At 69.1% G+C, this 57671-nt stretch carries 41 protein-coding genes and 1 riboswitch (2 of these 42 running past the window's edge); of the genes, 23 read left to right on the top strand and 18 right to left on the bottom strand.

From position 1 onward, the window contains the following. A protein-coding gene (locus IHE47_RS16955) for a DEAD/DEAH box helicase (RefSeq protein ID WP_192108039.1) crosses the window boundary here: on the top strand, nt 1–3206 show its 3' portion. The gene continues 1504 nt to the left of window position 1, outside the view; 3206 of the gene's 4710 nt are visible here — the last part of the coding sequence; its start codon lies beyond the left edge, outside the window; its stop codon occupies nt 3204–3206. On the opposite strand, the gene IHE47_RS16950 is transcribed toward IHE47_RS16955, so the two are convergent. From IHE47_RS16950 to glk, 4 genes are all read right to left on the bottom strand, one after another. Further along, the gene (locus tag IHE47_RS16950) at nt 3191–4255 is read right to left on the bottom strand and encodes a heparan-alpha-glucosaminide N-acetyltransferase domain-containing protein (protein WP_192108037.1); all 1065 of its coding nucleotides are present in this window, start codon (nt 4253–4255) and stop codon (nt 3191–3193) included. The two genes, IHE47_RS16955 and IHE47_RS16950, sit on opposite strands and share 16 nt — an antisense overlap. Nucleotides 4256–4614: 359 nt before the next feature. Further along, nucleotides 4615–6939 (bottom strand): family 20 glycosylhydrolase, encoded by a 2325-nt coding sequence (locus IHE47_RS16945; protein WP_192108035.1) that lies wholly within the window; start codon nt 6937–6939, stop codon nt 4615–4617. A gap of 202 nt (nt 6940–7141) precedes the next feature. Then, complete coding sequence (locus IHE47_RS16940) at nt 7142–10084, bottom strand: TonB-dependent receptor (RefSeq protein WP_192108033.1); 2943 nt, start codon at nt 10082–10084, stop codon at nt 7142–7144. 81 nt (nt 10085–10165) lie between these two features. After that, complete coding sequence (gene glk / locus IHE47_RS16935) at nt 10166–11266, bottom strand: glucokinase (protein ID WP_343227502.1); 1101 nt, start codon at nt 11264–11266, stop codon at nt 10166–10168. Between the two features lie 510 nt (nt 11267–11776). Here glk and IHE47_RS16930 point away from each other — a divergent pair. The 3 genes from IHE47_RS16930 to IHE47_RS16920 all read left to right on the top strand — a co-directional run bounded on the left by IHE47_RS16930 (nt 11777) and on the right by IHE47_RS16920 (nt 15831). Further along, complete coding sequence (locus IHE47_RS16930; protein ID WP_192108031.1) at nt 11777–13060, top strand: sugar MFS transporter; 1284 nt, start codon at nt 11777–11779, stop codon at nt 13058–13060. A 101-nt stretch (nt 13061–13161) separates the two neighbouring features. Next, nucleotides 13162–14211, top strand: a complete 1050-nt coding sequence (locus IHE47_RS16925; RefSeq protein ID WP_192108029.1) for a LacI family DNA-binding transcriptional regulator — start codon at nt 13162–13164, stop codon at nt 14209–14211. Nucleotides 14212–14325: 114 nt separating this feature from the next. Further along, nucleotides 14326–15831: a GGDEF domain-containing protein gene (locus tag IHE47_RS16920; RefSeq protein WP_192108027.1), complete on the top strand. Its 1506-nt coding sequence runs from the start codon at nt 14326–14328 to the stop codon at nt 15829–15831. A 135-nt stretch (nt 15832–15966) separates the two neighbouring features. On the opposite strand, the gene btuB is transcribed toward IHE47_RS16920, so the two are convergent. From btuB to IHE47_RS16900, 4 genes are all read right to left on the bottom strand, one after another. Next, nucleotides 15967–17877 (bottom strand): TonB-dependent vitamin B12 receptor, encoded by a 1911-nt coding sequence (gene btuB, locus IHE47_RS16915; RefSeq protein ID WP_192108025.1) that lies wholly within the window; start codon nt 17875–17877, stop codon nt 15967–15969. 124 nt (nt 17878–18001) lie between these two features. Further along, a riboswitch (cobalamin riboswitch) is annotated at nt 18002–18227 on the bottom strand. Between the two features lie 111 nt (nt 18228–18338). Next, nucleotides 18339–19478, bottom strand: coding sequence for an N-acetylglucosamine-6-phosphate deacetylase (nagA, locus tag IHE47_RS16910; RefSeq protein ID WP_192108023.1), 1140 nt, complete (start codon nt 19476–19478; stop codon nt 18339–18341). Between the two features lie 114 nt (nt 19479–19592). Continuing rightward, nucleotides 19593–20624: an SIS domain-containing protein gene (locus IHE47_RS16905; protein ID WP_192108021.1), complete on the bottom strand. Its 1032-nt coding sequence runs from the start codon at nt 20622–20624 to the stop codon at nt 19593–19595. Between the two features lie 24 nt (nt 20625–20648). Continuing rightward, entirely contained in the window at nt 20649–21401 is a 753-nt protein-coding gene (locus tag IHE47_RS16900) for a GntR family transcriptional regulator (protein ID WP_192108019.1), read from the bottom strand. 216 nt (nt 21402–21617) lie between these two features. Here IHE47_RS16900 and zwf point away from each other — a divergent pair, with 216 nt between their 5' ends. The 4 genes from zwf to eda all read left to right on the top strand — a co-directional run bounded on the left by zwf (nt 21618) and on the right by eda (nt 26548). Further along, nucleotides 21618–23084, top strand: coding sequence for a glucose-6-phosphate dehydrogenase (gene zwf / locus IHE47_RS16895; protein ID WP_192108017.1), 1467 nt, complete (start codon nt 21618–21620; stop codon nt 23082–23084). A gap of 137 nt (nt 23085–23221) precedes the next feature. Continuing rightward, the gene (gene pgl / locus IHE47_RS16890) at nt 23222–23926 is read left to right on the top strand and encodes a 6-phosphogluconolactonase (protein ID WP_192108015.1); all 705 of its coding nucleotides are present in this window, start codon (nt 23222–23224) and stop codon (nt 23924–23926) included. Nucleotides 23927–24025: 99 nt separating this feature from the next. Continuing rightward, nucleotides 24026–25873, top strand: coding sequence for a phosphogluconate dehydratase (gene edd, locus IHE47_RS16885; protein ID WP_192108014.1), 1848 nt, complete (start codon nt 24026–24028; stop codon nt 25871–25873). Nucleotides 25874–25897: 24 nt separating this feature from the next. Further along, a complete protein-coding gene (gene eda / locus IHE47_RS16880) occupies nt 25898–26548 on the top strand; it encodes a bifunctional 4-hydroxy-2-oxoglutarate aldolase/2-dehydro-3-deoxy-phosphogluconate aldolase (protein WP_192108012.1) in 651 nt (216 codons plus the stop codon). Here eda and IHE47_RS16875 read toward each other — a convergent pair whose 3' ends face one another. The 3 genes from IHE47_RS16875 to IHE47_RS16865 form a co-directional block, all read right to left on the bottom strand. Next, a complete protein-coding gene (locus IHE47_RS16875) occupies nt 26549–27835 on the bottom strand; it encodes an MFS transporter (RefSeq protein WP_192108010.1) in 1287 nt (428 codons plus the stop codon). It abuts the gene before it with no gap. 48 nt (nt 27836–27883) lie between these two features. Further along, nucleotides 27884–28474, bottom strand: coding sequence for a DUF2239 family protein (locus IHE47_RS16870; RefSeq protein ID WP_192108007.1), 591 nt, complete (start codon nt 28472–28474; stop codon nt 27884–27886). A 95-nt stretch (nt 28475–28569) separates the two neighbouring features. After that, entirely contained in the window at nt 28570–29265 is a 696-nt protein-coding gene (locus tag IHE47_RS16865; protein WP_192108006.1) for a hypothetical protein, read from the bottom strand. A gap of 184 nt (nt 29266–29449) precedes the next feature. Between IHE47_RS16865 and IHE47_RS16860 the strand changes: the two genes are divergently transcribed. The 4 genes from IHE47_RS16860 (at nt 29450) to IHE47_RS16845 (ending at nt 35735) form a co-directional block, all read left to right on the top strand. After that, a complete protein-coding gene (locus IHE47_RS16860; protein ID WP_192108004.1) occupies nt 29450–30310 on the top strand; it encodes an EamA/RhaT family transporter in 861 nt (286 codons plus the stop codon). Nucleotides 30311–30378: 68 nt separating this feature from the next. Continuing rightward, nucleotides 30379–31983, top strand: coding sequence for a peptidase S10 (locus IHE47_RS16855; RefSeq protein WP_192108002.1), 1605 nt, complete (start codon nt 30379–30381; stop codon nt 31981–31983). Between the two features lie 61 nt (nt 31984–32044). Further along, entirely contained in the window at nt 32045–32416 is a 372-nt protein-coding gene (locus IHE47_RS16850; RefSeq protein ID WP_192108000.1) for a nuclear transport factor 2 family protein, read from the top strand. Between the two features lie 145 nt (nt 32417–32561). Continuing rightward, nucleotides 32562–35735: an efflux RND transporter permease subunit gene (locus IHE47_RS16845; RefSeq protein ID WP_192107998.1), complete on the top strand. Its 3174-nt coding sequence runs from the start codon at nt 32562–32564 to the stop codon at nt 35733–35735. A 227-nt stretch (nt 35736–35962) separates the two neighbouring features. Here the strand turns inward: IHE47_RS16845 and IHE47_RS16840 are convergent, their stop codons facing one another. After that, nucleotides 35963–37375: a serine hydrolase domain-containing protein gene (locus IHE47_RS16840; protein ID WP_192107996.1), complete on the bottom strand. Its 1413-nt coding sequence runs from the start codon at nt 37373–37375 to the stop codon at nt 35963–35965. 190 nt (nt 37376–37565) lie between these two features. Here IHE47_RS16840 and galA point away from each other — a divergent pair, with 190 nt between their 5' ends. Beyond that, the gene (gene galA, locus IHE47_RS16835; RefSeq protein WP_192107994.1) at nt 37566–40106 is read left to right on the top strand and encodes a beta-galactosidase GalA; all 2541 of its coding nucleotides are present in this window, start codon (nt 37566–37568) and stop codon (nt 40104–40106) included. A gap of 111 nt (nt 40107–40217) precedes the next feature. Here galA and IHE47_RS16830 read toward each other — a convergent pair whose 3' ends face one another. The 4 genes from IHE47_RS16830 to IHE47_RS16815 form a co-directional block, all read right to left on the bottom strand. Continuing rightward, complete coding sequence (locus IHE47_RS16830) at nt 40218–41747, bottom strand: DHA2 family efflux MFS transporter permease subunit (protein WP_192107992.1); 1530 nt, start codon at nt 41745–41747, stop codon at nt 40218–40220. A gap of 150 nt (nt 41748–41897) precedes the next feature. Beyond that, nucleotides 41898–43076 (bottom strand): HlyD family efflux transporter periplasmic adaptor subunit, encoded by a 1179-nt coding sequence (locus tag IHE47_RS16825; protein ID WP_192107990.1) that lies wholly within the window; start codon nt 43074–43076, stop codon nt 41898–41900. Between the two features lie 9 nt (nt 43077–43085). Beyond that, complete coding sequence (locus IHE47_RS16820; RefSeq protein ID WP_192107989.1) at nt 43086–44558, bottom strand: efflux transporter outer membrane subunit; 1473 nt, start codon at nt 44556–44558, stop codon at nt 43086–43088. Nucleotides 44559–44581: 23 nt separating this feature from the next. Beyond that, the gene (locus IHE47_RS16815) at nt 44582–45040 is read right to left on the bottom strand and encodes a MarR family transcriptional regulator (RefSeq protein ID WP_192107987.1); all 459 of its coding nucleotides are present in this window, start codon (nt 45038–45040) and stop codon (nt 44582–44584) included. A 187-nt stretch (nt 45041–45227) separates the two neighbouring features. Between IHE47_RS16815 and IHE47_RS16810 the strand changes: the two genes are divergently transcribed. From IHE47_RS16810 to IHE47_RS16785, 6 genes are all read left to right on the top strand, one after another. Next, entirely contained in the window at nt 45228–45767 is a 540-nt protein-coding gene (locus IHE47_RS16810; protein ID WP_192107984.1) for a DsrE family protein, read from the top strand. Nucleotides 45768–45936: 169 nt separating this feature from the next. After that, nucleotides 45937–46875 (top strand): substrate-binding domain-containing protein, encoded by a 939-nt coding sequence (locus IHE47_RS16805; protein WP_192107982.1) that lies wholly within the window; start codon nt 45937–45939, stop codon nt 46873–46875. A gap of 243 nt (nt 46876–47118) precedes the next feature. Further along, a complete protein-coding gene (locus IHE47_RS16800) occupies nt 47119–47754 on the top strand; it encodes a c-type cytochrome (RefSeq protein ID WP_225562035.1) in 636 nt (211 codons plus the stop codon). Next, entirely contained in the window at nt 47751–48680 is a 930-nt protein-coding gene (locus tag IHE47_RS16795; protein ID WP_192107978.1) for a c-type cytochrome, read from the top strand. The genes IHE47_RS16800 and IHE47_RS16795 overlap by 4 nt, the downstream gene beginning before the upstream one ends. Beyond that, the gene (locus IHE47_RS16790; RefSeq protein ID WP_343227501.1) at nt 48677–49108 is read left to right on the top strand and encodes a TIGR01244 family sulfur transferase; all 432 of its coding nucleotides are present in this window, start codon (nt 48677–48679) and stop codon (nt 49106–49108) included. The genes IHE47_RS16795 and IHE47_RS16790 overlap by 4 nt, the downstream gene beginning before the upstream one ends. After that, complete coding sequence (locus IHE47_RS16785; protein ID WP_192107976.1) at nt 49108–49872, top strand: sulfite exporter TauE/SafE family protein; 765 nt, start codon at nt 49108–49110, stop codon at nt 49870–49872. The genes IHE47_RS16790 and IHE47_RS16785 overlap by 1 nt, the downstream gene beginning before the upstream one ends. Before the next feature lie 37 nt (nt 49873–49909). On the opposite strand, the gene IHE47_RS16780 is transcribed toward IHE47_RS16785, so the two are convergent. Further along, complete coding sequence (locus IHE47_RS16780) at nt 49910–50491, bottom strand: DUF2059 domain-containing protein (protein WP_192107974.1); 582 nt, start codon at nt 50489–50491, stop codon at nt 49910–49912. A 58-nt stretch (nt 50492–50549) separates the two neighbouring features. Further along, nucleotides 50550–52994, bottom strand: a complete 2445-nt coding sequence (locus IHE47_RS16775; protein ID WP_192107972.1) for a prolyl oligopeptidase family serine peptidase — start codon at nt 52992–52994, stop codon at nt 50550–50552. A gap of 138 nt (nt 52995–53132) precedes the next feature. Between IHE47_RS16775 and IHE47_RS16770 the strand changes: the two genes are divergently transcribed. From IHE47_RS16770 to IHE47_RS16755, 4 genes are all read left to right on the top strand, one after another. Beyond that, on the top strand, nt 53133–55289 hold the full coding sequence (locus tag IHE47_RS16770; protein WP_192107970.1) for a prolyl oligopeptidase family serine peptidase: 2157 nt from the start codon (nt 53133–53135) through the stop codon (nt 55287–55289). A gap of 74 nt (nt 55290–55363) precedes the next feature. Beyond that, nucleotides 55364–56032 carry an alpha/beta fold hydrolase gene (locus tag IHE47_RS16765; RefSeq protein ID WP_192107968.1) on the top strand — a complete coding sequence of 223 codons (669 nt, stop codon included), beginning with the start codon at nt 55364–55366 and terminating at the stop codon, nt 56030–56032. Between the two features lie 114 nt (nt 56033–56146). Next, nucleotides 56147–57208: a histidine kinase gene (locus tag IHE47_RS16760; protein WP_192107966.1), complete on the top strand. Its 1062-nt coding sequence runs from the start codon at nt 56147–56149 to the stop codon at nt 57206–57208. Continuing rightward, nucleotides 57186–57671: the 5' portion of a LytTR family DNA-binding domain-containing protein gene (locus IHE47_RS16755; RefSeq protein WP_192107964.1), read on the top strand. 219 nt of this gene lie beyond the right edge of the window; the window shows 486 of its 705 coding nt (coding positions 1–486); the start codon lies at nt 57186–57188; the stop codon falls past the right edge of the window. The genes IHE47_RS16760 and IHE47_RS16755 overlap by 23 nt, the downstream gene beginning before the upstream one ends.

Raw genomic sequence — 57671 nt, 5'->3', positions numbered from 1 at the left:
GTGGTGCGCATCCCTACCGCGCGCTGCCGCGCGCGGATTTCGACGCGGTGCTGCGCATGCTGGCCGACGGCTTCACCACCCGGCGCGGCGCCCGCGCCGCCTACCTGCATCGCGATGCCGTGCACCGCCAGGTGCGTGCGCGACGTGGCGCGCGCCTGGTCGCGCTCACTTCCGGCGGCGCGATTCCCGACACCGCCGACTACCTCGTGGTGCTGGAACCGCAAGGCACCGTGATCGGCTCGGTGCACGAGGATTTCGCGGTGGAAAGCCTCGCCGGCGACATCTTTCAGCTCGGCAACACCAGCTATCGCATCCTGCGCGTGGAACGCGACCGCCTGCGCGTGGAGGATGCGCATGGCGTCCCTCCCAGCATCCCGTTCTGGCTGGGCGAGGCGCCAGGGCGCACGGATGAGTTGTCGTTTGCGGTGTCGCGGCTGCGCGAGGAGATCGATGCCCGGCTTGAACCTCTCTCCCGCTTGCGGGCACGCGGGGAGGCGCCATGGATGGCGCCGGCTTTGAGGAGCGAGGAGAGGGGCAGGGGAGAGGGCGAGGTTCTTGCCGAAGATTCCGTCGTAGCCGAACCCTCTCCCCCGACTCCTCTCCCGCAAGCGGGAGAGGGGAGTAACGCGCTGGCGTGGCTTCGCGGCGAGTTGGGCTTGGGCGAAGCCGCCGCGCAGCAACTCGTCGATTACCTCACCGGCGCCAAGGCCGCGCTGGGCGTGTTGCCCACGCAATCGACCCTGGTGTTCGAGCGCTTCTTCGACGAATCCGGCGGCACCCAGCTCGTCATCCACGCGCCGTTCGGCAGCCGCGTCAACCGCGCCTGGGGCCTGGCGCTGCGCAAGCGCTTCTGCCGCCAGTTCAACTTCGAGCTGCAGGCCGCGGCGACCGAGGACGCCATCGTGCTGTCGCTGTCCACCAGCCACAGCTTTCCGCTGGAGGAAGTGGCGCGCTACCTGCACCCGGACAGCGCCGAGCATGTGCTGGTGCAGGCCCTGCTCGACGCACCGCTGTTCCCCGCGCGCTGGCGCTGGAACGCGGTGACCGCGCTGGCGCTGCCGCGCTTCGCCGGTGGCAGGAAGGTGCCGCCGCAACTGCAGCGCATGAAGAGCGAGGACCTGCTCGCCGCGGTATTCCCCGACCAGGTGGCCTGCCTGGAGAACATCGTCGGCGAACGGCAGATTCCCGACCACCCGCTGGTGGCGCAGACCCTGCACGACTGCCTGCGCGAGGCGATGGACGTGGACGGCCTGCTGCGCCTGTTGCGGCAACTGGCGGACGGCACGATCCGCCTCGTCGCGCGCGACCTCGCCGCGCCCAGTCCGCTCGCCGGCGCGGTACTCAACGCCGCGCCCTACGCCTTCCTCGACGACGCGCCGCTGGAAGAGCGCCGTACCCGTGCCGTGCGGCAGGATGCGGGCGTCGGCGCCGGCGACCTAGGCCGGCTCGATCCCGCGGCCATCGCCGCCGTGCGCGCCGAGGCGTGGCCGGAAGTGCGCAGCGTCGACGAGATGCACGAGGCGCTGGACGCTCTGGGCGGTATCACCACGAACGAGGCCGCGGCGAACGATGGCTGGGGTGACAAACTGCATGCGCTGGCGAAAGGCCATCGTGCCACACAGCTTGGCCTTCCATTCCAGAGCGTGTGGGTCAGTGCCGAAAAGCTGCCTCAGTGGCAAGCCGTGCATCCGGCGGCCTCGATGCACCCGGCCATCGCCGCGCCCACCGAATACGCCACGCAAAACTGGGAACGCGAAGATGCCCTGCGCGAACTGGTGCGTGGTCGCCTGCTTGGCGTCGGGCCGGCAACCGTCGAGGCACTGGCCGCGCCATTGGGCGTGACGGTGGCCGATGCGGAAGCCGCGCTGCTGCGCCTGCAGACCGAGGGTTACGTGATTCAGGGCCGCTTCGACCCTGCCGTCGACGCCACGCAATGGTGCGAACGCCACCTGCTGGCGCGCATCCACCGCTACACGCTGGGCCGGCTGCGGCGCGAGATCGAGCCGGTGAGCCGGCGCCAGTTGATGCGCTTCCTGCTCGACTGGCAGCACGCCAGCCCCGCCACACGGCTGCGCGGCCCTGATGCCTTGCCGGCGGTGCTGGCGCAACTGGAAGGTTACGAGGCGGCGGCGGGCGCATGGGAGGCGGAGATCCTGCCTGCGCGCATTGCCGACTACTCGGCGAACTGGCTGGATGAACAGTGCCGCGCCGGCCGCATCGGCTGGAGCCGCCTGCGTGCCGGTGGCGGCGGTGGCCCGGTGCGCGCTACCCCCATCGTGCTGCTGCCGCGCCGGCAGATGGCTGCATGGACATCCATTGCGCAGGAGTCGTCACCGCAGGAAGGCCTGCTGTCCTCGCGGGCGCAGGCCGTGGCCGATGCGCTGCGCGAGCATGGCGCGCTGTTCTTCGACGAGCTGCAATCCATCGTCCACCTGCTGCGCACCGAACTGGAGGACGCGCTGGGCGAACTGGTGGCCGCCGGCCGCGTCAGCGCGGACAGCTTCGCCGGCCTGCGCGTCCTGTTGCTCCCCGCGGCGAAACGCGAGGCGCCGCGGCACCGGCGCGTGCGGCGGCATGCGCTCGGCGGGATCGAGGATGCGGGACGGTGGTCGCTGGTGCGTTCCGCCCCGCTCCCTGCCAGGGAGCGTGCGGAAGAATCCGATGAAGCGTCGGCGCGGGATCGCTCCCTCTCCCCGACCCTCTCCCCGCAGGGGAGAGGGGGCGACGGCGGCGCTTCGCGCGGCGTTGATTCGATAAAAGCGGAGCACGTCGCCCGCGCCTTGCTGGCCCGCTACGGCGTGGTGTTCTGGCAGATGCTGGAGCGCGAGGCGCCGTGGTTGCCGCCGTGGCGCGAACTGCTGCGCGTGTATCGCCGACTGGAGGCGCGTGGCGAGATCCGCGGCGGGCGCTTCGTGGAAGGGCTGGTGGGCGAGCAGTTCGCGTTGCCCGAGGCGATCGCGCCGTTGCGTGCGATCCGCCAGCGCGCGGACGATGGCGAACTGGTCGCGGTGGGCGGTTGCGACCCGCTGAACCTGGTGGGTGGCGTGCTGGTCGGCGACAAGGTGCCGGCGGTGCCGGGTTCGCGCGTGCTCTACCGCGATGGCGCGCCCGTGGCCGCGCAGGTCGCGGGCAGGTTCGTCGCGCTGGCCGAACTGTCGGCGGCCGAGGCTCAGGCCGCGCGGCAGGCGCTTCACAGCTTGAGGTAGATGCGCCGCCTGTCCATCCACCACACGATGATCCACCAGAACGCGACGAAGGCGATCGCGTAGCCCAGCGAGGCGAGCTCTTCGCCGCCCCAGGGCGCGATCCAGCTGGCGAAGCCGCGGGTGTAGATGGCGTCCTGCCAGCCCGTCGGCGGCAGCACCACCTGCATGAGTTCCGAGCCGGCGTAGGCGGCGATCGCGTTCATGCCGAAGCGGCGCCCCAGCGGCGGCCATCCCCGCACGTCGACCAGCCAGTAGCAGGCCAGCAAGGCCAGCGTCGCCCAGCCGGACGTCCACAGCACGAAGGAGGGCGTCCACAGGTTCTTGTTGAACGGTATCCACGACGACCACAGCCAGCCCAGCAGCACCGCGGCCACGCCGGCAATGAACAAGGGCTTGAACCTGCGCTGGCGCAGCCACACGCCCGCGCACAGGCCGAACAGGCTGTTGACGATGGCCGGCAGGGTGCTGAGCAGGCCCTCGGGATCGTGCCGCTGGCCGGTGGCCGCATTGGTCTCCCACACGTGGCGGCCGAACACGGCGCTGTCCACGTGGTCGACGATGCTGTCCCACTTCGCCAGCGTGCCGCCGGCCAGCAGCAGCGCGGTGTAGCCGGCGAGCAGCGCCACGATGGCGACGAGCCAGGTGCGCCTGGACGTCTGGATGGCCAGGATCGAGGCCACCGCGAAGCAGACGCCGATGCGCTGCAATACGCCGGGGTAGCGCAGATCATGGCCCGGCGGCCACCATGCCGAAGCGGCATTGAGCAGCAGCCCCAGCGCGACGATGCGCAGTGCGCGCCACAGCGCCGCATTGCGCAGCCCGGCGGGTGCGGCGCCTTGTTCCAGCCGGGGCAGGATCGCCAGCGCGATCGACACGCCCACGATGAACAGGAAGAACGGGAACACCAGGTCGGTGAGCGTGCAGCCGTTCCATGCGGAATGGCTCAGCTGCGGGTACACGTGGTACCAGGTGCCGGGATCATTGACCAGCAGCATGCAGGCCATGGTGATGCCGCGCAGGGCATCGAGGGAGGCGAGGCGTTTGTTCATGCGGTCTGCCGCCGGGGGGCGCACCCCGTGTGCGCCGGCTCCGTAGTGTTTCAGAGCCTGCTTGCGGTTTTCAATCGGCCGGGTCCCTGCCTGTTCGGAGGCTTTGCGTCATCGCCCAGTGAACCCCTCTCCCTTCGGGTGCCGAAGGCGGGTGAGGGTTCGGGCGGAGCGCGGCGATGCGGCGATACCGGACCCTCACCCCAAGCCCGCTCCCGGAGGGAGAGGGGAGAAGAGCGCCAATGAAATATCCGTGATGGCAGCGGGCGTGCACGAGGTGTCAGGCGGGATTTCGGGACCTTGCGTTGCCTTGGCCCTGCCCTGCCTGGGCCATGGCTCCAGCGCATCGGATGCGCCCCGGTTCATGGCCTGGGCCCGGCCTCCAATGACACGCGACCCACCGCGTACAGCGGGCCGTCGGTGGGCGTGGCATAGGCCAGGCACAGGCCGTGCACGCCGCCTTGCGCGGGCAGCTTCGCATCCAGCCTGAACTGGCGCGGGCTGTGCGCGGGGTCGGGCAGCGGCAGGCTGGCGAGCACCGTGCCGGCGCAACCGTCGGCATGCACCACCAGTTCGCCGAACGGCGTGGCGTGCGGGCGCGACACCACCAGCTTGGCGTCGCCGGCCAGCGCGTAGTTGCGCACCAGGCGCACGGCATCGACGTGGATCGCGGTGACGCCGTCCATCAGCGTGGCGGGGAACTGCTGGCAGTTGTCGAAGATGTTCACCGCGTACACCGGCTGCGTGCTGGTGGCGTCGGGCGTGGGCTGCAGGCGCAGGCGGAAATCGCTGCCGGCGCAGTTGTCCAGCTCGGTGCCGGGCAGGCTGAGCAGGGCGGCGCGATCCAGCCGGCGTTCGCGCGCCGTGGCGAGTTCGCTGCCGTCGGCGGCGAAGCTGGCGGCGCGCACGGTGGCCGGCAGCGTCACGTTGAACGGCGCGGTGTAGCGCGGCGAAGCCGTCGAGGGTTCGCTGCCATCCAGCGTGTAGTGGATGGCGCCGAAACCGGCCTGGTTGGAGAGCGTCACCGTGGCCTTGCCGGTGGCCAGCGCCACGTTGCGATCGGTGGCGACGTCCACGGCGAAGGCGCTGTCGGCGACGGCGACGTGCTGCGCGCGCTGGCGCGCGAGTTCCGCCGGAATGCGGTCGAGGAAGCGCTGCCAGTCGTTGCTGGCTGCCGGCGACCACGCCACTTCGGCCAAGGCGTCCAGCCGCGGGAAGGTGGTGTGTTCGACCAGTTCCATGGTCGGCAGGTGCTCGGTCCACACGTTGGCCTGCACGCCCAGCACGTGTTTCGCCTGGGCCGGGCCCAGCACGTCGGGCACGGCCTGGAAGGCGTAGACGTCCTTCAGCGATTCCACGCCCATGCGGCCGGCGAATTCGTCGGCGAGGTCGCCCTGCACATGATCGAAATACAGGTCCGGCGAGGGCGACATCACCACGTCGTGGCCGAGCAGCGAGGCCTTGATCGCGCCGTCGATGCCGCGCCACGACATCACCGCGGCGTCGGTGGGCACGTTGTCGCCTTCGAGGATCTCGTCCCAGCCGATCAGCTTGCGACCATGTTTGCCGAGGTACTGGCCGATGCGGCCGATGAACCAGCCCTGCAGCGCGTCCTCGTTGGTGATGCCCAGTTGGCGCATCTTTGCCTGCACCGCCGGCGAGGCCTTCCACTGGTTCTTGACCGCCTCGTCGCCACCCACATGGATGTACTGCGAGGGGAACAGCGCCATCACCTCGTCGAGCACGTTGTCGATGAAGGTGAAGGTGTCGTCGTCGACGTTGTACAGCCACGGGTTCACGCCCCAGTCGACCGAGACCTGCGGGCGCTGGCCGGTCACGCCGATCCGCGGATACGACGCCACCGCGGCCTGCGCGTGGCCGGGCATGTCGATCTCGGGGACGATGGTGACGTGGCGCGCGGCGGCGTAGGCCACCACGGCGCGGATCTGGTCCTGCGTGTAGAAACCGCCGTAGCGTTGCGGCTCGCCGTCCTGGCCGGCATCGGGCGGCGTGCGCCACGCGCCGATGCGGGTGAGCTCGGGATAGCGCTTGATCTCGATGCGCCAGCCCTGGTCGTCGGTGAGGTGCCAATGCAGCACGTCGAGCTTGAGCTGGGCCATCTGGTCGATCAGCTTCTCGACCTCGGCCACGCTCTGGAAGTGGCGGCCGGAGTCCAGCATCAGGCCGCGCCAGGCGAAGCGCGGCCAGTCGCGGATGGCCAGCGCGGGCACCTCCACCGCGCCCTGCTTCGCGTCGGGCGCCAGCAGCTGGGCGAGCGTGACCGCGCCATGGAACAGGCCGGCATCGTCGCGTGCGGTGACGCGGATGCCTTGCGGCGTGACCTCGAGCGCATAGCCTTCGGCCTGCGCCACCGGCGCCTGCGGGTCGCGCTGCAGCAGGATCGCGTGCGCGGCCTTGTCGTCGCCGGCGATGTGCAGGCGCAGGCCGCGCGTGCGCGCCACGAGGTCGATCAGGTAGTCCGCGGTCTGCCTGGTCGCGGCGTCGTGGCTGGCGGGCACGACCGGCGTGCCGGCATCCACGGTGAAGCCGCCGTGCTGCAACGAGAGTTGCGCCGGCAGCGGAATCAGGGCGGGCGTTGCCGCATCGTCGGCAAGCGCCGCATGCAGGGGCAGCGTGGCGAGCGCGGACAGCAGGCAGGCGCGCGGCAGCAAGGTTCGACGATTCATCGGCAGCTCCTGTGGGGTGGCTCAGCATGCCATCGCGCGATCGGGCCGGACAAAATCGCCGGGGGCGATTTTCGACATGGCGCCCGCGATGGCCGCCACGGATGGTGGCCGCAAAAAGACGGGCCCGCAAAATGAAGCCGGGCCCGTTCGGGGAGAGTGCGGGCCGTCCGTGGCCCGCGGGTTGTCGCGGTAAAGCGGTGGATCAGAACTTGAAGTTCGCCGTCAGGTAGTACTGGCGACCGTTCTGGTAGAACGCCTCGGGCACCTTGCCGAAGCCCAGGCCGGCCTGGTAGCCGTAGTCGTAGTAGCGCAGCTTCGGGTTGTTGAGGTTCATCGCGTCGAACGAGAAGCTCACGTTGTCGTTGAGCGTGTAGCCCAGCGAGAACGACAGGTAGCCCGTGCCGGCCTGGTAGTACGGCAGCAGCGGCATGGTGTTCGACTGGCCCGTGACCGAGTTGGCCAGGGTGCCCGCCTGCACCGGCATCATGCCGTCGTAGAACGAGGAGCGGTACGTGTAGTTGATGCGCGCATTCCACTGCTTGTCTTCGTAGAAGGCCGACAGGTTGACGGTGTTCTTCGAGGTGCCGTACAGCGGACGGTTGCCGGCTGCCACGTTGTTCGCGAAGGTGCCGTCGGCGTTGTACAGGTAGGTGCCGCCCGACGAGTGGCCGTTCGCATAGGTGTAGCTGACCTGTGTGCCGAAGTGCTCGCCGATCGGCTGCACCCAGTTCAGTTCCACGCCCTTCAGAGTGCCGTTGACGTTCACCGGCTGGCTGATCAGGTACTGGCTGTAGATCGGTGCGCCGGTAGGGTTGTTCGTCTTGTTGAAGGTCAGGTAGCTGTTGAGGTAAGTGCGGGTGACCGTGCCGTAGTCGTAGTAGTTGTTGAGGTCCATCGCGTACACGCTGGCCGACAACAGGCCGCGCGGCGCGAAGTACCACTCCAGCGAGGCGTCGAAGTTGGTGGACACCAGCGGCTTCAGTGTCGGGTTCGGACCCAGGCCTGCACCTAAGGAACCTTCCTTCTCCGGATCGCTCAGGGTCAGGAAGCCGGCCAACTGGCCGTAATCCTGGCGGGTCAGCGTCTGCGAAGCGGCGAAGCGTGCGAGCAGGCTGCCGTCGCTGTTGAGGTTGACCTTCAGGTTGAAGCTGGGCAGGGCCTTGGTGTAGTGGGCCTTGTAGAAGTTCCAGTACCAGCCGCCGCCGCCGGTGGTGGCATCGCACGGATACCAAGGCGAGTTGCAGTATGGGCCGCTGTAATCGGTCTGCTGGATCGAACCGGCGGTATAGCCGATGTTCTCGTTCGTGCCCACCAGGCGCACGCCCGCGTTGCCGCTCCAGTTGCTGCCGGCGAAGTTGACCTGCAGGTACGCCGCCTTGTTCGTCTCCGTCATCTGGTAGATGTCGTTCGGATAGAAGCGCGAAGCCGGGCCGCTGCTGGCGCGATTGGCGTAGGTGGCATCCAGCTGGGCCAGCTGGGAGGGCGTCCAGTACCAGACGCTGCCGAGGCCGCTGGCCAAGGGATTGGTGTAGCTCTCGGTGCTGGCCGGCCACAGGGTGGAGTTCGGGCTGAAGTTGATCGCCGAAGCCCAGTTGGGGCCCTGGCTGATCGCGAACAGGCTGTCATGAGTGTGGCGTGAATCGCGGATGCCGAACTGCAGCGAGGACAGCGAGCCGGCATCGTCGAAGTCGTATTCGCCGTCGGCCGTGAACCAGTTTTCCTTGTCCACCACGTGGATGCCCTGGTCGCCGAAGATCCAGTCCAGGCCTACGGTGGCGGGGTTGTAGACGCCGTTGTTGCCGCCCAGCGACACGCCCATCGGCGAGCTCAGGCCATTCATCGAATAGCTGGAGGAGGCGCCATAGCCGGTGTCCATCTCCATGATGTCCTGCACCGGGGTGTTGCCCGTGCCCTTGGTGGTGCCGAGCTGGAACTTGAAGTTCAGGTTCTGCGTGGCCTGCCAGTTGGCGTCGAGGGTGACGTACTGGCTGGACTCGCTCTCGCCCGGACGCGAGATCATGTCGTAGATGCCCTGCGACAGGCCAGACGCACCCGCCAGCGTGGCGCTGCTGAGGACGTTGCCGTCGAGGGTGTAGTTGGACAGCGTGCTGGTCGGCACGCGGTCGCGCAGGCGCAGCATGTAGTTGCGGTTGTAGTCGGTGGCATTCAGGTGGGAATAGAAGCCATCGAGGTTGAGGGTCAGGTTGTCCAGCGGCTTCCACTCGAGGTCGATCGAGGCGCCCTTGCGCTTGCGCTCCTGGGTGAACAGCGCGGAACCCGGCAGGTTGGGATAGAACACGCCCGTGCTGCCGTCGGCATGGTTGGGCAGGCCAAGCTGCGTGGCGGCCGCCGTACCGGTGGGGATGTATGAGTAGCCCAGCATTTCCTGGCCGTCGCGCTGCAGCTCGCGGTCCTCGTAGAAGACCTGGGCCAGCACGCCGAAGCTGCTGTCGTCGTTCTTCCAGTTGACCAGGCCGTTGAACTGCGGCTTGGTGCTGCCGGGCAGGCTGGAATACACGCCGCCCACGCTGGCTTCGGCGGAGAACGGCTTGGCGAACTCCAGCGGCTTGCGCGTGATGATGTCGATGGTGCCGGCCGCGCCGCCCTCGAGCAGGCTGGCCTCGGAGGTCTTGTGCACCACCACCTGGCTGACGATTTCCGACGGCAGCATGGCGTAGCTGACGCTGCGCGTGCCGCCACCGCCGGTGATGAACCAGTCGCCCGAGCCGATGTTGTGGCCGTCCACCGTGGTCAGGGTGAGCGAAGGCGCGCTGCCGCGCAGGCTGGCGCGGTCGGCTTCGTCGAAGCCGCCTTCGGCGCCCGCCGCGTCGGAGATGTTCACGCCCGGCAGCTGGGCGATGGTGTCGGCCACGTTCTTCGCCGGCAGCTTGCCGATGTCGGTGGCGGAAACCACTTCGATGTGCGAGTCGGCGGCCTGCTTGGTGTCGATCGACAGGGCTTCGCTGTTGCGGATGCCGGTGACGGTGACGGTGGAGAGCTGCTTCACCTTGTCCTTGTCGGGCTTGCCGGTGTTGGACGTGGTGGAGCTGCTGGTGTTCTGGCTGTTGTCCTGCGCGTACGCGCCGACGGACAGGCACAGGCCGGCGACGATGCTCGCGGCAAGCAGTGTCTTGCGATGGTTCATGGGGCCTCCCCTCAGAGGTTGGATCGGTTGGTGTAACCGTGGTGTGTTGGCTTGCGTGGTGCGGTGTTCGGCGCCGTGTCGCTAGAGCGGTGGCATGGCTCGTTCTCCCTGCCGCTCCTCCAGAAACCAGCCGGCGGCGCCGATGACACCTAGCTGGCCGTGCTCAATCAGTCGAACAGGAACTTTCTGCAGCCAGGCGCGCATCACGCCCTTGTTGAAGTAGCGCTCGGCGAAGCTGCTGGCGCGCAGGAAGCCGTGGATCTGCGGCAGGATGCCGCCGGCGAGGAACACGCCGCCGCTGGCGCCGTACAGCATCGCCAGGTCGCCGGTGAAGCTGCCGAGCAGGCCGCAGAACACCTGCAGCGTTTCCAGCGCGGCGGCGTCGTGGCCGGCCAGCGCCGCGCCGGTGACCTCCGCCGGCGTCATCAGCGACACCGGGCAAGCGCGCAGTTCGCACAGCGCGTGGTAGAGGTTGAGCAGGCCGGGGCCGGAGAGCGCGTCCTCGCAGGAGACGTAGGCACGGCCGCGCGCCAGCACGCGCAGGATCTCGATCTCGCGCTCGTTGCCCGGCGCCAGCGCGATCTGGCCCGCCTCGGTGGGCAGCACCTGCGCGTGGCCGACGACGCGCGGCAGCAGCACGGCCGAACCCAGCCCCGTGCCCGGTCCCATCACCAGCACCGGGCCGCGCGCCGCGGGCCTGGCGGTGTCGATCACCGGCAGCGTCTCGTCCGTGTCCAGGAACTGCGCGGCCCAGGTCACCGCTTCGAAGTCGTTGATGACCTCCAGCTGCGCCAGCTTGAGCATCTCGCGCAGCGCGCCGATGGACACCGGCCAGGGCAGGTTCTCGTTGACGATGCGGTCGTCCAGCACCACGCCGGCGCTGGCCACCACGCAGCGGCGCACGCGCGCGGCCAGTTCGGCATGGCCGGCGGCCGGCAGTTGCCCGATGAAGTCGCGCAGCACGCTGCCCAGGTCGGCCCAGTCGGCGCAGTGGTAGCGGTGGTAATGCAGCACGCTCACCGGATGCCGCTCGGCGGGCGTGCCGATCACCAGGCCGATGCGCGCGTGGGTGCCGCCGACGTCGGCGGCGAGGAACGGCTCGCCGCGGTCATGCACGCCGTCCGGCGCCGACGACCGCGGCATCGGCTGGGCGACATGGCGCTGGCTGGCGAACTCTCCCACGTGGATTCCCCTTTTGTCCGCTGCGGCCAACCGGCGCGACACGCGCTGTGCGCGAGGCCGTCGGAAGGCAAGTGCGGCGGAGTCTGGAATCGTCATGACAACGTTGTCAAGTGAATGTCCCGGAATTTTCATCACGGCGTGCAGGGCCGCGCAACATGACCGTTGGCATGGTCTAAATTCTTGGATCGATTCAAATTGTTTGGCAATTCGGGTTTTGGCGTTGCCAGTCTCCGGTTGTCTCGTGGACCGTTCGCTCGTCATTCCGGCGCAGGCCGGACAAAAGCGAGCCATCCAGCGGTTTTTGGTGCTCGAGAGCCAAGGCACCGGGTCCCGGCCTTCGCCGGGACGACAAGCAAAAGTGCAAGCCCGCCGGACAACGGTACTTTCCATACCCGTCTCGGCACGCCCGCAGTTGACAACGTTGTACTTTGCAGCCAATAAAGGGCATTCGGGCGTCGCACGTGCCGTTATGCTCACGGCCGTCCACGCCATTCCTCGGGGAGAGACTTCATGGCAAGCACGCAGGCGGCCGCGCCGTCCGGACATTCCTACATCGGGCCGATGATCATCATCGGCGTGCTGTTCTTCATCATGGGTTTCTTCACGTGGCTCAACGGGCCGCTGATCTCCTTCGTGAAGGTGGCTTTCACCCTCGACGACATCAACGCGTTCCTGGTGCCGTTCGCGTTCTACCTCTCCTACTTCGTGCTCGCGCTGCCCGCGGGCGCGGTGCTCAAGCGCACCGGCATGAAGCGCGGCATGGTGCTCGGCCTGTTCGTGATGGCCGTCGGCGCGGCGCTGTTCGGCGCGTTCGTGCGCATCCGCGTGTATCCCGGCGCGCTGTCCGGCCTGTTCGTGATCGGCGCGGGCCTGTCGCTGCTGCAGACGGCGTCCAATCCCTACATCAGCATCCTCGGCCCGATCGAGAGCGCGGCGCAGCGCATCGGCATCATGGGCATCTGCAACAAGATCGCCGGCGCGATAGCGCCGCTGGCCTTCGGCGTGCTGGTGATGAAGGGCATCGACGCCTTCCTCGAAAAGGTCACCGCGATGCCCACCGGGCCGGAACGCGAGGCCCTGCTCAATGATTTTGCCGCGCGCGTGTTCTGGCCCTACATGGCGGTGGCGGGCCTGCTGGTGGTGATCGCGGTGGTGATCGTTTTTTCCACGCTGCCGGAAATCAAGCCGGCCGGCGCCAACAGCGAAAGCTCGGTGGGCCACGCCAAGGGCGGCATCTTCAGCTTCCCGCACCTGTGGCTGGGCGTGCTGTGCCTGTTCCTCTACGTGGGCGTGGAGGTGATGGCGGGCGACGCGATCAACACCTACGGCCAGGGTTTCGGCCTGCCGTTGCAGGTGACTTCGCACTTCACCACCTACACCATGGTGGCGATGCTGGCGGGTTACCTGGTGGGTTCGGCGCTGATCCCGCGCGTGGTCTCGCAGCAGCGCTACCTCGCCGTATCGGCGGTGCTGGGCGTGCTGTTCGCGCTGGGCGCCTACGTCACCCACGGCTATGCCTCGGTGGCCTTCGTCGCCGCGCTGGGTTTCGCCAACGCGATGATGTGGCCGGCGATCTTCCCGCTGGCGATCAAGGGCCTGGGCAGCCACACGGAACTGGGCTCGGCGCTGCTCATCATGGGTATCGTGGGCGGTGCGCTGCTGCCGCAGGCCTTCGTGCACCTGAAGCAGGTCATCGACTTCCAGCTGGCCTTCGTGGTCGTGATCGTGCCCTGCTACCTGTACATCCTGTACTACGGCTTGCGCGGCCATCGCGTGGGCCAGCAGGCGGGCTGAGCGACGCGTGCGGCCGGGCCGTTGTCCGCTAGACTTTGTCGCCCGTCGGCGCGGCTTCGCGGCCGCGCCTTGCGCCGTTCCATTGCACTGAGGATCCGCGGTTGCGCAACGCCACCATCAAGGATGTAGCCGAACAGGCGGGCGTTTCGCTCAAGACCGTCTCGCGCGTCATCAACAACGAGCCTTCGGTGCATGCGCGCACGCGCGAGAAGGTGCAGAAGGCGATCGAGGCGCTGGACTACCGCCCCGATCCTTCCGCACGCAGCCTGCGCAGCACGCGCGCCTACGCGGTGGGCCTGGTCTACGACAACCCCAACGCGCACTACGTCATCAGCATGCAGAGCGGCGTGCTGGCGGCCTGCCGCGCCAACGGCTACGGCCTGCAGATCCATCCCTGCGATTCCACCTCGCCGCGGCTGGCCGACGAACTGGTGTCGCTGGCGGCGCAGGCGCGCCTGGCCGGCATGGTGCTGGCGCCGCCGATGTCGGAGAAGCCGGAGCTGATCCGCCGGCTGACCGCGGCGAAGATCCCGTTCATGCGCATCATCTCCGCGCGCAAGGACCCGCAGGACGGCTATCCCTGCGTGTACGTGGACGACCGCGACGCGGCCTACGCGATCACCGAGCACCTGATCCAGCTCGGCCATACGCGCATCGGTTTCCTGTGGGGCGGCCGCGACCACCGTTCCAGCCCCGAGCGTTACCAGGGCTACGAGGACGCGCTGAAGGACTACGGCATCGCGCTGGACCGCAAGCTGATCCTGCCCGGCGACTACTCCTTCGACGACGGCTTCCGCGGCGCGCGCAAGCTGCTGGCGCTGAAGGACCGCCCCACCGCGATCTTCGGCTCCAACGACGAGATCGCTGCCGGCGTGCTGGCCGCCGCGCACTCCGGCGGCATCAGCGTGCCGTGGGAGCTTTCCATCGCCGGCTTCGAGGACAGCCCGTTCTCCAAGCAGTCGTGGCCCGCGCTCACCACCGCGCGCCAGGCCACCGAGGAAATCGCCCGGCATGCCGCGCAGCGGCTGATCGGCAACCTGCAGCGCGAGGCCAACGGCGAGCCGCTGGAGGAAGGCAACGAGGGCTTCAGCCCGGAACTGGTGGTGCGCGGTTCCACGGCGCCCTTGCGCGGGACGCCGGCGAAGCGCTGAGCGCAGCCAGCCCGCACTGGCCGGGTGTCCCCGCCTGCCGGCGGCTCTTGCCATGCCCGGACCGCGCCGATACGTTCCGCAAACGTCTCCGGGGGAAGCGTCGCTTCGACCACCATGACCACATCGAGCCGGCAAGCCGGATTGCGTTATGCCCTGGCGCTGGCCCTGCTGCCGGCGCTGCTGGCTTGCGGCCTGCTGATCGCGCCGCTGCAGGTGGACCACTGGTCGTACCACCTGCAGTTCGTCATCGCGCTCGCCACGACGGTCTGGTGCGCGCGGCTGGTGTCCCGCTCCAGCTACCCGCGCGTGCTGATCCTGGCCCTGGCCATCAGCCTCGGCCTGTGGACGCTGGGGGCAGCGACGCTGCTGGTGCAGATCGACCTGCTGCACTCGCTGGTGGACATGACGAACTACACGTACCTGCTGTTCGTCGGCTACGGCGTGCCGCTGCTGTACGTCGCGGTGGCGTTCGGCGATCCGTATTCGTCCCGCTGGCAGAAGGTGCTGGATGCCTCGCTGCTGGTGCAGCTGGGCCTGCTGTACTGGGTGAGCATCGTGGACGTGCTGGACGCGCACGGCAGCCTCAGCCCGACCAGCCTGTGGTATGTGCGGCATGCGCTCGATGCCGTGAACGCCTTCCTGGCGCTGGCGCACGTGGCGCGCTGGCTGACCGCGAGCTCGCCTGCCACGCGGCGCTTCTTCCGCATCACCAGCGTGTACCTGGTGAGCTACCTCGTGTGCATCGGCGTGCACAACCATGCCGACATGGAAAGCGTGGGCGTGAACTTCATGAGCGTGCTCGGCGACGTCCTGCCGCCGCTGCCGTTCATCGCGCTGGCGCTGATGCTGCACCGCTGGCGCAACGCCCCGGCGGCGGAACCCGCCAGCGGCAGCGGGCTGCTGCAGCGTGTGGCGCTGGGCGTGAGCCCCATCCTGTTCCTGTTGGCGATCTTCGCGGTGGGCCTGAGCATCGACGACCGGCGCACCGGCCTGGTGCTGCTGATCGTGGGGCTGGCGATGCTGGCCTACATCCTGCGCACGGTGCTCGTGCAATACCGCTACGTGCAGACGCAGGACCGGCTGCAGGCCATGACGCAGGCGCTGGAGCGGCTGTCCTACACCGACGCCGTCACCGACCTGCCCAACCGCCGCGCGTTCGACCATGCCTTCGTGCGCGAGTGGGCGGCCTCGGCGCGCGCGCCGGACGGCATGAGCCTGCTGATGATCGACATCGACAAGTTCAAGGACTACAACGACCTCTACGGGCACCAGGCTGGCGACCACTGCCTGCGTGCCGTGGCGCGCCTGATCGCCGGCACGCTGCACCGCCCCGCGGACTTCTGCGGCCGCTACGGCGGCGAGGAGTTCGTGATCCTGCTCCCGGGCACGCCGCTTGCCGGTGCGGAAATCGTGGCCCGCCGGATCCTCGAGCGCGTCCACACTGCCAACCTGCCCTACACCACCGGCATAGCCGGCCGCGTGACCGTCAGCATCGGCGTATCGGCCCGCCGTGCCACCGACATGCAGGCCGAGACCCTGATGGAACGCGCGGATCGCAACCTCTACCGCGCCAAGGGCCGTGGCCGCAACCAGTGGGATGCGAGCGAAGCGGAGCTTTGATGTTTCTAGGGTTGCCCGTCATCCCGGCGCAGGCCGGGATCCAGCAGCGATTACGCTATGTTCAAGCCATAAAGTCACTGCATTCCGGCCTGCGCCGGAATGACGGGCAAGAAGCCAGCCGGCCAGACTTTCTCGTCAGCGCACCGCCGGGCTGTAGCGCAAGGTCAGGTACCAGGTGCGGCCCGGCTGGTTGAAGTAGTACACGGTCTCGTAATCGCGGTCGAAGGCGTTGGCCAGCTTGGCCTCGACCTGCCAGTCCGGCGTGAAGTGCCAGCTCGCGCGCAGCGCCAGCGTGCTGTAGCCGGCGAGGCGGTTGGTGTTGGCAGCATCGTCGTAGCTGCGGCCCGCGGCATACCAGGTGGTGCCGATGCCGAAGTCGCCGAAGCGGCGGTCGATGTCGACGCGCGCCATGCGCTCCGGGCGGCGCGGCAGGAGGTTGCCGCTGTTGGCGTCCGCGGTGGCGTTGCCGACGTCCTTCGGCTGCTGCAAGGTGAGGTAGCCCTGCACCTGCCAGCCGTCGAGGTTCACGCCGGCCTGGCCTTCCAGGCCGCGGATGCGCGCCTTGCTGACGTTGAACGGCACGTAGTTCTGGCTGGGGTCGAGCAGGATCAGGTCGTCGATCCGGGTCTGGTAGGCGCTCACGCCCCAGTTCCATGCGCCCGACTGCTGGGCCACGCCCACTTCGGCGCTGCGCGACTTCTCCGGCTTCAGCCCGGGGTTGGCCGAGGGGATGCCGTAGTACGGCGGGTAGTACAGGTCGTTGAAGGTCGGTGCGTGGAAGGCCGTGCCGTAGCTGGCGTACACGCGCAGGCCGTGGTCGAAGTGGTAGCCCCAGGACGCCGCGCCGGTGTCGTGGTCGCCGTATTGCTGGTTGTGGTCGTGGCGCACGGACAGCTGCACCTCGTTCTGGCCGAACGTGCCCAGGTACTGCGCGTAGGTGCCGGTGTCGTCGCGGTTGTCCGCCAGATAGCCGGTGCTGCTGTCCAGGTGTTCCTGCTGGTAGTCCACGCCCACGGTCAGCAACTGGTTCGGGGCGAGCGCGATGTCGTTCTGCCACGAGAACTGGTTGCGCCGCGAGTTGAAGTAGCCGGTCTGCGCCAGCGGGTAGTACTCGCCGTAGTACGTGCCCTGGTAATAGGTGGTGGCGAGATCCTTGCTCTGGCCCGCGTTCAGGGTGACCTTCCACGCCTCCAGCGGCGAGAAGCTCAGGCGCACGCCGGCCACGCGCTGTTCGTTGACGGCGTCGTCGCCGCCGTACGGGCTGCCGGCGTACTCGACGTCGTTCTTGCTGCGCAGCCAGGTGAAGGCCAGCTCGGTGCCGTCGTCCCAGCGGTAGCCGGCGTTGGCCGCGCCGTTCCAGTTGCGGTAGGCGTCGTCGCGCGTATCGTCCACGAAGCAGCCGGCCATCGCCTCGGCCGCGCCCATCCTGCAGCCGGGAAAGCCGCTGGTGTATTCGCCGCCCAGGCTGAGGTTGTACCAGGCGTGCGCGTCGCCGCCGGACAGTCCCGCCTCGCTGCCGAGCAGGCCGTGGCTGCCCGTCGTCACGCTCAGCGACGGCGCGACACCGCCATTGGCCTGGCCGTGGCGCGTGAAGATCTGGATCACGCCGCCGACGGCGTCGGCGCCGTACAGGCTGGAGCGCGGGCCGCGCACGATCTCGATGCGCTCGATCTGCTCCACCGGGATCTGCTCCAGCGAGGCGAAGCCGGCGGTGACCGAGCCGATGCGCACGCCGTCGATCAGCACCAGCGTGTGCGTGGAGTTGGTGCCGCGCATGAACAGCGAGCTGGTCTGGCCGAGGCCGCCGCTCTGGGTGACGTTCACGCCGGGCAGGCCGGTGAGCAGGTCCAGCACCGACACCGGCTGCAGGCGCTCGATGTCGGCGCGGGTGATCACGGTGACCGAGGACAGCGCATCGTCGGCGGTGATCGCGGTGCGCGTGGCGGTGACCACCACCGGGTTCAACGAACTGGCGTCGTCCTGGTCGGCGGCGTAAGCGGTGGTGAAGCAGCACAGCAGGGCTGCGGCCAGCAAGGTCTTTTTCACGTCTCGTTCCTAGTCCGCGCACCCGCGCACGGCTCAGTGTCCAATGGGCCGGATGCGGAAGGTTGGTCAGGGAACAGGCAGGCACGGCGGGGCCGGACGCGTCTGTCCAGCCTCGCCCACCGCGAGCCAGCAGTCATGTCCGGGCCGGTCTCCGGGCTTGCGGGCGACGACTTCTCCGTCGTCTTGCGCGGCGCCTTCCCATGTCGTCTGACACAGTGGCGGATGGCCGCGCGCACTCGCTTACCGTTGCGGGGGCAGCGCCGGCCTTGCGGTGTGGAACACCACGCACCGGCTTCCCGTTTCATCCCTGCGGCGAATGCCGTCGGGACACCTGAACGCCGCGCAGTCTAGCAGGTCGTGGAGTTCGGACGCCCGGAGGCGCTTGTCGCAGGAGCGCACCCTGTGCGCGAATGCCCTTGCTCCGATCGGGCATCGGAGCCATCGCGCACAGGGTGCGCTCCTTACGACGATTGGCCGGCGATCCAGCTGCGACGGATGTTGCAGTCGCCATCCATCGCGACCAGGTCGGCGCGATAGCCAACCGCGATGCGGCCGTGGCTGGCGCCCAGGCCGAGGAAGTCGGCGGGATAGGTGCTGGCCATGCGCACCGCTTCGTCCAGCGGCAGGCCGAGCATGTCCACCGTGTTGCGCACGGCGCCGGCCATGTCCAGCGCGGAGCCGGCCAGCACGCCGTCCGCGGTCTGGCAGATGCCGTCCTTCACGAGAATGGTTTCGCCGTTCAACACGTAGCTGGGATCGTCCGCGCCCACCGGCGGCATCGCGTCGGTGACCAGCAGCGTCTTGCCGCGCGGCTTGGCGGCGACGGCATTGCGCAGGCTGGCCGGATGCACGTGGTGGCCGTCGACGATGATGCCGCACCAGCTGCCGGGATCGTCCAGCGCCGCGCCCACCACGCCGGGCTCGCGGCTGCCGAGCGGGGTCATCGCGTTGAACAGGTGGGTGAAGCCGCGCACGCCGGCCGTCAGCGCGGCGCGGACGGTGGCGTGGTCGGCGGCGGTATGGCCGGCGTTGACGAGCACGCCGGCGGCGGCGAGCCGCGCGATCATCCCGTGTGGCACGCGCTCGGGGGCCAGCGTCACCAGCCGCACGCCGCGATGCGGGGCGCACAGCATCGCGAGTTCCTCCTCGCCCGGCACGTGGAACCACTTCGGATCGTGCACGCCCTTGCGCTCGGGCGCGAGGTAGGGGCCTTCCAGGTGGATGCCGAGCAGGCCCGGCACGCCTTCGTCGAAGGCCTGCTCCACCGCGGACAGCGCGGCGCGCATCTTGTCCACGCTGTCGCTGATCAGGGTGGGCAGGAAGCCGGTGGTGCCGAACCTGCGGTGCGCGGCGCCGATGGTGCGGATGGTTTCCACCGTGGGCGCGGCGTTGAACAGGGCGCCGCCGCCGCCGTTCACCTGCGTGTCGATGAAGCCCGGCACCAGCAGCGCGCCGTCGAGATCCTGCGCCGGTGCGGCGCGCACGGCGGCATGGTCGTGCGGCAGCAGCGCGGCGATGCGCCCGCCGTCGAGCAGCACGGCGAGATCGTCGCGCCAGCCATGGGCGGTGAGGACGCGGGCGTTGGTGAGCGCGGTGGTCATGGCGAGGTCATCCCAATGGAGGCGAACGGTGCAGGAGCGCACCCTGTGCGCGATGGCTCTGATGTTTGATCGGAGCAGAAGCAATCGCGCACAGGGTGCGCTCCTACCGGGAGATCAGACGGTTTCGGTGACCTTGTTGAGGTGCGGCGGCACGTCCGGGTTGAAGCCGCGGCGCAGCGCCAGCGCGCTGGTGGCGCGGTAGAAGCTCTGGATGGTGAGCAAGGGCGTGCAGATGGCCGGCAGCCCCGAGGCCAGCGGCAGGAAGCCTTCGCCGGCGAGGCCGGGCGCGGCCACCAGCACCTGGGCGCCGCGGTTGCGGAACTCGTCCGCCACCGCCAGGGTGCTGTCCAGCGTGCCGTCGTCCTGCGCGAAGCACAGCACCGGGAAGTGCGGGCCGACCAGCGCCATCGGGCCGTGCTTCACTTCCGCGGCGCTGAACGCCTCGGCGTGCAGGCCACAGGTTTCCTTGAACTTCAGCGCCGCTTCCAGCGCGACCGCGAAGCCGAAGCCGCGGCCCACCACGAACAGGTTGTGCGCATCGACGAGGCCGTCGGTCAGCGCCGACCAGTCCGCATCCCAGCCCTTGCGCAGCGCCTCGGGCAGGGCCTGCAGCGCGGCGATCAGCCTGGCGTCGCCATGCCAGTGCGCGCACAGGTGCAGGATCGCGGCCAGCGCGGCGAGGTAGCTCTTGGTGGCGGCCACGCTGCGCTCGGGGCCGGCGTGCAACGGGATCACCGTGTCGGCGATCTGCGCCAGCGGCGAATCCTCCACGTTGACCATCGCCACCACGCGCGCACCGGCGGCCTTGGCGGCCTGCGCGTTGCGCACCAGGTCGGGGCTCTTGCCCGACTGCGAGATGGCGATGAACAGTGCGCCTTCCCACTGCTGGGGCGCCGCGTACACCGAGGTCACCGAGGGCGAGGCCGAGGCGGTGACGATGCCGAGCTGGGTCTCGAACACGTACTTGGCGTAGGCGGCGGCGTGGTCGGAGCTGCCGCGCGCGCAGGTGACGATGAAGCGCGGCGGCTGCGCGCGCAACGCGGCGGCCAGCTCGCTGACCACGCGCTCGTTGGCGGCGAACTGGCGCGCCACCACGTCGGCGGATTCGTGCGCTTCGCGGAACATCAGGGTGTCGCTGGCGTGCATGGGCTTCTCGCGTCTGGAAGGGGGTCAGTCGGCGTGCAATTCGGCGACGAAGTCGTAGATGTCGCCGCGGTACCAGGAACAGGTGAACTCGACCACGCGGCCGTCGTCGAGGAAGCTGCGCCGCTCGATGTTGAGCCCGGCGCTGCCGGTGGCCACGTGCAGCTGGCGCGCGTGCTGCACGCCCAGCGACACCGCGCGCAGGCGCTGCAGCGCGCGCCGCGGGCGGCAGCCCAGCGATTCCAGTACCTCGTACAGCGAATCGCGCACCACGGTGGGGTCGGGCAGCACGCTCGCGGGCACCACGCTGCGCTCGATCGCCAGCGGCTCGTCCTGGCCGTAGCGCACGCGGTGCAGCCGCGCCACCAGCGTGCCGGGCGACAGGTTCATCGCCATCGCTTCTTCCGGCGTCACCTCGCCCACGCTGCGCTCGAAGAACTCCGAGCGCGGATGCAGGCCGCGGTCGCGCAGGTCCTCGGTGAAGCTGGACAGCCGCGACATCGGCTTGACGATGCGCTCGGCGATGAAGGTGCCAGCGCCGTGGCGCTGGGTCAGCAGGCCCTCCTCGACCAGGCCGGCGATCGCCTTGCGCACGGTGACGCGCGACAGCTTCAGCGCCTGCGACAGGTCGCGTTCGCTGGGCAGCGCCTGGCCCGGCTCGATCGCGCGCTGCTCGACCACGTTGCGGATCGCGCTGCGCAGGCGCAGGTAGGCCAGCGGCTGGTGGCTGGAGGGGTCGCGGCAGATGCGGCGGTATTCGCGGGCCAGGGCGGTTTCCATTCCAAGAAGATACCAATAGCAAACCATTGGCTGCAAGCGGTCTGGACGTCCATTTCGTGCGTTGCGGTGAAAATCGAGTTATGGTGCGGCTTCCGGGGCGTCCATGAATTCGTATGCAAGGCAGTGCTTGCCCTGGTATCCCACTGGTACTATCGTCGGAAAACGGGCCGGTTCCCCCTCCGGCCTGCCCGTATTCCCCCGTATTGAGGTGATTGCGTGACGGCTACCTTCCAGACGGTCGATCCGTTCGACCTGGTGATCTTCGGCGGCACCGGCGACCTCGCCCTGCGCAAGCTGCTGCCCGCACTGTTCCATCGTTACCTCGATGGCCAGATCCCGGCCGGCAGCCGCGTCATCGGCGTGGCCCGCGAGCCGCTCGACGACGCCGGCTACCGCGCCCAGCTGCGCGCGTCGATGGCCGGCAAGGGCGGCGACGAGGCGAAGCTCGACGCCTTCCTGCAGCAGGTGTTCTACCGCCCGCTGGACGCGCGCAAGGACGAGGGCTGGGAGGCGTTCGCCGCGCTGATCGGCGAGCAGCCGACGCACATCCGCGTGTTCTACCTGTCCACCTCGCCCGAGCTGTTCGAGGACATTTGCCGCCGGCTCGGCCAGTGCGGCCTGAACGGCGAGCGCTCGCGCGTGGTGCTGGAGAAGCCGATCGGCCGCGACCTCGCCAGCGCCAACCGCATCAACGACGCGGTGGGCAAGGTGTTCGCCGAGTCGCAGACCTACCGCATCGACCATTACCTGGGCAAGGAAACGGTGCAGAACCTGCTGGCGCTGCGTTTCGGCAACGCGCTGTTCGAGCCGCTGTGGAACGCCAGCCACATCGACCACGTGCAGATCACCGTGGCCGAGACGCTGGGCCTGGGCCGCCGCGCCGGCTACTACGACCGCGCCGGCGCGCTGCGCGACATGGTGCAGAACCACCTGTTGCAGCTGCTGTGCATGGTGGCGATGGAGCCGCCGGCCTCGCTGTCGCCCGACGCGGTGCGCGACGAGAAGCTCAAGGTGCTGCGCTCGCTCAAGCCGATCGACGAGAGCAACGCCAGCCACGCCACCGTGCGCGGGCAGTACCGCGCCGGCGTGGCCGAGGGCCAGTCGGTGCCGGGCTACCAGGACGAGCTGGACGGCGCGAAGTCGGAGACCGAGACCTTCGTGGCGCTGAAGGCCGAGATCGAGAACTGGCGCTGGGCCGGCGTGCCGTTCTACCTGCGCACCGGCAAGCGCATGCCCGAGCGCGTGTCGGAGATCGTGGTGGCGTTCAAGCCGGTGCCGCATTCGATCTTCGGCGCCGGCGTCGGCCCGCTGGCGCAGAACCGCCTGGTGCTGCGCCTGCAGCCCGACGAGGGCGTGAAGCTGTGGCTCACCATCAAGGACCCCGGCCCGGGCGGCCTGCGCCTGCGCTACGTGCCGCTGGACATGAGCTTCGCCGAGGCCTTCGGCGTGGCGCAGCCCGACGCCTACGAACGCCTGCTGCTGGACGTGGTGCGCGGCAATCCCACGCTGTTCATGCGCCGCGACGAAGTGGAAGCGGCGTGGCGCTGGGCCGATCCCATCCTTGCCGCATGGGCGGCCGCCAACGAGGCGCCGCGCCCCTACGTCTCCGGCACCTGGGGGCCGAGCGCGGCGGTGGCGCTGATCGAACGCGACGGCCGCACCTGGCACGAGGACAGCGAGTAACAACGATGCGCCCCTCGCCCGCTTGCGGGAGAGGGGTTGGGGAGAGGGCGCTTTTGCAACGTCGCGCAAAGCCGGACCCTCTCCCGCCCTTCGGGCACCCTCTCCCGCAAGCGGGCGAGGGGAGCAGGAATCACATGATGTCGAATATCACCACGCACAATTTCGCCGATCCGGCTGCACAGGCTGCGGCGCTGGCCGGGCACGTCGCCGCGCAACTGCGCGAAGCCATCGCAGCGCGCGGCCGCGCCGTGATCGCGGTGTCCGGCGGCAGTACGCCAAAGGCGTTCTTCGCGCAACTGTCGAACGAAAAGCTGGACTGGCCGGCGGTCACCGTCACCCTGGTGGACGAACGTTGGGTGCCGGACACGGACGAGCGCTCCAACGCGAGGCTGGTGAAGTCCACCCTGCTGCAGAGCGCCGCCGCCAGCGCGGACTTCGTGCCGCTCTACACCGGCGCCGCCACGCCGGAGGCCGGGCTGGCCGAAGCAGGGGCGCGCATCGCCGCATTGCCCGCGCCGTTCGACGTGGTGCTGCTGGGCATGGGCGACGACGGCCACACGGCTTCGTTCTTCCCCGGCGGCGACCACCTCGCCGAGGCCACCGATCCGCGCGGAACGGCGAAGGTGTGGCCGATGCGCGCGGCCGGTGCCGGCGAGCCGCGCATCACGCTCAGCCTGCCCGTGCTGCTGGATACGCGTGCGCTGTACCTGCTGGTGTGCGGGGTGGGCAAGCGGGATTTGCTGGATTCCGTGCAGCAGGATGCGGAGGCCGCGAAGGCTTATCCGATTCGCTGCGTGGTGCAGCAGGATCGCGTACCGCTTGTCGTGTATTGGTCGCCCTGACCTGAAACGTTTCGCGGCTGAAGCCGCTCCTGCAGCGCGCAAAACCGTAGGAGCGGCTTCAGCCGCGAACCCAGCCCATCAGATTGCCGGATCTTAGCCATGAGCCAGCTCCATCCCGTCGTCGCCGAAGTCACCGCCCGCATCGCCGCGCGCAGCCGCGCCAGCCGTGCCGCCTACCTCGCCCGCATCGATGCCGCGCACGGCGACGGTCCGCATCGCGCGCGGCTTTCCTGCGGCAACCTCGCGCACGGTTTCGCCGCCTGCGGCGAACACGACAAGGCGGCTCTGCGCAGCGGCCGCGCGGCCAACCTCGGCATCGTCACCGCGTACAACGACATGCTGTCGGCGCACCAGCCGTACGAGCACTACCCCGAGCTGATCCGCCGCGTGGCGCGCGAGGCCGGCGTCACCGCGCAGGTCGCCGGCGGCGTGCCGGCGATGTGCGACGGCGTCACCCAGGGCCAGCCCGGCATGGAGCTGAGCCTGTTCTCGCGCGAGGTGATCGCGATGGCCACCGCGATCGCGCTGTCGCACGACATGTTCGACGGCGCGCTGATGCTGGGCATCTGCGACAAGATCGTGCCGGGCCTGCTGATCGGCGCGCTGAGCTTCGGCCACTTGCCCACGGTCTTCGTGCCCGCGGGGCCGATGCCCAGCGGCATCAGCAACGACGCCAAGACCGCGGTGCGCCAGCGCTACGCCGAAGGCAAGGCCACGCGCGACGAACTGCTGGAAGCCGAGGCCGCGTCCTACCACGCGCCCGGCACCTGCACCTTCTACGGCACCGCCAACTCCAACCAGATGCTGATGGAGATCATGGGCCTGCACCTGCCGGGCTCCAGCTTCGTCAACCCGAACACGGCGTTGCGCGATGCGCTTACCGAGGCCGCCGTGCATCGCCTCGCGGCGATCAGCGCGCCGGGCGAGCACCACACCCCGCTCGGCCACATGGTCGACGAGCGCACCATCGTCAACGGCGTGATCGGCCTGCACGCCACCGGCGGCTCCACCAACCACCTGCTGCACCTGGTGGCGATGGCGCACGCGGCCGGCATCGCGCTGACGCTGGAGGATTTCGACGCGCTGTCCGGCGTGGTGCCGCTGATGGCGCGCGTGTATCCCAACGGCTCCGCCGACGTGAACCACTTCCACCAGGCCGGCGGCATGCCGTTCCTGATCGGCTCGCTGATCGACGCCGGCCTGCTGCATGGCGACGCGCACACGGTGTGGGGTCGCGGCCTCGATGCCTATCGCAAGATGCCCGCGCTGGATGCCGCCGGGAAACTGGTCTGGAACGAAGTGCGCGAAAGCAGCAGCCTCGACGTGCTGCGCCCGGCCAGCGAACCGTTCCGTGCCGACGGCGGCCTGCGCGTGCTGCGGGGCAATCTCGGCCGTGCCGTGATCAAGGTGTCCTCGGTGCCGGGCGACCGGCTGGTGATCGAGGCGCCCGCCGTGGTGTTCCACGACCAGGATGACGTGAAGGAGGCCTTCGATCGCGGCGAACTCGACCGCGACTTCATCGCCGTGGTGCGCTTCCAGGGGCCCAAGGCAATCGGCATGCCCGAGCTGCACAAGCTCACGCCCACACTGGGCCTGCTGCAGGCGCGCGGGCATCGCGTGGCGCTGGTCACCGACGGGCGCATGTCCGGCGCCTCCGGCAAGGTGCCTGCGGCGATCCACGTCACGCCCGAAGCCATCGACGCCGGCCCGCTGGGCAAGCTGCGCGACGGCGACATCATCCGCCTCGACGTGATCGCCGGCACGCTGGAAGCCAAGGTCGATGCCGCCGATTGGGCTGCGCGCGAACAGGCGCACGCGGACCTTTCCGCGCACCACGCCGGCATGGGCCGCGAGCTGTTCGCCACCCTGCGCAACGCCGTGGGTTCGGCGGACGCCGGCGCCACCATCTTCACCAAGCACGACCGCCACCACGCGGCCGATGCCTGATCCATCACTACACGAGCCATCGCCATGACTTTGCAGGAAACCAAGCAGCAGCAACTCGCCGAAATCCTCGCGCTGGCGCCGGTGGTGCCGGTGGTCATCATCGACGAGCTGGCCCATGCCGTGCCGATGGCGCGCGCACTGGTCGCCGGCGGTATCCGCAGCATCGAGGTGACCCTGCGCACGCCGGTGGCGCTGGACGCGATCCGCGCCATCGCCAACGAAGTGGAAGACGCGGTGGTGGGCGTGGGCACCGTGCTCGACGGCCAGCAGCTGGAAGCCGCGCGCGTGGCCGGTGCGCGCTTCGCGGTGTCGCCGGGCGTCTCGCCGAAGCTGCTCGATGCCGCCGACGCGAATGCACTGCCGCTGCTTCCCGGCGTGGCCACCGCGGGCGAGGCGATGAGCCTGCTCGAACGCGGCTACAGGCACCTCAAGTTGTTCCCGGCCGTGCCCGTGGGCGGCGTGAAACTGCTCGGTGCCTGGGCCAGCCCGCTGCCGCAGATCCGCTTCTGCCCCACCGGAGGCATCAGCCTCGCCAGCGCACCGGAGTTCCTCGCCCTGCCCAACGTCGCTTGCGTCGGCGGTTCGTGGCTCACGCCCAAGGACAAGCTCGTGGCCGGCGACTGGGCCGGCATCGAGCAGCTGGCGCGCGAGGCGGCGGCGCTGCGCGCGCGCTGATCAGGCCGCTTCCGGCACGCGCGCCGGCGTGCCGATGCTGCGTAGCGCCGGGCTGCCCATGCAGGCCAGTGCGATCGCGGTCAGCATGAGACCCGCGGTCGCGAACATCGCCGGCAGCGAAACCAGCTTCAGCAGGCTGCCGGCGATCGCCGCGGACAACGGCCCCAGCCCCATGAAGGTGAACATCAGCAGGCTCATCGTGCGGCCCATCATCTCCGGCGCCACGCGGCGCTGGATCCAGCTGACGATGGTGACCTGCACGATGCCGCCCAGCAGGCCGGTGGTGGCCAGCAGGGCCGCGCCGGCCAGCGTGGAGTGGTCGAGGCCCAGCGCGGCCAGCGCCAGGCCGGCCAGGCTGTCGATGCCCAGCACCATCAGGCCCAGCCGGTTGCGCACCAGCCTGGCGGCGAGGCCGGACAGCATGCTGCCCACCAGCATGCCGCCGCCGTTCGCGGTCATCAGGATGCCCAGCGAGGCGGCACCGAGGTCCAGCCGGGTGTCGGCCAGCATCGGCAGGCCGACCTGGATCGGGCCGCCCACGAACACCGACACCACCGCCGCATAGAGCACGAAGGCGCGCAGCGGCAGGTCGGCCCATACCGCGCGGATGCCCGCGGTGACGTTGGCCAGCACGCCGCCGTCGCGCGGGCGCGGGTGGTGGTCGCCGTGCACGCGGATCAGCGCCAGCGAGCCCAGCGAGAACACGAAGCTCAGCGCATCGACGCCGAAGGCGAGGCCCAGCCCGGTGGCGTCGGCCATGTTGCCGTGGCCGCCGTGCGCGCCGGCGCTGATCAGCAGGCCGGCCAGCGCCGGTCCCACCAGCATGCTCAGCTGGCGCATCGCCATGAACAGCGCGTTGGCCGCGCGCAGCTGCGCCGGCGCCACCAGCTGCGGCAGGATCGCCGAGCCGGCCGGGTAGGCGAACGCGGTGGCGAGGCCGATGCCCAGCGCCAGCGCATACACCAGCCCCATGTGGATGGCGCCGCCCAGCACCAGCGCCGCCAGCACGCTCACCAGCAGCGCATTCGCGCCGCGCGCCGCCAGCAGCACGCGGCGCGGCGAGAGGCGGTCCACCATCGCGCCGCCGATCAGCATGAAAGCCGCCCGCGGCAACGCCATCGTCGCCAGCACCAGGCCCAGCGCGGCGGGGCTGCCGGTGAGCTTGAGCACCAGCCAGGGCAAGGCCACCAGGGTGAACTGGTCGCCGATCGCGGAGATGCCGCTGCCGCCGAACAGCAGCCGGAAGTCGCGTTGGGCAAGCGGCGAGGTGCCGGGAGAGGAGGACATGGGGGATTCCGTTCGGGTGGAGTGTTCGCGCTGCCTGTGCGTGGCGGTTCAGCCGGCCTCGGCCTGCGCGTCGCGGGCGATGCGGGCGAGCCGGCGGGCATGCTCGCGCACGTCCTTCGGCCAGCCCCGGGTATGGCGGTTGAAGGCGTCGCGGTCGCCGCGCCACAGCGCACGCGAGGCTTCCTCGTAACCGGCGAGGTCGCCCGCCACCACGCGCATGAAGCGGTCGGCGGCTTCGCCGGCGAGGCGCGCACGGTCCTTCGCGCTGCCGTTGCGACGCGCTTCTTCCACCAGCTTGCGCAGCGTGACCGAGGCGCCGCCGGGCTGGCTGTTCAGCCAGTACCAGTGGCGCGGCAGCAGGGTCACCTCGCGTGCCACCACGCCCAGGCGCGGACGCCCCGCCCCGCGCGGCGCGGCGCCATCGGCGGCGGGTTGCAGGCGCGCCAGCACGTCGTCCGCGCTGCCGCGGAAATCGATCTCCACCGGCTGGCCGGTGGCGTCGTCGAGGATCACCGGCGTGCGCGCCGGGTGCCTGTCGAGCAGGCGCTTCACCGCCAGCGCCACTTCGGCCAGCGCGCCCGAGGCGACCAGCGCATGGCCGTCGAAGGCGGTGCAGGCGGGACTGTCGTGCGAGGACATGGTTTGATCCGGGTGAAGCAGGCTGCCTATTTTGTCCGGATCAAAAGCAATGTCAATAATACCCGGATCAAATATGGTCGCCCATGGCACCGGCATCAGTGGTGTGCGTAGTACATCGGTGCGCCCGGCTTCAACGGATCGGGGCAGCCGTAGCGTTCCGCAATGGCCTCGTCCTGCGCACTGTCCGCGGCATCCACATGGTTCGCGATGCGTTCCCGCGCGGTCATGTTGCTCTCGATGTCGAGCTTGAGGCAGTGCGGGTCGATGGCGCCGAACTGGCTGCCGACCATGCGCACCAAGCCGGCGACGCCCTGCATGCGCGGGTCGGCCATGCGGAACACCGGCATGCCGTGCACCGGCTCGCCGCTGCCCGGCACGCGGACGCCCTGCTGCCCGTACTCCGGGCGGGCGAACCGGCCACCGCCGGCGATGTAGCTGGGTGGCGCGGTGACGATCAGGCTGTCGATGGCGTGCGGCACCGCGGGTGGCGTCGGCGGCGCCGGCTGCGTCGTCGCATGGGTGGCGCGAGCCACGGGCGCAGGCAGGCGCGACGGGCGGGAGGCGTGCGCGGGTTGCGGTGCCGGCATGGCCGCGCGCGGTGGTCGGTCCGGCTGGCGCGTCGGCGGCAGCAGGCGCACTTCGAGGGCATCCGGCGATGCCGTCGGTGTTTCCGCATCGGGCCGGCGCCAGCCGGGCGGCACTTCGAGCAGCACGGCAAGAAAGGCCACATGGATCAACAGCACCGCCGCCAGCGCGATCACGCGCGTCCAGCGCAGATGATCGCCTGACATCCTTTCCGGCGCGGAAGCCTGCCGTCCATTCATGCTGCCAGCCCCATTCCAGTCATGCGGCGCCGGACGGCGCGCAAGCCATGGGGAGACAGGCTGCGCGCCGATTGGTTCAGCGGCCAGGGTTCCCGCGGCAAGCCGCAGCGCAGGCGTTAAGCTCGCCATCCCTGCGAATCGGGAATCCTTGATGATCTACGTGCTGGCAAGCGCCATATGCAGCGTGCTGGTGTCGGTGCTGCTGAAACTGGCGCGGCGCCTCGGCCTGGACGTGGCCCAGCTGGTGGCCTGGAACTATGCGGCCGCAGCCGTGCTGGCCGCGCTGCTGCTGCAGCCCACGCTGGCATCGCTGCACGCGCCGGGCGCGCCTTGGCCTGCGTTGCTGGGCCTTGGCGTGCTGCTGCCCACGATCTTCCTCGCGCTGGGCGCATCGGTGCGGCACGCGGGCATCGTGCGTTCGGACGTGGCGCAGCGCCTGTCGCTGCTGTTGTCGCTGCTGGCGGCATTCGCGCTGTTCGGCGAGCGGCTCGATGCGACGAAGGCCACGGGCTGCGCGCTCGGCCTGCTCGCCCTGCTCGGCATGGTATGGCGCACGCAGCGCGGCCAGGATCCGGGTGGCGCCGCCGGCTGGGGCTGGCCGCTGCTGGTGTTCGCCGGCTTCGGCGCGATCGACGTGCTGTTCAAGCGCGTGGCGGCGGCAGGCGTGCCGCTGGGCACCTCGCTGCTGGCGATGTTCGTGCTGGCGCTGCCCGTGGCGCTGGCGCTGGCCGGATGGCAGCGCCTGGGGGGCGGCGCGCGCTTCACGCTGCGCGGCGCGCTGGGTGGCCTGCTGCTCGGCCTGCTCAACTTCGGCAACATTTTCTTCTACCTGCGCGCGCACCGCGCGCTGCCGCAGCACCCTGCGCTGGTGTTCGCCAGCATGAACCTCGGCGTGGTGGCGCTGGGCGCGCTGGTCGGCGTTGCGCTGTTCCGCGAGCGCCTCAGCCGCCTCAACCTCGCCGCGCTGCTGCTGGCGCTGCTGGCCATCGCGCTGCTGACGCATGGGGCGTGACTTCCGGGGCATGCGGCTGCGCGAAGGCGCTTCCTATGCTGCGGCGAGCATTCCAAAGGATCCCCACCATGCGCAAGCTTCCCCTCGCCGCGGCACTCGCCGCGCTGCTGCTCAGCACCGCCGTGGCCGCCGACAGCGGCAAGAAGCCCGGCAAGGATGCGCCAGCCGCCGCGCCCGACGCCGGCCTGACCACGCCGCAATCCTCGACCAGCGAAGGCTCGGTGAGCGTGGAAGGCAAGAGCATCCGCTACCAGGCGGTGGCCGGCACCCTGGTGCTGCATGGCTCGGGTGACAAGGAGCACGAGCCCACGGTGAGCATGTTCTACACCGCCTATTTCAAGAAGGACGCGAAGGCGGGCGAGCGCCCGGTCACCTTCATCTACAACGGCGGCCCCGGCTCGGCCACGGTGTGGCTGCACATGGGCGCGTTCGGTCCGAAGCGCGTGGTGACCGCCGACGACTCTCACACGCCGGCGGCGCCGTACCAGCTGGTGAACAACGACTACAGCCTGCTCGACGCCTCCGACCTGGTGTTCATCGACGCGCCGGGCGCGGGCTTCAGCCGGCTGATCGCCGACGACAAGGACCCGGCCAAGCGCGCCGCGCAGATGAAGGAGCGCGAGAAGGCGATCTACGGCGTGGACGGCGACGGCCACGCCTTCGCCCAGTTCATCACCGAGTTCCTGTCGAAGTACGGCCGCTGGAACTCGCCGAAATACCTGTTCGGCGAAAGCTATGGCACCACCCGTTCGGCGGTGGTGGCCAACATCCTCACCAACGAGGACAGCGTGGACCTCAACGGCGTGATCCTGCTGTCGCAGATCCTCAGCTTCGACAACAGCATCGACGGCCCGGAGACCAACCCCGGCGTGGACCAGCCCTACGCGCTGGCGTTGCCCACCTACGCCGCCACCGCGTACTACCACCACAAGCTGCCTTCGCCGCCCGCCGACCTCGACACCCTGCTGCGCGAGGTGGAGCAGTTCGCCACCGGCGAGTACGCGCAGGCGCTGATGGCCGGCGCGCAGCTCGACGCCGCGCGCAAGCAGGCCGTCGCCCGGAAGCTGTACCAGTACACCGGCCTGCCGGCGGCCTACTGGATCAAGGCCGACCTGCGCGTCTCGGGCGGCATGTTCGAGCACGAGCTGCAGGCGAACGACGACACCACCACCGGCCGCCTCGACACGCGCTTCTCCGGGCCATCGCTGGATCCGCTGGGCAAGGAGTCGGAATACGACCCGCAGTCGTCGGCGATCAGCTCGGCCTACATCGCCGCGTTCAACGACTACGTGCGCAAGGACCTGAAGTTCGGCGACGGCCAGCGCTACCGCGAGTACGCCGACATCCACCACTGGGACATGTCGCACCATGCACCGGGCAGCCACGAGGCGCTGCAGCAGTCCACCAACGTGATGCCGGACCTGGCGACGGCGATGAAGACCGACCCGGACCTCAAGGTCTTCCTCAACGGCGGCTACTACGACCTCGCCACGCCGTTCTACGCGGCGCAGTACGAGATGGACCACCTGCCCATCCCCGACGCGCTGCGCAGGAACATCTCCTACGCGTGGTATCCCTCAGGCCACATGGTCTACGCACACGAGCCCTCGCTGAAGCAGCTGCACGACAACGTGGCGCGCTTCATCGGGGACACGGACAACGTGAAGCGCTGAATCCGTGCAAGCGCGGCGGGGGCGTGCTGAAATGCACCCCCCGCCAAACCGGAAGCACCGCATGCGCGCCCTGGTCGACCGCTACCTCGACGCCTACAACCGCATGGACGTCGCCGCGATGCTGGCGACGATGCAGGACGAGGTGGTATTCGAGAACTACACCGCCGGCGTGCTGGCCCTGCGCACCATCGGTATCGCGGAGCTGCGGCACCTGGCGGAAAGCTCGCGCCACCTGTTCACGATGCGCCGGCAGACCATCACCGCATGGCGCGAGGCGGACGGCACCGGCTACGCCGGCATCCATTTCGAAGGCACCTTCGCGGTGGACCTGCCGAACGGCGTGCGCGCGGGGCAGTCCGTCACGATGGCCGGGCGCAGCGAGTTCCGGCAGCACGACGGCCGGCTGGTCTACATCGCCGACCACAGCGGTTGATCCCGCGCAAACCCCTGCCTTTCGGCAGGGGCCGCCTTCAGGCACATACGTCGCGACGCAGGGCCGGGCTTAAATAAACGGCATGACCGGGAACGGGCGCGGCGGCGTGGTGTCTCCCGTTATGCTGGCGCGCCACGGAGGACACGTGAACATTTTCGCCCCCATGATCCGACGCCCCGTCGGCACCTCGCTGCTGGCGATCGGCCTGGCCATCGCCGGCTTCTGGGCCTACCTGCTGCTGGGCGTGGCGGCGCTGCCGTCGATCGAGTTCCCCTTCGTCGGGGTGGTGGCGACCGATCCCGGCGCCAGCGCGCAGACCATCGCGAACACGGTGACCGCGCCGCTGGAACGGCACCTGGGCCGCATCCCCGGCATCAAGCAGATGTCGTCCGACTCCAGCGAGGGCGGCGCGCAGATCCAGATCCAGTTCGACATGAGCCGCAACTCGGACGAAGCCGCGCGCGACGTGCAGCAGGCGATCAATGCCGCCATGCCCGACCTGCCCACCGGCATTTCGCCGCCGCAGTACTTCAAGGCCGACACCTCGCAGATCCCCATCCTGCTGATCGCGGTGACTTCCGCCAGCATGTCGGCGGACAAGCTCTACGACCTCAGCGACACGCTGCTGCAACCGGCGGTGGCGCAGGTGCCCGGCGTGGCCCAGGTGCAGGTGGGCGGTTCGCCGCATGCGGTGCGCGTGGCGCTGCATTCCAATGCGATGGCGCACGTCGGCATCACCGCGAACGACATATCCAACGCCCTGACGGCGGCCAACGTCACCGCGCCGCAGGGCGCGCTCAGCAACGGCACCACGCAGTTCACGGTAAACGCGAACGACTCGCTGCACACTGTGGACGACTTCGCCAGGTTGATCATCGCCAGCCACAACGGCGTGCCGGTGCGGCTGGCCGACGTGGCCGCCATCACCGGCGGCCAGCAGGACCAGTACGCCGCGAACTGGTTCAACAAGCAGCCCGCCGTGCTGCTGCAGATCAGCAAGCGGCCGGAGGCGAACTCGGTGGCCACGGTGGAGGCCATCCTCGCCCGCCTGCCCGAACTGCACGCGCTGATGCCGGCGGACGTGCAGATCCGCCCGATCTTCGACCTCACCAACACCACCAAGACCGCCTTGCACGAGGTGGAGGTGGCGCTGGTGCTGAGCGTGGTGATGGTGGCGCTGGTGATGCTGGTGTTCCTGCGCCGCGCGCGGCCCACGGTGATCGCCATGTTCAGCGTGCCGCTGTCGCTGGCCGGCGCGTTCGTGCTGATGTGGACGATGGGCTTCACGCTCAACACGCTGTCGCTGGTGGCGCTGGTGCTGTGCGTGGGCTTCGTGGTGGACGATGCCATCGTGGTGATCGAGAACATCGTGCGCCACATGGAGCAGGGCATGGCGCCGCTGGAGGCCGCGTTCACCGGCGTGCGCGAGATCGGCTTCACGGTGATCTCGATCACGCTGTCGTTGATCGCGGTGTTCGGGCCGATGGTGTTCGGCAACAACATGTTCATCATGTTGATGCGCGAGTTCTCGGTGACCCTGATCGCCACCATCGTGATCTCCGCGCTGGTATCGCTCACGCTCACCCCCGCGCTGTGCGGGCGCTGGCTGGCGCACGAACAGGACGCACCGGCGCGCAAGCCGGGCCGCATGGAGCGATGGGCCGAACGCTTCGACCTGTCGTTCCTGCGCCTGTACGAACGCGGGCTGGACTGGGCGATGAAACACCGCCGGCTGATGCGCTGGCAGCCGCCCATCCTGCTGGTGCTCACCATCGCGCTGGCGGTGCTGGTGGGCATGACCGCCGGCGGCGGCTTCATGCCCAAGGAGGACATCGGCCTGCTGCAGGCCCAGGTCTCCGCTGACGCCAATATCTCGCCCACGCAGCTGGCGAAGCGCACGCAGGACATCATCGACACGGTGCTCGCCGAGCCTGCCGTGCTCGATGCCACCACCATCCTCGGCGGCAACAACAACCCGGGCTCCGTCGGCAACACTTCCACCCTGTTCATCGACCTCAAGCCGCATGGCGACGGCAAGGATGACCGCCACGAAACCGCGCAGCAGGTGGCGGACAGGCTGGCCGCGAAGTTCAAGGGCCTGACCGACATGGACGTGTCGGTGACGCCAGTGCAGTTCATGGGCGGCGGTGGCGGCGGAAAAAGCAGCGGCCCGCAGTACACGTTCCAGCTCAGCAGCAACAACGGCCTGCCATTGCAGCAGCCCACGCAGGCCGTGGCGCGTGCGATGCGCGGCATGAAGCAGTTCCGCGACGTCACCACCAGCTACGACAGCATCGGCAAGCAGCAGATGCTGGAGGTGGACCGCAACGCGGCATCGCGCCTGCAGGTCAGCATGGGCGAGGTGGACGACGCGCTGAACAAGTCCTTCGGCCAGACGCCGGTGTCGACGATCTATTCCGACATCAGCCAGTACTCCGTGGTGCTCACCTCGGACAAGGCCGACTCGCTCAGTCCCGACGCGCTGCTCAACACCTACGTGCGCAACGCGCAGAACAAGATGATCCCGCTGTCCGCCATCGCGCACATCAAGCCGATGACCGCGCCGCTCAGCATCAGCCATTTCAACCAGATCGAATCCTCCGCGGTCAGCTACAACCTCGCCAAGGGCGTGACCCAGATCGATGGCATGAAGCTGGTGGACCAGGCGATCTACGCCGCCAACCTGCCGGACGGCGTGCAGAAGAAGTACACCGGCGACAACCAGAACCTGCTGGAGGCGCTCACCGACGTGCTGTTCCTGCTGGTCGCGGTGATCGCCGCGATGTACGTGGTGCTGGGCATCCTGTACGAAAGCCTGATCCATCCGCTGACCATCCTCTCCACCCTGCCCGCCGCCGGCATGGGTGCCTTCCTCGCCATGCTGCTCACGCATACCCAGCTCACCGTGATGTCGGTGATCGCGGTGCTGATGCTGATCGGCATCGTGAAGAAGAACGCGATCCTGATGGTGGACTTCGCCCTCGTCGCCGAACGCGAACACGGCAAGACGCCGCCCGAGGCGATCCGCGAGGCCGCGCTGGTGCGCTTCCGCCCGATCACCATGACCACCCTGGTGGCGATGGGCGCGGCGCTGCCGCTGGCCATCGGCTTCGGCATCGGCTCGGAGATGCGCCAGCCGCTGGGCATCGCCATCCTCGGCGGCCTGTTCGTGTCGCAGCTGCTGACCCTGCTCAGCACGCCGGCGATGTACCTGTGGCAGCACGACCGGCGCGAGCGCAAGGCCAGGCGCAGGGTGCTGCGCGAGGAGATCCGCCGCCAGAAAGTGGTGGCGCAGCAGATGCCGGCGCTGCCGAAGTGAGCTCTGTCCGTGGCTTGAATGCGCCGAAGCGCCGCCATTGATCCCCTCTCCCATTCGTGGGAGAGGATGCCCGCAGGGCGGGAGAGGGTGCTCGGGCGAAGCGGAATACCGAGTGGCGCGGCAAGAGCCTCCCCTCTCCCCCGGCCCCTCTCCCGCAAGCGGGAGAGGGGAGAAGGCAAAAGCCTGTTGCGCAGCTTCCGGAAGCTGTGCGCCTGGTTTGCTTCACCTCACTCCGTCGGCGCCACGATGTACTGCTCCAGCTTGCCGTCCGGCAGCGTGTAGGTGGAGATGGAAAGCTTGGTTTTCGGGAACGCGACGGTGTACGCGCGCATCTGCATGCCGCCGCGCAGGCGCGTGGCGCGCAGTGTGAACGCGGTCGGCTTGCCCAGCGGCGCCAGGCTGCTGGCGTAGTCGCCGAGCGCGGTCTTGTCGAAGTAGCTGTTGCCATTGGGGCTGAACAGGCTGCGGTCGATCTTGCCGTGCTGCAGGCCGTCGAAGATGGTTTCGGCCTTGGCGAGTGCCTTCGTCGCGTCGGCGTCATGCACCTCGAACATGGCCTTGGCGATGCCGGTGGCGATGGTGCCGAAGGCGCCGACCGCGTCCTGGTTGGTCAGCACCACCACGGCGGTGCGGTCGTCGGGGAAGACGTAGTTGCCGGCGGTGAAGCCCATCACCTCGCCGTCGTGCGAAATCATGCGGTGGCTGTCCATGCGGCCGACGAACACGCCGAGGCCGTAGCCGGAGCCGAGCCCGTTGTTCAACACGACTTCGGTCTGCATCGCCTGCCACGACGCCGGCGACAGCACCTTCTGGTCGATCATCGCGATGTCCCACCTGGCGAGGTCGCTCGCGGTCATGGCGAGTTCGCCTGCGGCGAACATCCAGTGCACGCCTTCCTTCGGCGAAGGACGCAGCGGTCCCAGCGCGTTGCGCGAGTAGCCGCGCGCGTCGGCCGCCGGCAGCGCGTGCAGGTCGGTGTCGTACGCATCGGTGACGCCGAGCGCCGGGAACACGTGCTGCTGCAGGAATTCGAACGGATCCTGACCGCTGACTTTCTGCACGATGGCGCCGGCGACCACGTAGCCGGTGTTGCTGTATTGCCACTGCGCGCCGGGCGCGAAATCCAGCGGCTTCTTCGCCCAGCCGGCCATGATCTGCGCTGGGGTGGTCGGCTGGCGCATTGCCGGCATCAGGTAATCCTGCGGCCAGTAATCCTGGTAGCCGGCCGTGTGCGAAAGGATCTGCCGTATCGTGATGTGGTCGGCATCGGTGAGCTCGGGGAAGAACTTCGCGACCTTGTCGTCGAGGCTGAGCTTGCCTTCCTGCTGCAGCAGCAGGATCGCCGCGGCGGTGAATTCCTTGCTGATCGAACCGACGCTGTAGCGCATCGCCGAGGTGGCGGGCGTCTTCGGGTCAAGCCGCGCGTCCCCATAAGCCTTGGCGTAGACGATCCTGCCATCGCGCACCACCGCGACCGAGGCGCTGGGCACGCCCGACTTGGCCAACGCGTCGTTGGCGACCTTGTCGATCTTCGCGGACAGGTCGGCAGGCAACGCGTCCTGCGCGAATGCCGATGCGCTTGCCGATGCCAGCAACGCGGTCAGGCAGAGCAGGCGGACAAAACCCGGGATGGTACGCATGGTTGGCCTCGGTGCGGGAAACAGGCGCACACCATAGCACCGCGCCATCTTCGATCCGCGTGCCGGTCGCCGCCAAACCACCTGCATCCCGGCCAAAGCCGGAAATACTACAAATTCGCCAAATGGCCTTGGAAATTGTCGCTGCAGCGAGTAGCTTTCGTGGATCGCAGGCTGCCCGGATCCGAATCCCATGGTCGACACCACGCGCCGCACCTTCCTCCTTTCCGGCGTCGGGTTGGCGGGTTCGTGCCTTGTTCCTCGTGCCTTGTGGGCTGCCGGCATCGGCAGCGGAACCGACGGCAAGCCGATGCTGCCCACGCTGGGTGGCGAGTCGCCGGTAGCACCGCGCGAGCAATGGCTGCTCGACTTCGACTGGCGCTTCGCGTTCGGCAATGGCTGCGACCCGAGCAAGGATTTCGGCTACGGCTCCGGCCAGGACGATTTCTCCAAGACCGGCGACTTCAAGATCGCCACCTCCGATTTCGACGACAAGGGCTGGCGTGCATTGGACCTGCCGCACGACTGGGCGGTGGAACTGTCGCCCGTGCACGACGACCGCGACGACGACAACAGCCTGACTTCGCACGGCTACAAGCCGCTCGGCCGCCGCTATCCGGCGACCAGCGTGGGCTGGTACCGGCGCACGTTCGAGATACCCGCCAGCGATCGCGGCCGCCGCATCTGGATCGAGTTCGACGGCGCGATGCGCGACGTCGTGCTGTTCGTCAACGGCTGCTTCATCGGCCAGCATGACGACGGCTACACGCCGTTCCGCTTCGACCTCACCGATTTCCTCAACTACGGCGGCAAGAACGTCGTCGCCCTGCGCGTCGATGCCAGCTTCGGCGACGGCTGGTTCTACGAAGGCGCCGGCATCTATCGCCATGTCTGGCTGACCAAGATGGACCCGGTGCATCTCGGTCGCTGGGAGAGCGTGGTGCGCCCGGCCATCGAGGGCAACGCGGCCAAACTCGACCTGGCCACCCTCGTCGAGAACGAAGGCGAACACGCCGTGCAGGCGTCGCTGGAATGGCGCATCACCGACGCCTCCGGCCACGTGGTCGCGCAGGCGACGACACCTGCGCAGGCGATTGCGCCCGGTGCGTCAGCGGATTGCCGGGCGACGGCACGCATCGACGCGCCTTCGCTCTGGTCGCCCGACGAGCCGCATCTCTACACCGCGTTGGTCAAGGTCGTCGTCGATGGCACCACGCGCGATGCCGAGCAGTTTCCGTTCGGCGTCCGCACGGCGGCGTTCGATCCCGACCGTGGCTTCTTCCTCAACGGCAAGCCGCTGAAGATCCAGGGCACCTGCAACCACCAGGACCACGCGGGCGTGGGCGCGGCCTTGCCGGACAGGTTGCAGGCGTTCCGCGTGGGCGTGCTGCAGGGCATGGGCTGCAACGCGGTGCGCACCTCGCACAACATGCCGACGCCCGAATGGGTGGCGGCCTGCGACCGCATGGGCATGCTGATGATGTGCGAGACGCGGCACATGAGCTCCAGCCCCGGCGGCATGCAGCAGCTCGACGTGATGGTGAAGCGCTACCGCAATTCGCCCTCGATCATCCTGTGGTCGATCGGCAACGAGGAATGGAAGCTGCAGAAGGGCGCGCTGGAACAGCAGGGCGAACGCATCGGCGCGACCATGGTCGCGCGTTGCCACGAACTCGACCCCACCCGCGTGGTATCGGCGGCGGTCAACGGCGACAACGAGCAGGGCGTGTCGGATTCGCTCGACGTCATCGGCTTCAACTACAACCTGAAATACCCCGACGCGTTCCACAAGGAACACCCCCACCGCGCGGTGTACGGCTCGGAAACCTCCAGTGCCATCGCCACGCGCGGCGAATACGTGACCGACCCGAAGAAGAACACGGTCAACAGCTACGACGGCGTGGTGGAATGGGGCGAGACCCCGGAGCAATGGTGGAGCTTCTACGGCACGCGCGACTGGCTGGCCGGCGGCTTCGCCTGGACGGGCTTCGACTACCGCGGCGAACCGACGCCGTATGGCTGGCCCTCGGTGAACTCGCAGTTCGGCATCGTCGACCTGTGCGGTTTCCCCAAGGACTATTACTACTACTACAAGGCCTGGTGGAAAGACGCGCCCAGCCTGCACGTGTTCCCGCACTGGAACTGGCAAGGCAAGGAGGGCCAGGAGATCGCGGTGTGGGCCTACAGCAACCTGGACGAGGTCGAGTTGCTGCTCAACGGCAAGAGCCTGGGCATCCAGAAGGTGCCACGCCTTGGCCACGTGCAGTGGAAAGTCACCTACGCTCCCGGCGTGATCGAGGCGCGTGGCCGCAAAGACGGCCAGGTCGTGCTGGTCGAGCGCCGCGAAACCACCGGCCCGGCGCGCAAGCTGCGGCTCGCCGCCGATCGTTCGCAAATCGGTGCCGACGGGCAGGACGTGGCCATGATCACGGTCGACGTGCTCGACGAACATGATCGCCCGGTGCCGACCGCGAACAACAAGATCGCCTTCCGCATTTCCGGCGCGGGCAAGTTGATCGGCGTGGGCAATGGCGACCCCAATTGCCTTGAAAGCGACAAGGCGCCCAAGCGCTCGCTGTTCAATGGCCTGGCGCAGGTCATCGTGCAGTCCACGGACAGCGCCGGCACGATCCGCATCGAGGCGGTCGAGGATGCCGCGGGCGGCCAGCCGCTGGCATCGGCTTCACTGACCATCACGACCAAGAAGACGGCGCCCAGGCTGGTCGTCGCGTAGTTCAAACCGCAGGCCGAGTGCAGGACAGCGCACTCGGCCTGCAGCACACGGCGCGGGCTTTCTCCCTCCCCTTGCATGCACAAAGGGGAAGGCCGGAAAGCAGCGCTGCCTTCAGTGCCCGCCACTGCTCGATGCGCCGGCCTTCGGCGTGAACGGCGGCTTGGCCAGCCAGATCACCACGATCAGGCTGAGGAAGATCCAGCCCAGAGCGTGCAGGACTTCGTTGAACGCGATCTGGAAGCCCTGCTGGGTGATCATGCCGTTGAGTGCCTCGGCGCCGCGTTGCGGGTTGCCGTGGCTGAGCTGCTGCAGCGCCGCCTGCGCGGCGGGGTTGTACGGGTTGATGTGCTCGGTGAGCTGTTCGTGGTGGGTCACTGCGCGGCGCGTCCACATCAGCGTGGTGATCGAGGCGGCGAAGCTGCCGCCCAGCGTGCGCAGGAAGGTGGCCAGGCCCGAGCCCGCGGCGATCTCGTTGGTCTGCAGGTCCGACAGCAGGATGGTCAGCGTGGGCATGAAGAACAGCGCCACGCCCAGGCCCTGCAACAGCTGCACCATCGCCACGTGGTAGAAGTCCACCTGGACGTAGAAGTCCGAGCGCATGAAGCAGGTGCCGGCCATCACCACGAAGGACGCCCCAGCGAGCAGGCGCAGGTCCATGCGCGTGGCGTACTTGCCCACGAAGAAGGTGAGCAGCACCGGGATGATGCCCAGCGGCGCGGTGGCGAAGCCGGCCCAGGTGGAGGTGTAGCCCAGCGTCTGCTGCAGCCACAGCGGCACCAGCAGCGAGATCGAGAAGAACGCGGCGTAGGCCAGGATCAGCGCCAGCGTGCCGGCGGTGAAGTTGCGGTGGCGGAACAGGCGCAGGTCGACGATCGGGTCCTTGTCGGTGAGCTCCCAGATCAGGAACACCGCCAGCGCGACCGCCGAGACGATGCTGGTAATGACGATGAACTGCGAGTTGAACCAGTCCTCGTCGTTGCCCTTGTCCAGCACGATCTGCAGCGCACCCACGCCGATGATCAGGGTGACCAGGCCGACGTAGTCCACCCGCGGCCGTTCCAGCCGCTCCGGCTTGCCGCGCAACTGGTTCGCCACCACCACGCTGGCGAAGATGCCGATCGGCACGTTGATGAAGAAGATCCACGGCCACGAATAATTGTCGGTGATCCAGCCGCCAAGGATCGGGCCGGCGATCGGCGCCACCACGGTCACCATCGACAGCAACGCCAGCGCCATGCCGCGTTTTTCGTTCGGATAGGTGCCGATCAGCAGGCTTTGCGTGATCGGGTACATGGGGCCGGCCACCGCGCCCTGCAGCGCGCGGAACAGCAGCAGCATGCCCATGCTCTGCGATACGCCGCACATGAACGAGGTGATCGAGAACAGGATGGTGCACCACACGAACAGCTTCACCTCGCCGAAGCGGCGGGTGAGGAAGCCGGTCAGCGGCAGCGCGATCGCCATGCTCACCGCGAACGAGGTGATGACCCAGGTGCTCTGGTCGTTGCTCACGCCGAGGTTGCCGGCGATGGTCGGCAGCGACACGTTCGCGATGGTGGTGTCCAGCACCTGCATGAAGGTGGCCAGCGACAACCCGATCGTGGTGACGGCGAGATTCGGTGGACGGAAATGGCTGCTCATGGAACCGTGTCGGTCGGTGATCCGGTATTGCCCTCGCCCGCTTGCGGGAGAGGGTGCCCGAAGGGCGGGAGAGGGTTCGGCTTTTCGCGCGCTTGCAAGAGCGCCCTCTCCCCAACCCCTCTCCCGCGAGCGGGAGCGGGGCTTGTTTCGTTATTTGCCGCCACCTGCCATGTTGGCGTGGATGATCTCGCCGATCAGCGCGTCGGCCTTGGCCGCCTGCTGCTCGTACACGTCGGTGCTGAAGGCCGGTTGCGTCGGCGGCTGCTGCGCCAGCATCGGGCCGTTCTGGTCGTGCAGGTTCACCTCCACGTCCAGCGACATGCCGATGCGCAGCGGGTGCTTGTCCAGCTGGGCCGGATCGGCGAACACCACGCGCGCCGGGATGCGCTGCACGATCTTGATCCAGTTGCCGGTGGCGTTCTGCGCTGGCAGCAGCGAGAACGCGCTGCCGGTGCCGATGCCCAGGCTTTCCACCTTGCCGTCGTACTTCACCGCGCTGCCGTATACGTCGGAGGTGATCTCCACCGACTGGCCGATGCGCATGTGGGTGAGCTGGGTTTCCTTGAAGTTGGCGTCGATCCACACCTGGTGCAGCGGCACCACCGCCATCAGCGGCGCGCCCGGCGCGATGCGCTGGCCCAGCTGCACCGAGCGCATCGCCACATAGCCGGTCACCGGCGCGACGATGGTGGTGCGCAGGTCGTCGAGGTAGGCGGAGCGCAGTTGCGCGGCGGCGGCCTGCACGTCGGGATGCGAAGCGACCACGGTGTCGTCGACCAACACCTTGTTGGTCTGGTACTGCTGCTGGGCGGTGACCAGCGCGCTCTGCGCGGCGGTCAGCGCATCGCGCACGTGCGACAGTTCCTCGGCGGAGATCGCGCCGGTCTTCGCCAGCGCCACGCGGCGGTCGTAATCGGCCTGCGCCTTCTGCACCGCCACCTTCTGCACCGCCACACTGGCCTCGGCGCCACTGACCGCGCTGTACAGGCCGCGCACCTTGCGCACGGTGGCGGCGAGGTTGGCCTTGGCGCTGGCCAGCGCGACATCGGCGTTGGACTTGTCGAGCTTCACCAGCACGTCGCCCTGCTTCACCAGATCGCCATCGTCGGCGCCGATGGTGACCACGGTGCCGGGAATCTGCGGCGTGATCTGCACCACGTTGCCACTGACGTAGGCGTCGTCCGTGCCTTCGTACCAGCGGCCGTCGAGGAAGTACCACACGGCCCAGGCGATCGCGGCAAGCACCACGACCGCGGCGAGCGCGCGGAGCAGGAAACCGCGCTTGTTGTTCTGCGGCGCTGCGGCCGCGGTGGGATTCTGGCTGGACATGGATCTGCCTCAGTGATGCTGTTCGGATGCGGGGGAATCGGGAGTGTTCGATACCGGCGGCGTCTGCTCCGCGCCGGGGCGGTAGCCGCCGCCGAGCGCGAGGATCAGCTGCACGGACTGGTCGCTTTGCTGTGCCTTCAGGCTGGCCATGCGCTGCTCGGCGACGAGCAGTTGCTGGCGCACCGTGAGCGTCTCCAGGTAGCTGCCCACGCCGGCCTGGTAGCGCTGCTCGGCGAGCTGCTCGGCGTCCTTCGCGGCGGCCAGCGCGCGCTCCTGCGCCTCGGCCTGCTGCTGCAGCGACTGCAGCGCATCGACATCGTCGGCGACGTCGTTGATCGCGCGCACCAGGGTCTGGTTGTACTGCGCCACGGCGAGGTCGTACTGCGCGTCCTTGCCGGACAGGTTCGCGCGCAGGCGACCGCCGTCGAACACCGGCAGGCTCACCGCCGGGGCCACGTCGTAGAAGCGTGCCGGCAACTGGAACATGCTGGCTTGTCCCATCGAGATCAGGCCGACCATTGCGCCCAGGTTGAGGTTGGGCAGGAAGGTGGTTTTCGCAGCCTTGATGTCCTTGCCGGCGGCTTCCACGCGCCAGCGCGCGGCGACCAGGTCGGCGCGATGCCCCACCAGGTCCACCGGCAGGTTGGCTGGCACGGCGAGTTCGGCGGGCGACAACAGCTGCGGGCGGCCGATCTCGCGGCCGCGGTCCGGACCCTTGCCCAGCAACACCGACAGCGCCGACTGCGCGGCATCGATCGCACGACCGGCCACCGCCAGCTGCTCCTGTGCGCTCGCCACTTCGGCGTCGCCCTGCTTCAGCTGCATCTGGTTGTCGATGCCGGCGGCCACGCGTTGCGCGGTGAGCTTGCGCGCGGCATCGGCGCGTTGCAGCTCGGCCTTGGCCAGGTCCTGCTGGGTGTAGGCGTAGCCCAGCTGCACGTAGGCACGGGCCACGTTGCTGGAGAGTTCCACGCGCGCGGCGCGGGCCTCGACTTCGGCGGCGCGTGCCTGGCCCACCGCTGCTTCCCAGGCGGCGCGCTTGCCGCCCCACAGGTCGATGTCCCAGTTGAAGCTGCCATACACATAGCTGGCCGGCGTCAGGTGGCCGTTGCCCAGGCCCGGCAGGGTGGTGGGGATGCGCGCTTCGGCCACGCTGCCGCCCACGTTGAAGGTGGGCTGGCGCGCGGCATTGGCCACACCCGCCACAGCCTGCGCCTGGTGCGCGCGGGCATCGGCCACGGCCAGCGAGGGGTTGTCGGCCAGCGCTTCGGTGATCAGCGCGTCGAGCTGCGGATCGCCGAGGCCGGTCCACCAGTCGGCGGCGGGCCAGGTCGCGTTGGCCGGCACGCCCGCCAGGCTTTGCGTGGCCTGCAGCGAAGATGGGGCGATCGGCGTGCCGTCGGTGTGCAGGTCGCCGCTGCTGGCGCAACCGGCCAGCACGAGGGTCAACCCGACCGCTGCCGCAAGGAGGTGCAGACGCATGAGCTTTCGGTCTCGTTGGAAAGTCAGTTTCTGTTGCGGAGCGCGTGCAGCACCCGCTCCAGGTAGTCGTGCAGGTGCGCGCGCTCGTCTGCCGCCAGCGAAGCCTGCGCCGAGGTCAATACACGATCGTTGCAGCTGGTGAGCTGTTGCCACAGCGCGTTGCCCTCGGCGGTCAGTTCGATGCGCAGCGCGCGCCGGTCCTGTTCGTGCGGGCAGCGGCGCAGGTAGCCCTTGCGCTCGAGCTGGTCGAGCTGGCGGGTCATCGCGCCGCCATCCAGTTCCACTGCGCGGGCCAGCTCCGTGGCGCTCATCGGCCCCAGCAGGGCGAGCCGCTTCAGTATCAGGAACTGGGTGAATTTCAGATCCAGGCCCTTGGTGGCGATTTCCGCCTCCATGGCTCGCACCAGCTCGGTGCGCACGAGGCCCAGCAGCACGCCGAGGCTTTCACGGGGAGTGGAAGTAGAGGTCGAATGAGTGTTCACAGCCGCGCATTCTATTGCCTTGGGAATATTTGTCAAGGCAAATATGTTTGTGGCCAATTTTGTTGCGGCAAAATTCAACCATCAGGCAGGTTTATCGCCACCATCATCAAAACCGCCTTGGCTTATCGCCGCGGGCCGGCCTAGCATGCGGCGACGCGCATCCGCGCCGCCACGAACCGAGGTCGCCATGTCCCGCCTGCTGCTTTCCGGTCTGCTCGTACTCAGCCTGCTGCCTGCCGCCGCGATGGCGGCCGACAACCCGGCGCCCGTCATCACGGCGGCCGGAGCGTTCCATCCGGTGCCGCACGCGGCCTTCCTGCCGGACCGCAACGCCACCTACAAGGTGGTGTTCGCGATGACCCGGGCCAGCGACAAGCCCGACCAGGTCAACCCGGCACTCGAGCGCGTGGCGCGCACGGTGAACCTGTACGCCGCCTCGGGCGTGCCGCTGGCCCACCTGAAGTTCGTCGCCATCGCCTACGGCCCGGCCACCGCGCTGGTGCTGGATGACGCGCACTACCGCGCGAAGTTCGGCGTGGCCAACCCCAACCTGGCTGCGATCGCGCAGTTGCGCAAGGCGGGCATCACGCTCGCGGTGTGCGGGCAGGCGGTGGCCGAGAACCATTTCGAGGACGCCTGGGTGGCGCAGGATGTGGAGGTGGCGCTGTCCGCGCTCACCACGATCACCGGACTGCAGCAGCAGGGCTATGCGCTGATGCCCCTGTAAGGGGCATCAGCCGGGCCATGGATGGCCCGACGTCGGGCAGGCGCGGCACGCGCCTGCCCGAACGGAGCCGAGTCCGGCTTAGCCGGACTCGGCGAGCTTGAAAAGTGCAGGATGCACTTTTCAAGCATAGGCATGCGCTCTTGCTCTGCTGTTGCTTTGGGGAATACCGATGAAGCACAAGTACCCGTGGATGGCTGCCCTCGTGCTGGCTGCAACCTGCGCCACCACCCAGGCCGCCACCCAGACCCAATCCGACTACCTGCCCCCGTGGAACCCACCCCCCGCAGGCATGCAGTTCAGCGTGCCGCCGTTCGACGCCATCGCCGACCTGCACGGCGACGTGGTCGATCCGCAGCTCACCGTGTTCTTCGCCGGCAACCAGTTCATGGTGGTGCACGACCTGGTCGCCGCGTTCAGGCAGGCGCATCCCGAGTACCAGCGCGTGTTCGTGGAGACCCTGCCGCCCGGCATCCTCGCCAAGCAGATCGACAGCGGCGTGCTGGTGATGGGCAACCTGCGCCTGGCGCTGAAACCGGACGTCTATACGGCCGGCAAGGGCGCGGTCGATCGGCTGCAGCAACAGCACGGCTGGTTCGCCGCCAGCGCCGACTACGCGCGCAATCCGCTGGCGATCCTGGTGGCGAAAGGCAACCCGAAGCACATCGAGGGGTTCAAGGACCTCGGCCGTCCCGACGTGCGCGTGAGCATGCCGAACCCGGCCTGGGAAGGCATCGCGAAGCAGATCGAGGACGGTTACCGCAAAGCCGGCGGCGACGCGCTGGACCACGCCATCATGGTCACCAAGGTGCAGGACGGCAGCACCTTCCTCACCACCATCCACCATCGGCAATCGCCGCTGCGTGTGCTGCAGGGCGAGTCGGACGCGGCGCCGGTGTGGTCGACCGAGGCGTATTTCCAGCAGCAGATCCTGCACCACCCGGTGGAAACCGTGGCGATCCCCGCGGCGCAGAACGCCGTCGGCATCTACACCGTGGCGCGCCTGAAGGCCGCACCGCACCCGCAGGCGGCGAAGGCTTTCTACGAGTTCATGCAAGGCCCGGTGGCACAGGCGATCTACCGCAAGTACGGCTTCCAGTCGCCGAAGTGAGGCTCGCGAACCATGCGCAAACGACAGCCGGCCAGTCATCCCCTCTCCAGCATGCGGGAGAGGGTGCCCGACCTGCAGGCGCAGGATGCGCCTGCGGAACAGCGAAGCTGGCCCCGCAGGGGCGAGCGGCAGGGCTGGCGCGAGTCAGGGCGGGAGCGGGCGTGCGGGCAGCGCGAAATGTCGAGGCAAGTGCGTGCCCTCTCCCCCAACCCGTCTCCCGCAAGCGGGAGAGGGGAGACAAGGTTGTCGCTTGCAGCGCTCCTGCTGGTGCTCACGCTGATTCCGTTCGCTGCCAACGCCACCGATGCCGCGGTGATCACCCGGCAAGGCAACGGCAAGGGCGCTGCGCCCTGCATGGCCTGCCATGGCGTCGACGGCGGCGGCATGGCGATCAACGGCTATCCGCGGCTGGCCGGACTCGATGCCGCCTACCTGCAAAAGCAGCTTGACGACTTCGCCAACGGCAGCCGTGCGAATCCGGTGATGCAGCCGAACGCCAGCGCACTCAGCGAAGACGAACGCGCCGCGCTGGCGAAGTACTACAGCGCCCTGCCCTTGCCCGCGCATCCTGCGGCAGCCAGGCCCGATGCCGGCGGCGAACGGCTCGCCACGCATGGCGACTGGAGCCGCGGGCTGCCCGCCTGCACGCAATGCCACGCGCCCGGCGGCGTGGGCGTGGGCGCGAACTTCCCGCCGCTGGCCGGCCAGCCCGCCGCCTACATCGCGGCGCAGTTGCGCGCGTGGCAGCAGGGCGCGCGCCACAACGATCCGCTGCAACTTATGCGGCACGTCGCGCAGCAGCTCACGCCGCAGGAGATCGACGCCGTGGCCGGCTGGTTCGCCGCGCAACCGCTGCCGGCCAAAGGGAGCGCGCCATGAAATCGCTGCCCATCGCCTTGCTCGGTGCATTGATGCTGGCGGCATGCTCGCATCCGGCCACGGAAACGCCCGCTGCCGCGAAGCCCGCGGCTGCCGCCAGCGCGCCGACGAAGAACAAGGCCCCGCCCGGCTTCACGCCACCGGCCGAAGCCGACATCCCCGCCGGCCCGCTGGGCGACGAGATCCGCCTCGGCCGCGCGATCTTCACCGACACGCCTACGCAAGCGCACGACTACGTGGGCAACGGCCTCAGCTGCAGCAATTGCCACCTCGACGCGGGTCGCCTGGCGAACTCCGCGCCGCTATGGGGCGCCTGGGGCATGTACCCGCAGTACCGCAAGAAGAACGGCCGCGTGAACAGCTTCGGCGAACGCCTGCAGGGCTGCTTCCGCTTCAGCATGAACGGCAAGGCGCCGCCGCTGGACAGCGACGTCATCGTGGCACTGGAAAGCTACGCGTGGTGGATGAGCAAGGGCGCGCCGAACGGCGTGAAGCTGGCCGGCGCGGGTTATCCCAAGCAGGGCTTCAAGCCGCCGCAGCCGACCGACTACGCGCGCGGCGCCGCGGTGTACGCGAAGGACTGTGCGCTGTGCCACGGTGACGATGGCCAAGGACAACAAGTGAATGGTCGCAACGTGTTCCCGCCGCTGTGGGGGCCGCAATCCTTCAACTGGGGCGCGGGCATGCACGAGCTGGACAACGCCGCCGCCTTCATCAAGGCCAACATGCCGCTCAGCCGCGGCGGTACGCTCAGCGACCAGGACGCGTGGGACGTGGCGATGTACATGGACGCCCACGAGCGTCCGCAGGATCCGCGCTATGCCGGCGACGTCGCCGCCACGCGCGCGAAGTATCACGACACGCCGATGTCGCTGTACGGCACCACGGTGAACGGCCACCTGCTCGGCAGCGGGGCGGCGAAGTGAGCACGCCGGTGCATCGCCTCACGCCCGCGTTCGGCGTGGCCGGGCAACTCGACGCGGATGACATCGCCGCGCTGGCTGCGCAAGGCTGGCGCAGCCTGGTCTGCAATCGCCCCGATGGCGAAGCGCCGGACCAGCCCGCCAGCGCCGAGCTCGCGCGGATTGCGGCCACGCACGGCCTCGCGTGGCGTGACGTGCCCATCGTCTCCGGGCAATGGCGCGACGCCGACGTGGCCGCGTTTGCCGATGCGCTGCGCACGCTGCCCGCGCCGGTGCTGGCGTTCTGCCGCACGGGCACGCGCTCCATCCACCTGTGGGCGCTGGCGATGGCCGACACGCTGGATGCCGCCAGCATCGAACGCATCGTCGCCGATGCCGGCTATGCATTGAACCCCGCGGTGTTGCACCGCGCGGCGGACGCGGCGCGCTGATGCTGGCCGACCTGCTGGCGCTGGCCTGCGGCTCGCTGGTCGGCTTCTCGCTGGCGCTGATCGGCGGCGGCGGTTCCATCCTCGCCACGCCGATGCTGCTGTACGTGGTGAGCCTGCGCGATCCGCACCTCGCCATCGGCACCAGCGCGGTGGCGGTAGCGGCGAACGCCTTCATCAACCTCGTGCCGCACGCGCGCGTCGGCCATGTGCGCTGGCCCGCCGCGCTCACGTTTGCCGCGACCGGCGTGCTGGGCGCGTTCGCCGGCTCCACGCTGGGCAAGCGCGTGGACGGCCACCACCTGCTCGCGCTGTTCGCCGTGCTGATGCTGGTGGTGGCGACGCTGATGCTGCGCGGCCGGCGCAACGGCGGGGACGGCAATTATCCGAAGCCGCGGCTGTTTCCCCGCCTTGCCGCCACCGGCTTCGGTGCGGGCACGCTGTCCGGTTTCTTCGGCATCGGCGGCGGCTTCCTGATCGTGCCGGGCCTGATCTTCGCCAGCGGCATGGAGATCATCGCCGCCATCGGCAGCTCGCTGGTCGCGGTGGGGGCGTTCGCCTCCACCACGGCGATCAATTACGCCGCCTCCGGCCTGGTCGAGTGGCGCGTGGCGGGGCTGTTCGTGGCGGGCGGCATCGGTGGCGGCTGGCTGGGCGCGCGCCTCGCGCAGCGGCTGGCGCGCACGCGCGGCGCGCTCAACCTGGTATTCGCGTTCGCCGTGATTGCGGTGGCGGTTTACATGCTGGCGAGGAACCTGGGGGCTTGAACGGGGCTGGCGCCGGGCGGCGACAGCCCCGCTTGCTTTACTGCCCCTTGCCTGCCGCGTTCCCCGTGGCTGCTTTTTGCTTGCTCGCCTCGTAGGCGGTGATCTGCGCTTTCGTGTCCTGGAATATCTTCTGCGACTGTGGCGCATAAGAAGCCATCCTGGCCTGCCTGAGTTGCGTGGCCTGCGCCATCACCGCCGGCATTTTCGTAACCATGGCCTGTCCCGAGGGCGACCGGTAGAAGGCAAGCGCGTCGTCGATCTCCCGCTGCGTGAAATGCTTGCTGTAGAGATCGACGTAGATCGGCTGCATCGAGTCCCACGACATCTGCTGCTTCAGCAACCCGTCCATCTTCGCGGCCTGGGCATCGATGATCCCCTGCTCGCCGGCATCGGGTGATCGCCCGTTCGTCATCTGCATGGCGGCGCGGCGGAATCTCCCGTCTTCCTGCGCAACCACCTGTGCAGTCACAAGATCCAGCAGCTTGTGTACCTGCATCACTTGCAGCAGTTCGTCGATCGAGGCGGCGCTGGCGGGCCGATTCGATGGCGTGGCCGCGGCGACGGAACCGGATACGAAGGAAAGCGCCAGGAAGCCGATGGTGCAAATTCGCTTGTGCATGTGATTCCTCCTCGAGGTCGAACGAAAGGTCGGTGGGCCAGGCGCGCCGATCGCGCGCTCAGTTCCCGGGCGCTGCCTTGACCGGCTTCACGTAGGTGTTGAACAGCTCGTCGATGCGCCGGTACTCGTCGTACCAGTCGTCCGCGTGCTTGAAGTCGTGGCGTTCCAGCGGGTACAGCGAGATCCAGAAGTTGTTCTTGTGCAGCTCGACGAAACGCTGGTACAGGCGGATCGAGTCGCTGGCCATCACGTTGTCGTCGATCAGGCCGTGTTCGATCAGCAGCGGGTCGCGCAGGTTCTTCGCGTATTCGATCGGCGAACTGGCCTTGTACGCCTCGGGGTCGAGCTGCGGGTCGTTGAGGATGTTCGAGGTGTACTCGTGGTTGTAGCTGACCCAGTCCGCCGGCGGACGCAGCGCGGCACCGGCCGCGAATTCACCCGGCGCGCGCAGCAGCGCCATCTCGGTCATGAAACCGCCGTAGCTGCCGCCGTAGATGCCCACGCGCTTGGGATCGACGCCGTGCTGCTTGACCAGCCACGCCTTGCCGTCGAGCAGGTCCTCCAGTTCCGGATGACCCATGTTGCGGTAGATCGCGTCGCGCCAGTCGCGGCCGTAGCCGGCGGAGCCGCGGTAATCCATGTCCAGCACCACGTAGCCCTGCTGCACCAGCAGGTTCTGGAACATCTGCTCATGCACGTAGTAGGTCGCCTGCTTGGACACGTCCTGCAGGTAGCCCGCGCCGTGCACGAAGATCACCGCGGGGCGCGAAGCGGCCGCATCGGTTTCGTTGGCGGGGCCGTAGTACTTGGCGTAGACCACGCCGGCGCCGTGCGATGAGGGCACGGCGACGAACTGCGGCTGGATCCACGGGTGCGCGGCGAAGCTGCTCTTCATGGTGTCGGTGAGTTCGCGCGGCGTGCCGCCGCCGGCGGGCTGCACGGCGAGCTGGCTCAGCACGTAGGGCGCGGAATGCAGCACGGCGAGCCGGCTGCCGTCGGGCGAGAGCGTGAAGCCGTCCACGCCTTCGTACTGCGTCACGCGGGCGAGTTCGCCGCCGTTCGACGGCACGCGGTACACGTCGTAGCTGTACGGAGCGGGCTTGTTCGCCAGCAGGTAGAACCACTTGCCATCCGGGCTGAGCTGCGGCTGGCTGACTTCGAACCTGCCGTTGCCGGTGAGCGCCTTCGCGACACCGCCCAGCGGCTTCGCGTAGAGGCGCGACCAGCCGTCGGCCTCGCTCAGGTACCACAGCGTACGGCCGTCCCTGAGCCAGCCGAAGTCGTTGAAGCTCCAGTTGATCCACGCGTTGTCGTGCAGGCGGTCCTGCGGCACCAGCGCGTGGCCGCTGAAGTCGATGCTGGCGATCCAGCGGTCCTTGTTGTCGATGGCGCGCAGTTGCACCGCGGCCTGGCTGCCGTCGTCGTTCCACACGATGCCGCCGCCGCTGCCATCGCTGGCGATGGTCACTGGACGCACGTCCGGCGCCTTCAACGCCCTGGCTTCGTCGTCGTGGCCGGCCTTCTGCAGCGCGGCCACGGTTTGCGCGCGGATCGCCTTCAGCGGGTCGTCCTTGATGCCGGGCAGGTTGTCGGTCTTGAGCGGCCAGGCCTTGTGCGCGGCGAGGTCGAGCAGCAGCAGCGACTGCGGCGCGGGATCGTTGCGGCCCACGTAGGTGCGTGCCGGCTCCGCCTCGGTGTAGCCGGAGTCGGTGACGTAATGGATCACGTCGGGCGACTTGCCGTCGCCGTGGTGCGCGGGCGCGGTGACCAGCAGCATCCAGCGGCCGTCGGGCGACAGTTCGGTATCCACGGCCTTGATCCGGTCGCCCAGCCAGAACGGCTGCGGCGCGCGGCCGGCATCGGCGGCGGCCAGCGCCTGCTGTTGCGCGCGGTGCGCATCGCGGTCGGCCTTGATCTCGCGCAGCGTGCTGAAGGTGTCGAGTTGCTGGCGCTCCAGCGCGTCGGGTTCGCTCGCCTGCGGATCGTCGGCGAACTTCAGGATGGCGGCGGGCGCGGTGACGCCGCTGGCGAGGTCGTAGCTGTACCAGTCGTTGCCGTCGCGGAATTGCAGCGCGCGGCCGTCGGCGCTGAACTGCGGCGCGGATTCGGGTTGCGGCGAACGCGTCACCTGGGTGCGGCGGCCGCTGGCGAGATCGACGAGGAACACGTCGCCGTGCAGCAGGATGGCCGCATGGGCATGGTTGCGATCGAACACCGCAGGGCCGTCGGCCTGCGCCATCGCGGCGGGGTCCAGCCTGCTGCCCGTGCCGCCGTTCGCGTCCACGCGATAGAGGTCGCGCACGCTGTCGCCATCGCGCTTCAGCGCGTAGTACAGGCTGCGGCCGTCCACGCTCCAGTACGGATTCTCCACCGCGTGGCCGATCCAGTCGGGGCTGGCCATGATGGTTTCCAGGTCCAGCGATCCGGCAGCCGGCGTCGCCGCGATGGCGGCGGCGGGCAGCGTGGCGAGGGCGATCAGGCTGGCGAGCAGCAGGCGGCGCATGCGTGTTCCTTGCGGCAAAAGAAATCAGCATAAACGAGTCCGCGGCACGCGCGGCCGCCCCAGTGCCGGAAGTCAGGTGCGCCGTGCGGCGGGTGCGGGAGTACGCTCGGAGGCCGATCGACTTGCCGGAGAAGCTGCATGCGTCCCGTCCTCGTCCTTTCCCTTGCGCTTGCCGCCGGCCTCGCGGCCAGTGCCGTCGCGGCCCGGCAGACTCCCGTACAGGCGCACGACGACGTGTCGCTGATCGGCGACCACGTCGCGCAGCCGCCCGCCTCGCCGCAACGCGACGACGCCAGCGTGCTGCACGGCGTGCGGGTGGCCGATCCGTACCGCTGGCTGGAAGACGGCAACGCGCCGGCGGTGCAGCAGTGGATCGCCGCGCAGAACCGCTACACCGACTATGCGCTGGGCGCGATGCCGGACGGCAAGGCGCTGAGTGCGCGGGTGCAACAGCTGGCGATCACCTCCGTCACGCGCTCCTCGCCGCTGCTGGCCGGCGGCACGCTGTTCTACCTGCAGGAAACGCCGCCGCAGCCGCAGCCGCAACTGATCGCGCAGCCGTGGCCGCATGGCATGCCGCGCGTGCTGGTGGATCTCAACGCCGGCGGCGGCAACACCGCGATCACCGGCTACTGGCCCTCGCCCAGTGGCCGCTACCTCGCCTACGGCACCGCCGAAGGCGGCAGCGAGCTCACCACCCTCCACGTGCTCGACGTCGCCAACGGCAAGATCTTGCCCGATGCCCTGCCCTGGGCCGGCGGCGGCACCACGCCGCAGGGCCTGGCCTGGGATGCCGACGAGAAGGGTTTCACCTACGTGCGCTTCCCGCCGCCGCCCGCGGGCAGGGAGGTGGTGCAGTTCAACGCCGCGCTGGTGCATCACGTACTGGGCGACGCGGCGGCGAAGGACGGGGTGGTGTTCGGCCGGGATTTCTCCAGGGTGGCCGAATACCGCCTGCTGGGTTCGCACGACGCGAAGCAGCTCGCCGTGCTGGCGAACGCGGGCGACGGCGGCCCGGCCGAGGTGTGGCTGCGCGAAGGTTCGCAGTGGAAGAAGGCGCTGGGCGACCAGGCCGACGTGCGCTTCGCCGGCTGGGTGGGCCGGCAGCTCTACGTCGCCAGTTTCGCTGGCGCGCCGCGCGGCAAGCTGCTCGCGGTGGACGCGGACGGCGAGGCGCACGAGGTGCTTGGCCAGCGCGAAGGCGCGCTGCAGGGCGTGGCGCCGGTCGCCGACGGTTTCCTGGTGGTGCGCAGCTGGGGACCGGACTGGTGGGTGGAGCAGTACGACCACGCCGCCAAGTTCGTGCGTCGCCTGCCGTTGCCCGCGCATGGCATCGGCGTCGAGGGCATCGCCGCCGAGCGGGGGCAGGATCACGCGCTGATCGGCTACGGCGGCTGGACGTTGCCCTCGCGCTGGGCGGAGTACGACGCCAGGGCCGGCACGCTCGAGACCGTGTTCGAGGTGAAGCCCGCCGCCGATTACTCGGACGTGGCGACCTACCGCATCGACGGCATCTCGAAGGACGGCACGAAGATCCCGGTCACCGTGTTGGCGATGAAGGGCGTGACGCCGGACGGCGCGCGTCCCGCCATCCTCTACAGCTACGGCGGCTACGACCTGCCCGTGGTGCCGCACTTCGTCGGCCCCGAGCTGGCATGGCTGGAGCGCGGCGGCGTGCTGGCCTTCGCCAACATCCGCGGCGGCAACGAGAACGGCGAGCTGTGGCATGCGCAGGGCCAGAAGCTGCACAAGCAGAACGTGTTCGACGATTTCCACGCCGCCGCGCTGGCGCTGGTCGACGCGCACTGGACCGACCGCAGCCACCTCGGCATCCTCGGCGGCAGCAACGGCGGCCTGCTGATGGGCGCCGCACTGGTGCAGCATCCCGGCGATTACCGTGCAGTGGTGAGCATGGTGGGCATCTACGACGTGATCCGCCACGAGACCGAATCCGCCAATGGCGCCTACAACGTGCCCGAGTACGGCACGGTGGCCGACCCCGCGCAGTTCAAGGCCACGCTGGCGTACTCGCCGCTGCAGAACGTCAAGCCGCACATCGCCTATCCCGCCGTGCTGATGACCACCGGCGCGAACGACCCGCGCGTGTCGCCGTGGCAGTCGCGCAAGTTCGCCGCCGCGCTGCAGGGCGCCACCAGCTCGGGGCTGCCGGTGCTGCTGCTCACCCGCATGGACGCCGGCCACGGCATCGGCGCGCCGTTTTCCCAGCGCGTCGGCAACACGGCGTTGATGCTGACGTTCTTCGCGCAGGAGCTGGGTCTGCCGGCCAAGCCATAGGCACGCCGCCAGCGCCGGGTTCGCGTGGGCGCGGCAGGCGCTAAGCTGTGCGCCCTGCCGCCGCGATCCCCGCCATGTCCGCACTCCTTCCCGCCGTCGAGAACGAAACCGCCGCCAGCCCCGTCTACAGCGTCATCTGGCTGCATGGGCTCGGCGCGGACGGCCACGATTTCGCGCCCATCGTGCCGGAACTGGTGGCCGCGGACTGGCCGGCGCTGCGCTTCGTGTTCCCGCATGCGCCGGTGCGGCCGGTCACGGTGAACGGCGGGATGCCGATGCGCGCGTGGTACGACATCGTCGCCTTCGACCTGCTGGCGCGGCAGGACGAGGCGGGCATCCGCGCCTCCATCGCCGCGGTCGAGGCGCTGATCGCGCGCGAGAACGAACGCGGCGTGCCGGACGAGCGCATCGTGCTCGCCGGCTTCTCGCAAGGCGGCGCGATCGCGCTGGCCGCGGGGCTGCGCCATGCGAAGCGGCTGGCCGGCATCGTGGCGCTGTCCACCTATCTGCCCATCGCCGACACGCTGGCCGCCGAGCGCAGCGCGGCGAACGCGGACGTGCCGATCTTCCAGGCGCACGGCACGTTCGACCCGGTGGTGGTCCCACCGCGCGGCAGCGACAGCCGCGACCTGCTGCAACGCCTAGGCTACCGCGTGGACTGGCATGCCTACCCGATGGCGCATGCCGTCTGCCCGCAGGAGATCGCCGACCTGCGCACGTGGCTGGGCCGACGTTTCACCTGATGCACGCGTAGGATCGCACCCTGTGCGCGAAGGCTTCTGATGCCCGATCGGAGCAAAAGCGTTCGCGCACAGGGTGCTCCTACGGCAAAGGTGACCCTGCGGCATACTGCGCGCATGCGTCCGCCCATCCCCGACGAACCCAGCCCGCTGCCGGATTTCTGCAGCCTGCCGGTGCTGTTCACCCTGCTGGTGACCGGGGCGCTCGCCGCTACCGTGGTGTGGCTGGCAGCCGGCGACCACCGCGATTTCTCCGGCTACAGCGTGGGCATCCTGTTCGTGAGCTGGCTGGTGCTGGCGATGGGCGTGGTGTTGTGCCTGCTGCGCGCGCCGCTGCAACGCCTGCCCGGCCACCTGCCCTACCTCGCCGCGTGGCTGCTGATGATGCCCATCGTGGCCGCGGCGAGCTGGGTGGCGCACGGGCTGGACGAGGCGCTGCACATGGAGCTGGTGCGCGCCGGCACACTCGCCTTCGTGCGCGACAACATGCTGATCGCGGCCCTGCTCGGCGCGGCGATCCTGCGCTACTTCTACGTCGCCGCACAGTGGCGGCTGCGCCTCGCCGCGGTGACGCGCGCGCAGGTGGAAGCTCTGCAGGCGCGCATCCGCCCGCATTTCCTGTTCAACAGCATGAACACCGTGGCGGCGCTGATCCCGCTGGACCCGGCGGCGGCGGAGCGCACGGTGGAAGACCTCGCCGAGCTGTTCCGCGCCGCGCTGGGCCAGCACGAGCAGGGCGACGGCACGCTGGGCGAGGAGCTGGCCCTGCTCGACCGCTACCTCGCCATCGAGCAGCTGCGCCTGGGCGAACGCCTGCGCGTGGAACGCACGCTGGACGAACTGCCGTGCGATTTCCCGCTGCCGCGCCTGCTGCTGCAGCCGCTGGTGGAGAATGCCGTGCGCCACGGCATCCAGCCGCTGCGCGAGGGCGGCGTGGTCAGCCTGCGTGGCGTCCGCGACGGCGACGCCATCGAGATCGAGATCGCCAACCCGTTGCCGCCCTCGCCCGCACGCGGCGGCAACGGCCACGGCCTGGACAACGTGCGCCGGCGCGTGGCGTTCCGCTATGGTCCGCGCGCCGTGGTGCGCGCCGGGCCGCAGGACGGGCGCTTCGTGGTCGGCCTGCGGTTGCCGCTGCCAGACAAGGGAAAGGGCGATGCGCGTACTGATCGTCGATGACGAACCGCTGGCGCGCCTGCGCCTGGCCGCCTTGCTGGGCGAGTGCGAGGGCGTGGAGCTGGCCGGCAGCGTGGGCGACGGCGAGGCCGCGCTCTCCGCGCTCTCCACGCTGCAGCCCGACCTGCTGCTGCTCGACATCAACATGCCGGGCCTGGATGGCCTGGCGCTGGCCGCGCGGCTGGCCGGGCAGGCGCGCCCCAGGGTGGTGTTCTGCACCGCCTACGAAAACCACGCGCTGCACGCCTTCGAGCTGGACGCGGTGGACTACCTGCTCAAGCCGGTGCGGCTGGAACGCCTGCGCGAAGCGCTGCAGCGCGTGCGCAAGCGCCTGGCGGATGCGCCGCGCGCCGCCACGGCGTGGCTGCATGCACGCGTGCGCGACGAACAGGTGCGCGTGGCGCTGGCCGAGGTGATCTGCCTGCTCGCCGAGGAGAAATACGTGTGCGTGCGGCACGCCGGCGGC

The sequence above is a fragment of the Rhodanobacter sp. DHB23 genome, from assembly GCF_014842975.1.
Lineage (GTDB): Bacteria > Pseudomonadota > Gammaproteobacteria > Xanthomonadales > Rhodanobacteraceae > Rhodanobacter_A.
Note: the sequence above shows the minus strand (reverse complement) of the source record. Positions and strands in the feature narration are given on the sequence as shown.

What these genes read in the sequence shown, in the direction of transcription:
- IHE47_RS16850 (WP_192108000.1), top strand. Translation starts at nt 32,045, where the DNA reads ATGCGCGCCCTGGTCGACCGCTACCTCGACGCCTACAACCGCATGGAC.
- IHE47_RS16840 (WP_192107996.1), bottom strand. Translation starts at nt 37,375, where the DNA reads ATGCGTACCATCCCGGGTTTTGTCCGCCTGCTCTGCCTGACCGCGTTG.
- eda (WP_192108012.1), top strand. Translation starts at nt 25,898, where the DNA reads ATGACTTTGCAGGAAACCAAGCAGCAGCAACTCGCCGAAATCCTCGCG.
- edd (WP_192108014.1), top strand. Translation starts at nt 24,026, where the DNA reads ATGAGCCAGCTCCATCCCGTCGTCGCCGAAGTCACCGCCCGCATCGCC.
- IHE47_RS16825 (WP_192107990.1), bottom strand. Translation starts at nt 43,076, where the DNA reads ATGTCCAGCCAGAATCCCACCGCGGCCGCAGCGCCGCAGAACAACAAG.
- IHE47_RS16830 (WP_192107992.1), bottom strand. Translation starts at nt 41,747, where the DNA reads ATGAGCAGCCATTTCCGTCCACCGAATCTCGCCGTCACCACGATCGGG.
- IHE47_RS16820 (WP_192107989.1), bottom strand. Translation starts at nt 44,558, where the DNA reads ATGCGTCTGCACCTCCTTGCGGCAGCGGTCGGGTTGACCCTCGTGCTG.
- IHE47_RS16855 (WP_192108002.1), top strand. Translation starts at nt 30,379, where the DNA reads ATGCGCAAGCTTCCCCTCGCCGCGGCACTCGCCGCGCTGCTGCTCAGC.
- galA (WP_192107994.1), top strand. Translation starts at nt 37,566, where the DNA reads ATGGTCGACACCACGCGCCGCACCTTCCTCCTTTCCGGCGTCGGGTTG.
- IHE47_RS16760 (WP_192107966.1), top strand. Translation starts at nt 56,147, where the DNA reads ATGCGTCCGCCCATCCCCGACGAACCCAGCCCGCTGCCGGATTTCTGC.
- IHE47_RS16875 (WP_192108010.1), bottom strand. Translation starts at nt 27,835, where the DNA reads ATGTCCTCCTCTCCCGGCACCTCGCCGCTTGCCCAACGCGACTTCCGG.
- IHE47_RS16765 (WP_192107968.1), top strand. Translation starts at nt 55,364, where the DNA reads ATGTCCGCACTCCTTCCCGCCGTCGAGAACGAAACCGCCGCCAGCCCC.
- IHE47_RS16795 (WP_192107978.1), top strand. Translation starts at nt 47,751, where the DNA reads ATGAAATCGCTGCCCATCGCCTTGCTCGGTGCATTGATGCTGGCGGCA.
- IHE47_RS16870 (WP_192108007.1), bottom strand. Translation starts at nt 28,474, where the DNA reads ATGTCCTCGCACGACAGTCCCGCCTGCACCGCCTTCGACGGCCATGCG.
- IHE47_RS16785 (WP_192107976.1), top strand. Translation starts at nt 49,108, where the DNA reads ATGCTGGCCGACCTGCTGGCGCTGGCCTGCGGCTCGCTGGTCGGCTTC.
- IHE47_RS16810 (WP_192107984.1), top strand. Translation starts at nt 45,228, where the DNA reads ATGTCCCGCCTGCTGCTTTCCGGTCTGCTCGTACTCAGCCTGCTGCCT.
- IHE47_RS16950 (WP_192108037.1), bottom strand. Translation starts at nt 4,255, where the DNA reads ATGAACAAACGCCTCGCCTCCCTCGATGCCCTGCGCGGCATCACCATG.
- IHE47_RS16945 (WP_192108035.1), bottom strand. Translation starts at nt 6,939, where the DNA reads ATGAATCGTCGAACCTTGCTGCCGCGCGCCTGCCTGCTGTCCGCGCTC.
- IHE47_RS16865 (WP_192108006.1), bottom strand. Translation starts at nt 29,265, where the DNA reads ATGTCAGGCGATCATCTGCGCTGGACGCGCGTGATCGCGCTGGCGGCG.
- IHE47_RS16905 (WP_192108021.1), bottom strand. Translation starts at nt 20,624, where the DNA reads ATGCACGCCAGCGACACCCTGATGTTCCGCGAAGCGCACGAATCCGCC.
- IHE47_RS16780 (WP_192107974.1), bottom strand. Translation starts at nt 50,491, where the DNA reads ATGCACAAGCGAATTTGCACCATCGGCTTCCTGGCGCTTTCCTTCGTA.
- IHE47_RS16920 (WP_192108027.1), top strand. Translation starts at nt 14,326, where the DNA reads ATGACCACATCGAGCCGGCAAGCCGGATTGCGTTATGCCCTGGCGCTG.
- IHE47_RS16860 (WP_192108004.1), top strand. Translation starts at nt 29,450, where the DNA reads ATGATCTACGTGCTGGCAAGCGCCATATGCAGCGTGCTGGTGTCGGTG.
- pgl (WP_192108015.1), top strand. Translation starts at nt 23,222, where the DNA reads ATGTCGAATATCACCACGCACAATTTCGCCGATCCGGCTGCACAGGCT.
- IHE47_RS16775 (WP_192107972.1), bottom strand. Translation starts at nt 52,994, where the DNA reads ATGCGCCGCCTGCTGCTCGCCAGCCTGATCGCCCTCGCCACGCTGCCC.
- IHE47_RS16940 (WP_192108033.1), bottom strand. Translation starts at nt 10,084, where the DNA reads ATGAACCATCGCAAGACACTGCTTGCCGCGAGCATCGTCGCCGGCCTG.
- IHE47_RS16930 (WP_192108031.1), top strand. Translation starts at nt 11,777, where the DNA reads ATGGCAAGCACGCAGGCGGCCGCGCCGTCCGGACATTCCTACATCGGG.
- IHE47_RS16805 (WP_192107982.1), top strand. Translation starts at nt 45,937, where the DNA reads ATGAAGCACAAGTACCCGTGGATGGCTGCCCTCGTGCTGGCTGCAACC.
- nagA (WP_192108023.1), bottom strand. Translation starts at nt 19,478, where the DNA reads ATGACCACCGCGCTCACCAACGCCCGCGTCCTCACCGCCCATGGCTGG.
- IHE47_RS16770 (WP_192107970.1), top strand. Translation starts at nt 53,133, where the DNA reads ATGCGTCCCGTCCTCGTCCTTTCCCTTGCGCTTGCCGCCGGCCTCGCG.
- IHE47_RS16900 (WP_192108019.1), bottom strand. Translation starts at nt 21,401, where the DNA reads ATGGAAACCGCCCTGGCCCGCGAATACCGCCGCATCTGCCGCGACCCC.